The organism is Streptomyces sp. NPDC048275 (genome assembly GCF_040652275.1).
Taxonomy (GTDB): Bacteria; Actinomycetota; Actinomycetes; order Streptomycetales; family Streptomycetaceae; genus Streptomyces.
Genome location: NZ_JBEZLR010000010.1, coordinates 53142 through 109291 on the forward strand (window position 1 = coordinate 53142; position 56150 = coordinate 109291).

The 56150-nt window shown below is 69.9% G+C and carries 53 protein-coding genes and 1 pseudogene (2 of these 54 cut by a window edge); 32 read left to right on the top strand and 22 right to left on the bottom strand.

Translation table 11 applies throughout. The features are described 5' to 3' along the window. Together AB0D57_RS09075 and AB0D57_RS09080 are read right to left on the bottom strand one after the other, a co-directional pair. Positions 1-937 carry the 5' portion of a Yip1 family protein gene (locus tag AB0D57_RS09075; protein ID WP_362069107.1) on the bottom strand. 47 nt of this gene lie to the left of the window's left edge, so 937 of the gene's 984 nt are visible here — the first part of the coding sequence; it begins with the start codon at positions 935-937; its stop codon lies beyond the left edge, outside the window. Between the two features lie 3 nt (positions 938-940). Continuing rightward, positions 941-1126 carry a hypothetical protein gene (locus AB0D57_RS09080; protein WP_362069110.1) on the bottom strand — a complete coding sequence of 62 codons (186 nt, stop codon included), beginning with the start codon at positions 1124-1126 and terminating at the stop codon, positions 941-943. 7 nt (positions 1127-1133) lie between these two features. Here AB0D57_RS09080 and AB0D57_RS09085 point away from each other — a divergent pair, with 7 nt between their 5' ends. From AB0D57_RS09085 to AB0D57_RS09095, 3 genes are read left to right on the top strand one after another with little or no spacing between them, the layout of a single operon-like run. Beyond that, positions 1134-1400 carry a Scr1 family TA system antitoxin-like transcriptional regulator gene (locus AB0D57_RS09085; protein ID WP_362069113.1) on the top strand — a complete coding sequence of 89 codons (267 nt, stop codon included), beginning with the start codon at positions 1134-1136 and terminating at the stop codon, positions 1398-1400. Between the two features lie 15 nt (positions 1401-1415). Continuing rightward, entirely contained in the window at positions 1416-1556 is a 141-nt protein-coding gene (locus AB0D57_RS09090; protein ID WP_362069116.1) for a hypothetical protein, read from the top strand. 11 nt (positions 1557-1567) lie between these two features. Then, a complete protein-coding gene (locus AB0D57_RS09095; protein ID WP_362069119.1) occupies positions 1568-1756 on the top strand; it encodes a DUF397 domain-containing protein in 189 nt (62 codons plus the stop codon). Here the strand turns inward: AB0D57_RS09095 and AB0D57_RS09100 are convergent. The 5 genes from AB0D57_RS09100 to AB0D57_RS09120 form a co-directional block, all read right to left on the bottom strand. Further along, on the bottom strand, positions 1750-3138 hold the full coding sequence (locus tag AB0D57_RS09100) for an FG-GAP repeat protein (RefSeq protein ID WP_362069122.1): 1389 nt from the start codon (positions 3136-3138) through the stop codon (positions 1750-1752). The genes AB0D57_RS09095 and AB0D57_RS09100 overlap by 7 nt on opposite strands. Positions 3139-3197: 59 nt before the next feature. Beyond that, positions 3198-4604, bottom strand: a complete 1407-nt coding sequence (locus AB0D57_RS09105; protein ID WP_362069125.1) for an FG-GAP-like repeat-containing protein — start codon at positions 4602-4604, stop codon at positions 3198-3200. A 93-nt stretch (positions 4605-4697) separates the two neighbouring features. Then, on the bottom strand, positions 4698-6191 hold the full coding sequence (locus AB0D57_RS09110; protein ID WP_362069128.1) for an FG-GAP and VCBS repeat-containing protein: 1494 nt from the start codon (positions 6189-6191) through the stop codon (positions 4698-4700). Between the two features lie 224 nt (positions 6192-6415). Further along, positions 6416-7756 (bottom strand): VCBS repeat-containing protein, encoded by a 1341-nt coding sequence (locus AB0D57_RS09115; protein ID WP_362069131.1) that lies wholly within the window; start codon positions 7754-7756, stop codon positions 6416-6418. A gap of 221 nt (positions 7757-7977) precedes the next feature. Then, positions 7978-10260 carry a heterodisulfide reductase-related iron-sulfur binding cluster gene (locus AB0D57_RS09120; protein ID WP_362069134.1) on the bottom strand — a complete coding sequence of 761 codons (2283 nt, stop codon included), beginning with the start codon at positions 10258-10260 and terminating at the stop codon, positions 7978-7980. Positions 10261-10510: 250 nt separating this feature from the next. Between AB0D57_RS09120 and AB0D57_RS09125 the strand changes: the two genes are divergently transcribed. From AB0D57_RS09125 to AB0D57_RS09145, 5 genes are all read left to right on the top strand, one after another. After that, positions 10511-11575 (top strand): MraY family glycosyltransferase, encoded by a 1065-nt coding sequence (locus tag AB0D57_RS09125; protein WP_362069137.1) that lies wholly within the window; start codon positions 10511-10513, stop codon positions 11573-11575. Between the two features lie 95 nt (positions 11576-11670). Next, positions 11671-13533 carry a molecular chaperone DnaK gene (dnaK, locus tag AB0D57_RS09130; RefSeq protein ID WP_362069140.1) on the top strand — a complete coding sequence of 621 codons (1863 nt, stop codon included), beginning with the start codon at positions 11671-11673 and terminating at the stop codon, positions 13531-13533. Then, positions 13530-14201, top strand: coding sequence for a nucleotide exchange factor GrpE (gene grpE, locus AB0D57_RS09135; RefSeq protein ID WP_362069143.1), 672 nt, complete (start codon positions 13530-13532; stop codon positions 14199-14201). Before dnaK ends, grpE begins: the two co-directional genes overlap by 4 nt. 33 nt (positions 14202-14234) lie before the next feature. After that, the gene (gene dnaJ, locus AB0D57_RS09140) at positions 14235-15419 is read left to right on the top strand and encodes a molecular chaperone DnaJ (RefSeq protein ID WP_362069146.1); all 1185 of its coding nucleotides are present in this window, start codon (positions 14235-14237) and stop codon (positions 15417-15419) included. Positions 15420-15424: 5 nt separating this feature from the next. Next, on the top strand, positions 15425-15871 hold the full coding sequence (locus AB0D57_RS09145; protein WP_362069332.1) for a helix-turn-helix domain-containing protein: 447 nt from the start codon (positions 15425-15427) through the stop codon (positions 15869-15871). A gap of 64 nt (positions 15872-15935) precedes the next feature. Here AB0D57_RS09145 and AB0D57_RS09150 read toward each other — a convergent pair whose 3' ends face one another. From AB0D57_RS09150 to AB0D57_RS09165, 4 genes and pseudogenes are all read right to left on the bottom strand, one after another. Further along, entirely contained in the window at positions 15936-17657 is a 1722-nt protein-coding gene (locus AB0D57_RS09150; protein WP_362069335.1) for a PA14 domain-containing protein, read from the bottom strand. 5 nt (positions 17658-17662) lie between these two features. Then, positions 17663-19108: a hypothetical protein gene (locus tag AB0D57_RS09155; RefSeq protein WP_362069365.1), complete on the bottom strand. Its 1446-nt coding sequence runs from the start codon at positions 19106-19108 to the stop codon at positions 17663-17665. Between the two features lie 154 nt (positions 19109-19262). Continuing rightward, positions 19263-19712 (bottom strand): annotated as a pseudogene (locus AB0D57_RS09160) (PA14 domain-containing protein); the annotation flags it as partial. Positions 19713-19884: 172 nt separating this feature from the next. Beyond that, a complete protein-coding gene (locus AB0D57_RS09165; protein ID WP_362069149.1) occupies positions 19885-22305 on the bottom strand; it encodes a PA14 domain-containing protein in 2421 nt (806 codons plus the stop codon). Positions 22306-22580: 275 nt separating this feature from the next. On the opposite strand from AB0D57_RS09165, the gene AB0D57_RS09170 reads away from it, so the two are divergent. After that, the gene (locus tag AB0D57_RS09170; RefSeq protein ID WP_362069152.1) at positions 22581-23717 is read left to right on the top strand and encodes a substrate-binding domain-containing protein; all 1137 of its coding nucleotides are present in this window, start codon (positions 22581-22583) and stop codon (positions 23715-23717) included. Positions 23718-23805: 88 nt separating this feature from the next. Further along, complete coding sequence (locus tag AB0D57_RS09175; RefSeq protein WP_362069155.1) at positions 23806-24303, top strand: hypothetical protein; 498 nt, start codon at positions 23806-23808, stop codon at positions 24301-24303. On the opposite strand, the gene AB0D57_RS09180 is transcribed toward AB0D57_RS09175, so the two are convergent. Together AB0D57_RS09180 and AB0D57_RS09185 are read right to left on the bottom strand one after the other, a co-directional pair. Next, a complete protein-coding gene (locus tag AB0D57_RS09180) occupies positions 24281-24469 on the bottom strand; it encodes a DUF397 domain-containing protein (protein WP_362069158.1) in 189 nt (62 codons plus the stop codon). The genes AB0D57_RS09175 and AB0D57_RS09180 overlap by 23 nt on opposite strands. Positions 24470-24481: 12 nt before the next feature. Continuing rightward, positions 24482-24646 (bottom strand): hypothetical protein, encoded by a 165-nt coding sequence (locus AB0D57_RS09185; RefSeq protein ID WP_362069368.1) that lies wholly within the window; start codon positions 24644-24646, stop codon positions 24482-24484. A 777-nt stretch (positions 24647-25423) separates the two neighbouring features. Here AB0D57_RS09185 and AB0D57_RS09190 point away from each other — a divergent pair. After that, complete coding sequence (locus AB0D57_RS09190) at positions 25424-26464, top strand: LuxR C-terminal-related transcriptional regulator (protein WP_362069338.1); 1041 nt, start codon at positions 25424-25426, stop codon at positions 26462-26464. Here AB0D57_RS09190 and AB0D57_RS09195 read toward each other — a convergent pair. Beyond that, positions 26421-27410, bottom strand: a complete 990-nt coding sequence (locus AB0D57_RS09195; RefSeq protein WP_362069161.1) for a helix-turn-helix transcriptional regulator — start codon at positions 27408-27410, stop codon at positions 26421-26423. The genes AB0D57_RS09190 and AB0D57_RS09195 overlap by 44 nt on opposite strands. A gap of 143 nt (positions 27411-27553) precedes the next feature. Between AB0D57_RS09195 and AB0D57_RS09200 the strand changes: the two genes are divergently transcribed. Then, positions 27554-27718 (top strand): hypothetical protein, encoded by a 165-nt coding sequence (locus AB0D57_RS09200; protein WP_362069164.1) that lies wholly within the window; start codon positions 27554-27556, stop codon positions 27716-27718. Position 27719: 1 nt separating this feature from the next. Further along, a complete protein-coding gene (locus tag AB0D57_RS09205; protein ID WP_362069167.1) occupies positions 27720-28055 on the top strand; it encodes a hypothetical protein in 336 nt (111 codons plus the stop codon). A gap of 126 nt (positions 28056-28181) precedes the next feature. On the opposite strand, the gene AB0D57_RS09210 is transcribed toward AB0D57_RS09205, so the two are convergent. Continuing rightward, positions 28182-28601 carry a pyridoxamine 5'-phosphate oxidase family protein gene (locus tag AB0D57_RS09210; protein ID WP_362069170.1) on the bottom strand — a complete coding sequence of 140 codons (420 nt, stop codon included), beginning with the start codon at positions 28599-28601 and terminating at the stop codon, positions 28182-28184. 162 nt (positions 28602-28763) lie between these two features. Here AB0D57_RS09210 and clpB point away from each other — a divergent pair, with 162 nt between their 5' ends. Both clpB and AB0D57_RS09220 read left to right on the top strand, forming a co-directional pair. Then, positions 28764-31385 (top strand): ATP-dependent chaperone ClpB, encoded by a 2622-nt coding sequence (clpB, locus tag AB0D57_RS09215; protein ID WP_362069341.1) that lies wholly within the window; start codon positions 28764-28766, stop codon positions 31383-31385. 224 nt (positions 31386-31609) lie between these two features. Continuing rightward, positions 31610-32143, top strand: a complete 534-nt coding sequence (locus AB0D57_RS09220) for a YbjN domain-containing protein (RefSeq protein ID WP_362069173.1) — start codon at positions 31610-31612, stop codon at positions 32141-32143. 160 nt (positions 32144-32303) lie between these two features. On the opposite strand, the gene AB0D57_RS09225 is transcribed toward AB0D57_RS09220, so the two are convergent. Continuing rightward, positions 32304-33494, bottom strand: a complete 1191-nt coding sequence (locus AB0D57_RS09225; RefSeq protein ID WP_362069176.1) for a pyridoxal phosphate-dependent aminotransferase — start codon at positions 33492-33494, stop codon at positions 32304-32306. A 126-nt stretch (positions 33495-33620) separates the two neighbouring features. Between AB0D57_RS09225 and AB0D57_RS09230 the strand changes: the two genes are divergently transcribed. The 15 genes from AB0D57_RS09230 to AB0D57_RS09300 all read left to right on the top strand — a co-directional run bounded on the left by AB0D57_RS09230 (position 33621) and on the right by AB0D57_RS09300 (position 49574). Continuing rightward, positions 33621-33905, top strand: a complete 285-nt coding sequence (locus tag AB0D57_RS09230) for a hypothetical protein (protein ID WP_362069179.1) — start codon at positions 33621-33623, stop codon at positions 33903-33905. 447 nt (positions 33906-34352) lie between these two features. Continuing rightward, positions 34353-34895: a DUF2617 family protein gene (locus tag AB0D57_RS09235; RefSeq protein WP_362069182.1), complete on the top strand. Its 543-nt coding sequence runs from the start codon at positions 34353-34355 to the stop codon at positions 34893-34895. Between the two features lie 162 nt (positions 34896-35057). Then, entirely contained in the window at positions 35058-36710 is a 1653-nt protein-coding gene (locus AB0D57_RS09240) for a polyamine aminopropyltransferase (RefSeq protein WP_362069185.1), read from the top strand. Positions 36711-36788: 78 nt separating this feature from the next. Then, the gene (locus AB0D57_RS09245; protein ID WP_362069188.1) at positions 36789-37613 is read left to right on the top strand and encodes an SRPBCC domain-containing protein; all 825 of its coding nucleotides are present in this window, start codon (positions 36789-36791) and stop codon (positions 37611-37613) included. 312 nt (positions 37614-37925) lie between these two features. Further along, positions 37926-38729 carry an aldose 1-epimerase gene (locus AB0D57_RS09250; RefSeq protein WP_362069191.1) on the top strand — a complete coding sequence of 268 codons (804 nt, stop codon included), beginning with the start codon at positions 37926-37928 and terminating at the stop codon, positions 38727-38729. Between the two features lie 10 nt (positions 38730-38739). Then, positions 38740-39288 (top strand): orotate phosphoribosyltransferase, encoded by a 549-nt coding sequence (gene pyrE / locus AB0D57_RS09255; protein ID WP_362069194.1) that lies wholly within the window; start codon positions 38740-38742, stop codon positions 39286-39288. 136 nt (positions 39289-39424) lie between these two features. Further along, entirely contained in the window at positions 39425-40447 is a 1023-nt protein-coding gene (fbaA, locus tag AB0D57_RS09260) for a class II fructose-bisphosphate aldolase (protein WP_362069197.1), read from the top strand. Between the two features lie 71 nt (positions 40448-40518). Next, entirely contained in the window at positions 40519-42060 is a 1542-nt protein-coding gene (locus tag AB0D57_RS09265; RefSeq protein ID WP_362069200.1) for an MFS transporter, read from the top strand. Positions 42061-42269: 209 nt separating this feature from the next. Beyond that, entirely contained in the window at positions 42270-42683 is a 414-nt protein-coding gene (locus AB0D57_RS09270) for a DUF3151 domain-containing protein (RefSeq protein ID WP_362069203.1), read from the top strand. 166 nt (positions 42684-42849) lie between these two features. Further along, on the top strand, positions 42850-43695 hold the full coding sequence (locus AB0D57_RS09275; protein ID WP_362069206.1) for a tryptophan 2,3-dioxygenase family protein: 846 nt from the start codon (positions 42850-42852) through the stop codon (positions 43693-43695). Next, positions 43688-44872, top strand: a complete 1185-nt coding sequence (gene kynU, locus AB0D57_RS09280; protein ID WP_362069209.1) for a kynureninase — start codon at positions 43688-43690, stop codon at positions 44870-44872. The genes AB0D57_RS09275 and kynU overlap by 8 nt, the downstream gene beginning before the upstream one ends. 362 nt (positions 44873-45234) lie before the next feature. After that, a complete protein-coding gene (locus AB0D57_RS09285) occupies positions 45235-46113 on the top strand; it encodes an alpha/beta hydrolase (RefSeq protein WP_362069212.1) in 879 nt (292 codons plus the stop codon). Positions 46114-46250: 137 nt separating this feature from the next. Continuing rightward, positions 46251-47594, top strand: coding sequence for a histidine kinase (locus AB0D57_RS09290; protein ID WP_362069215.1), 1344 nt, complete (start codon positions 46251-46253; stop codon positions 47592-47594). After that, positions 47591-48265, top strand: a complete 675-nt coding sequence (locus AB0D57_RS09295) for a response regulator transcription factor (protein ID WP_362069218.1) — start codon at positions 47591-47593, stop codon at positions 48263-48265. The genes AB0D57_RS09290 and AB0D57_RS09295 overlap by 4 nt, the downstream gene beginning before the upstream one ends. Positions 48266-48344: 79 nt before the next feature. Beyond that, complete coding sequence (locus tag AB0D57_RS09300) at positions 48345-49574, top strand: cytochrome P450 (protein WP_362069221.1); 1230 nt, start codon at positions 48345-48347, stop codon at positions 49572-49574. Positions 49575-49716: 142 nt separating this feature from the next. Here the strand turns inward: AB0D57_RS09300 and AB0D57_RS09305 are convergent, their stop codons facing one another. The 3 genes from AB0D57_RS09305 to AB0D57_RS09315 are packed head-to-tail and all read right to left on the bottom strand — an operon-like array spanning position 49717 to position 52506. Then, complete coding sequence (locus AB0D57_RS09305) at positions 49717-49941, bottom strand: hypothetical protein (protein WP_362069224.1); 225 nt, start codon at positions 49939-49941, stop codon at positions 49717-49719. A 43-nt stretch (positions 49942-49984) separates the two neighbouring features. Beyond that, on the bottom strand, positions 49985-51601 hold the full coding sequence (locus AB0D57_RS09310) for an ABC transporter permease (RefSeq protein WP_362069227.1): 1617 nt from the start codon (positions 51599-51601) through the stop codon (positions 49985-49987). Continuing rightward, positions 51598-52506, bottom strand: a complete 909-nt coding sequence (locus tag AB0D57_RS09315) for an ABC transporter ATP-binding protein (protein ID WP_362069230.1) — start codon at positions 52504-52506, stop codon at positions 51598-51600. The genes AB0D57_RS09310 and AB0D57_RS09315 overlap by 4 nt, the downstream gene beginning before the upstream one ends. 103 nt (positions 52507-52609) lie before the next feature. Between AB0D57_RS09315 and AB0D57_RS09320 the strand changes: the two genes are divergently transcribed. Next, positions 52610-53107, top strand: coding sequence for a MarR family transcriptional regulator (locus tag AB0D57_RS09320; RefSeq protein WP_362069233.1), 498 nt, complete (start codon positions 52610-52612; stop codon positions 53105-53107). A 71-nt stretch (positions 53108-53178) separates the two neighbouring features. Here the strand turns inward: AB0D57_RS09320 and AB0D57_RS09325 are convergent, their stop codons facing one another. Together AB0D57_RS09325 and AB0D57_RS09330 are read right to left on the bottom strand one after the other, a co-directional pair. Further along, entirely contained in the window at positions 53179-53541 is a 363-nt protein-coding gene (locus AB0D57_RS09325) for a hypothetical protein (protein WP_362069236.1), read from the bottom strand. Between the two features lie 69 nt (positions 53542-53610). Next, the gene (locus AB0D57_RS09330) at positions 53611-54510 is read right to left on the bottom strand and encodes a diacylglycerol kinase (RefSeq protein ID WP_362069239.1); all 900 of its coding nucleotides are present in this window, start codon (positions 54508-54510) and stop codon (positions 53611-53613) included. A 192-nt stretch (positions 54511-54702) separates the two neighbouring features. Here AB0D57_RS09330 and AB0D57_RS09335 point away from each other — a divergent pair, with 192 nt between their 5' ends. Next, entirely contained in the window at positions 54703-55986 is a 1284-nt protein-coding gene (locus AB0D57_RS09335; protein WP_362069242.1) for an adenylosuccinate synthase, read from the top strand. Positions 55987-56137: 151 nt separating this feature from the next. Here the strand turns inward: AB0D57_RS09335 and AB0D57_RS09340 are convergent, their stop codons facing one another. Further along, positions 56138-56150: the end of a Uma2 family endonuclease gene (locus AB0D57_RS09340; protein ID WP_362069245.1), read on the bottom strand. Its footprint extends 635 nt past the window's final position; the window shows 13 of its 648 coding nt (coding positions 636-648); the start codon falls outside the window, past its right edge — the gene reads right to left on this strand; the stop codon is at positions 56138-56140.

Genomic DNA, 56150 nt, shown 5'->3' on the forward strand with positions numbered 1-56150 from the left:
TCGCCGACGCGCCCAGTGCCTTCGGCCACGGGAGGTCGTGGGACTTGCTGACCATGAGGGTCAGCAGGGCGCCCGCCGCCACCCAGGTCGCCCAGCCGAGGAGCTGGACGAAGGAGGCGTCGCCGCCGAAGAACATGGCGACGATCAGGCGCGGGGTGTCCGTGATGGACATGATCAGCATGGAGAGGCCGACCGTGGGCTGCCAGGCGCCGTCGCCGCCGAGCTGGCGGGCCAGGGTGTGGGTGACCACGCCCAGGATGAAGGTGCTGATGACGATCGCCACGGCCGTCGTCAGGACGATCGGGATGGCGTTCGAGAGGGTCGCGTTGATCGCGTCCTCGCGCGCCCCGTCGAAGCCGAAGACGGCCAGCAGGCCGTAGAGGAACGTCACGATCAGGGCCGGGGCCCACATCGTGTAGTCCCGCATCTGGAGGAAGGTCTGGTTGGGGCTGGTGACGATGCCCTTCAGCAGGTCCTTCCAGCGCAGCCGGGGGCCGACCGGCGGGGCAGCGGCCTGGCCCGCGTGGTAGGTCCCGCCCTGGTCGTAGGGTTCCTCGCCGATCGAGAACGCCTGGGTGTGACCGGGGCTGTTCGCCGCGTACGGGTCGGGCCCCTGTTGGGGGTGCCCGTCGCCGAAGTACTCCGGCTCGCCGTGGCCGCCGGCGCCACCGGTCTGGGTCCACCCCTGGTGCTGCCCGCCGTAAGCCTGTCCCCCGTAGGGCTGCTGCGGCGCGGGCGTATAGCCGTACGGCTGCTGGCCTCCCTGCGGGGCCTGCTGTCCGTACGGTTGGTGTTGTTGCGGTCGCGCTTGCGGGGCACGGTGGTCCCGGCTGCGTCCAATCCTGAATCCAGCCACGTCATCGAACGTACCTGGTATCGGTCGACAGCGTGCCCGACCTGGGGTCTTGGACCCGGGTTTGGGTCCGAGCTGTGACATCCCTTACGGGGAATCCCAGGACTCCCTTACGGGCGGTTCGCACCAGACGTACTTGCCCGCGGCGCCCGCGTTCGCGCCGTTCACCTGGAACCAGCCCCAGTCGTCGGCGTACGCCCGGACGAGGTGGTGTTCATTCCCGGGTTGTTGCAGACCGAGGAACACTTGCGGGCGGCCTATGGCGAGGAGCACCTGGGGGATGCCCGAAGGGCAGCGCGAGTTTCGGGTGCGGTTCCGTCGGCGGCGACAGGAGATTCTCGACCGGGAAGACCTCGTGTACGAGGCAGTGATCCACGAGGCGGCGCTACGGATCAAGAAAGCCGGCAGAGGTGAAGCCAAGAGGCAGTTGCTTCACATCGTGGAGCAGTCCGAGCGTCCTCAAGTCGCCGTACGTGTCGTGCCGTTCGACGTGGACAACTTTCGCGTCGGCTATGCGCCGACCATCCTGGGCGGCCCCGTCCCGTAGTTGGACACGGTACTGATGGATACCCCGCACGGCGGCAACTACCTGGATGTTGAAGCGCAGTTGGACCGCTACCGGCGGGCTTTGGAGGTGCAGAAGTCGGCCCTGGGGATCGTCGAGTCGAGGGACTTCATGCACCGCTTGGCCCAGCACCTCTGAAAGGCCCCGACATGGCACAGAGCCCCCTGTGGCAGAAGTCCTCGTTCTCCGGCCACGACGACGACGCCGACTGTGTCGAACTCGCTCCCCGCCAGAGCCTCGTACTCCTGCGCGAATGCGACGAGCCCGGGACGGTGATGACCACCACCGCCACCGGGCTCGCCGCCCTCGTACGTCACCTGCGTGGCGAACGCTACTGAAGCATTCCGTCGACCGCCGTGGTGTCCACGGACGTCACGCCCGTCGTCGTCACGCCCTTCGCGGACCCGCGCAGCAGCAGCGAGCCGTACGACGCCCCCACGTACAGGTCGGCCTTGCCGTCGCGGTTCGTGTCGCGGAGGCGGACCGTCGAGCCGAAGTAGTCGTCGGCCTGCACGGCACCCGGGATGCCCGCCGTGTTGCGCGCGAACCACTGCGAACCCGTGGCGGACAGGCCCGACGCGCGGCCGTACAGGACGTGGACACCGCCCGCGTACTCCTTGCCGCCGATGGTCTCGCCGTACGCGCCGATCGCGAGGTCGCGATAGCCGTCGCCGTTGACGTCACCGGTGGCCAGGTCGTCGCCGAAGGAGTCGTACGTCTCCGCCGTGTCCGCGATGCCGCTGGTGTTCTGGGTGAAGCGGGCGCTCTTGCCGGGGCCGCTGGAGCCGCCGTACCAGACGGTGACGCGGCCCTTGTACTTGTCGTACAGCGGCGTGCCGATGGCGATGTCGCCGTAGCCGTCCTTGTTGAAGTCGCCGACGACGCCGTCGCCGCCCCGGTCGGCCTCGCCGCCGTTGCCGTTCTTGCTCTCCAGGCGCAGGGTCTTGCCCGGGTACAGCTTGGCGCTGCCGCCCTTGACGAACCAGGCGTCCGAGGCGATGTAGGAGTCGGTGACGACGTCGCCGATGATGATCAGGTCGGTCTTCTTGTCGCCGCTGACCCGGCCCGTGACCAGGGCCGTTGAGTAGAAACTGGACGAGGCCTTGTCGAGGGTGGTGACCGAGCCGTGGACGCCGGAGCGGGAGATGGAGCCCCGGTAGACGTAGGTCTTGCCGGCGTTGACGAGGGCCAGGTCCGGCTTGCCGTCGCCGGTGAAGTCGCCGGTGGCGAGGTCGGAGCCCATGCGGGCGTACGAGGTCTTGGGGCCCTTGTTCGGTAGGGCCAGGCCGCCGGAGAGGCCCTTCTTGCCGCCCCACAGGACGGTGACCGTGCCTCGGTCCGCGTGGCCGTCGACGTTCTCGCCGGTCGCGGCCACCGCGAGGTCGCCGTAGCCGTCCTGGTTGAAGTCCGCGGCCGTGCGGACCTCGCCGAAGAGGTCGTCCGTCTCGTCGGAGCCCGGGACGCCCGCGCTCGACTGGTCGATGAACTGGGTCTGCGTGCCGGGTCCGGTGGCGGTGCCGAAGGTGACCTGGACGCCGCCGCCCTTGCTGTGGAAGTCGTTCCCGTACGAGAAGACGGCGTAGTCCCTGAAGCCGTCGCCGTTGAAGTCGTCGGCGTACTTGGCTGCCGCGGCGGCGGCGGGCGCGGACAGGGTGAGAGGGGTGAGGCCCGCCGCGAACAGGGCGGCGAGGGCCGTGGAGGTGCGCAGAGCGTGCTTCATCTGCCTGTTTCCTGATTCTCCGGAGTAGGGGGATCGAGGGGAGGGGGCCGGGAGGACGGTCAGTCCGCGAGCTCCGCCCAGAACTTGGTGAGGGACTGCAGGCCAAGACTCGTCAGGGTGAGCATCTTGGAGCCGGTGCCCGTCGGGCCCGACGCGCTGCCGGGGAGGATGTGGAGGCGGCCGTTCTGGGAGGAGGCGGCAACCAGTTCGGCGCGGCCGTCGCGCGTGTAGTCGCGCAGCAGGACCGAGTCGCCGAACCAGGCGTCGTTCTCTTCGCCGGGCTCGCCCTCGACGCCGGCGGTGGCGTAGTCGTACATGCGGGAGTTCTTGCCGGTGAGACCGGACGTGCCGCCGCGCAGGACGGTGACCCCGCCCATGCGGAACCAGTTGTCGCCGATCACTTCGCCCGAGACGCCCACGGCCAGGTCGGGGTAGCCGTCGGCGTTGGTGTCGGCGGCCGAGACGTCGCTGCCGAAGTAGTCGGCGGACTCGGGGGTGCCGGGGACGCCGGACGTGGCCTGGGTGAACTTCTTCGCCGAGCCGCTGGGGCCGTTGGAGGTGCCGGGAAGGACGTGGACCGCGCCGCCCTTGCCCGCGCGGCGGCTGCCGACCACCAGGTCGCCGTATCCGTTCTTGTCGAAGTCGGCGATGGTGGCGCTCGCTTCGGTGAGAGCAGCGGAGGCGGGGAGGGTCACCTTCTTCGTCTTCTTGGGGCCGCCGGAGCCGCCCTTGTAGAACCAGACGCGGTCGCTGTCCGTGTCCCAGTCGCGGCCGAGGACCGCGAAGTCGGCGGTCCCGTCCTTGGTGACCTTCCCGGACACCACGAGGACCGGGTCGATGTTCTCGCCGTCGACGGGGTCGAAGTCGGTGGCCGTGCCGCGTGAGCCGGACTTCGTGAACGGGCCGCGCAGGTACCAGATGTTGGTGTCGTCGACGGCGACAACGTCCTGCTTGCCGTCGGCGTTGAAGTCGCCGACGGCGATGTCGGAGGCGAAGCCGCGGTCCTTGTGCTTGGGGTTGCGGTACGAACTGCCGCTGGTCAGACCGGACTTGGAGCCCCACAGGACGGTGAACGTGCCGTTGTAGGCGCCGGCGTCCTCGCCGGGCGCCGTGGCGATGATGTCGCCGTAGCCGTCCTTGTTGAGGTCCACCGTGGTGATGTCCGTGCCGAAGTGGTCGTTCGTCTCCGCTGCGCCCGCGACGTACGGGGTGTTCTGCGAGACGACCGTGCGCTTGGCCGGGGCGAGGCCGGTCGCAGTGCCCCAGATGACGACGATCGCGCCCGCCTGCTTCTTGCCGGCGACCGTGGCGCCACCGTCGCCGACGGCGAGGTCGCGGTAGCCGTCGCCGTTGAAGTCGTCGGACAGGCCGGAGGGCGCGGCGGCGGCCGTGGTGGCGGGCAGGGTGAGGGTGGTGAGCAGGCCGGTGGTGAGGGTCGCGGCCAGCAGGAGGGTGCGCTTGCGCAAGGCGGGCTCCGAGGGCGAAGGGGCAGGCAAGGGGACGCCGGGCCCGTGGGTACGGGCCCGGCGAGGTGTACGGAAAATGTGCGAGAGGTGGTCTCAGTCCGCGAAGTTGGCGCCGAAGGACGGCGTACCCGTCGTCGAGACGCCCGTGTCGGCGGGCCAGATGGCGCGAGAGCCGGTTGTGGTGATCTTCGTGCCATTGGAGGGCAGGTAGGTGACCGTGCCGTCGCCGGAGTTCTCGTTCGAGCCCACGAGGAGGTCGGCCTTGCCGTCGCCGTTGACGTCGTCGAGCTTCGTGTCCAGACCGAAGAGGTCGTACTTCTCGTCGTTGCCGGGGACGCCCGGGGTGTTCTGGGCGAAGGCCTGGGTGCCGGAGGATGTGTTGACGCCGTTCGCGGAGCCGTACAGGACGGTGACCATGCCGGTGTCCGCGACGCCGTTCAGGTCCTCGTACGCGGTGCTGACGACGAGGTCCTGGTAGCCGTCGCCGTTGATGTCGCCGAGGTCCAGTTCGTAGCCGAAGCTGTCGTTCTTCTCTGAGGTGCCGGGCACGCTACCGGTGTTTTGGCTGATCCCGGCGGTCGAGGCGGGGCCGGACGCGGAGCCGTAGGTGATGTTCACCTTCCCGCCGTACGCGGAGTCCGGAGGGGTCGTGCCGTCGCTGAGCTTGGTGTTGTCCCAGGGCGCGCCGCTGACGATGTCGCCGAAGCCGTCGCTGTTGATGTCGCCGATGGCCGTGATGATGCCGGTCTTGAGGGTCTTCGCGGCGGAGACGCTCAGGCCGTTCGCCGTGCCGGGCACGTAGTAGTTCGTGTTCCAGCCGTAGTCGGTCTTGGTCTCGAAGCCGTCGACCACCAGGTCGGTACGGCCGTCGCCGTTGATGTCACCGGCGGTGAGGTTCATCGGGCCGCGGGCGTCGCCGCCGGACTGGATCGGGGGCTTGATCGTGGTACGGGCGAGGCCGGCCGTACCGCTGGAGGTGATGCCGCCCTTGTAGACGTAGATCGTGCTCGATGTATTTCCGACGGCCAGGTCCGCCTTGCCGTCGCCGTCGAAGTCGCCCGCGGCCAGGTTCTTGCCCCAGAGGTCGTGCGAGGAGGAGGCCGGGTCGGCGATGGCCACCCCCTTGCCGGTGAGGCCGCTCGGGGAGCCCCAGAGGACGGCGAGGCCACCGGCGTCGGTGTCGGTGCCGATCTTCTCGCGCGGGGAAGACACGGCGAGGTCGTCGTAACCGTCGCCGTTGAAGTCGGCGTACGCCGTTTCCGCGCCGAAGGCGTCCCCGGCCTCGGCGGTGCCGGGGACACCGGCGGTGTTCTGGCTGAGCGTGGAGCGCTTGGCGGCGGACACGCCGGTGGCGTTCCCGTAGAGCACGACGAGCTGACCGGCGGTCTTCTGCCCGCTGACATAGGCGCCGGAGGCCGAGAAGGCCACGTCGCCGACTCCGTCGCCGTTGAAGTCGGCCTGCGGGACCGTCGTGGAGTCCGCGGCCGTCGCCGTCGCGGCCGAGAACGTGAGCAGACCGCCCGTCAGCGCGGCCGCGGTGGCCGTCGCGAGGGCGAGTCGCACAGCGTGCGGGTGGTGCTTGTGCATGCGGGGGTCTCCTGCGGCATGCGGGGATGCCTCGCAGGCATCCACAGTCAATTGGGGTGCGACCGCCGCGTGTGTCGGGAGTTGTCCCAAGGGGCGCGGGTGGGTCGACTATCAGGAGACCCTTGGTGGGGCGTGAGGGTTGTACGTGAGTTCGGTTAATTTTCGAGGTGTGCGATACGGAAAGGCCGGCACTCAAGTAGCGCGGGATCAAGTACTTCGGTGCGTCAGGATCTCATCCCCAGGAATTCCGAAGTCGAGAAGCTCACCACCGGCTCCGTCGCGACCAGCCCCGCCTCGCTGCCCGCGTACACCGCGACCGTGTCCTTCGTCTCGCCCTCGTGACTGCGTACGACCAGATCCGCCCGCCGGTCCCCGGTGAAGTCGGCGACGGTGAGTACGCGGGCCGTGCCCCGGCCCGGTGGCGGCACGGTCACCGTGCCCGCCGTGGACAGTCCGGTCGTACGACCCCGCAGTACCCGCAACTCCGCACCGCCGACGACCAGTTCGCTCAGGCCGTCCCCGTCGAGGTCCCCGGTGTCGAGCACCGACCCGGGTGTGGCGACGCCGCCGCGTGCGGTGCCCTGCGGGAGGTCGTAGCGCAGAGACGTTCCGTCAAGTGAGCCGATCGCCGCGTCGAGCGCGCGGCCCTTCCCGAAGCGGCCGACGGTGACGTCGACGGCGGTCGGCAGGGTGGGGCCGGTGCGGGTGGGGCCGGCCGGGCCGCCGAGGACGAGCGCGGACCCCGCGCCGTCCGCGTCGCCGGTGCCCTCCGCCGTACGGACGAGGAGGTCGTCGTAGCCGTCGAGGTTCACGTCGGTCGCCGGGCCGGTGGGCGCGTTGCCCGGTGAGGTGAGCGGCGCACCCGCGGCTCGGGGGGCGCCCTTCCTGGTGAACGGGCCGCGCAGATAGCTGAGTCGGGCGTCCGACGCGTGCACGACGAGGTCCTCGGCGCCGTCGCCGTCGAAGTCGCCGCACACCGGCTGGTCGGGCCAGTCGTTGCCGAAACGTGCCTGCGCGGGGATGCTCAGTGCGACCGCCCTGCCGGTGAGGCCCGCGGGGGAGCCGAAGAGCAGCTGGAGCGGGACGGGCGGCATGCCCTGGCCGTCGTAAGGTGGATCGGTGGACACGACGAGGTCGGTGAAGCCGTCCCCGTCCAGATCGCAGCTCGCCTCCGGGTCGAAGACGGCGGGCAACTGGCCCTTCGTGCGGGCGGCTTGGCGCGCGGGGGTCAGCAACTGGCGGGCGCCGGGCACGAGGCCGCGCGCCGAGCCGTAGACGACCCCGATGCCCGCGTCGTCGCCGTGGGCGTCGTCCGGGCCCTTGACCAGGTCGCCCAGGACGAGGTCGCGGTGGCCGTCGCCGTTGTAGTCGTCGGCGACCTCGCTGCCGTTGCCTCGGGGGACGGGGAGTTGGGTGGGGGCCTTCGCGACGGTCAAGGGTTCGTGCTTCGCGGACCGGGCGTTCTCGGTGCCGGCGCAGCCCGCGAGCAGCAGGACGCAGCCGATCGCTCCGGTCCGCAACCCCGCCCGTATCCCGGTCCGAACCCCGGCTCTTCGTCCGCGCACCGTTCACCTCATCCGCCCCACCGACAACAACCCGGCCATGATGCTCCGGTTTTGGCGGCGCGTTAAGACCGACCGGCAATTGGAGGGTGGGAGAAGGAGCGGGGTCGGTCACCCGGACCGCCAAGGTGATGGGCCACAAGAAGTGGTGCCGACCAGCACGTGACACACGTCGGCCGGGGCTGGAATTCCAGCCCCGGCCGACGGCGTTCGCGTACCTGCTGTTACTTCACCGGCTCAGGCTCCGGCGTGCTCTCCGCCTCCGCCGCGCCCGCCGGGTCGACCGGCGTGCGGACCGAGTCGAGCAGGAGCTGCGCGACGTCGACGACCTGGATGGACTCCTTCGCCTGGCCGTCGTTCTTCTTGCCGTTGACCGAGTCGGTCAGCATGACGAGGCAGAACGGGCAGGCGGTGGAGACGATGTCGGGGTTCAGCGACAGCGCCTCGTCGACACGCTCGTTGTTGATGCGCTTGCCGATCCGCTCCTCCATCCACATCCGCGCGCCACCGGCGCCGCAGCAGAAGCCGCGCTCCTTGTGGCGGTGCATCTCCTGCTGGCGCAGGCCCGGGACGGCGGACATGATCTCGCGCGGGGGCGTGTAGATCTTGTTGTGGCGGCCGAGGTAGCACGGGTCGTGGTAGGTGATCAGGCCTTCCACCGGGGTGACCGGGATCAGCTTGCCCTCGTCGATCAGGTGCTGGAGCAGCTGGGTGTGGTGGATGACCTCGTAGTCGCCGCCGAGCTGCGGGTACTCGTTGCCGAGCGTGTTCAGGCAGTGCGGGCAGGTGGCGACGATCTTCTTCGCGGACTTCGGCTTCTTCGTCGACTCGTCCACCTCTCCCTCCTCGTTGAGGGACTCGCCGAACGCCATGTTCAGCGCGGCCACGTTCTCCATGCCGAGCTCCTGGAACAGGGGCTCGTTGCCGAGGCGGCGGGCGGAGTCACCGGTGCACTTCTCGTCGCCGCCCATGATCGCGAACTTGACGCCCGCCATGTGGAGCAGCTCCGCGAAGGCCTTGGTGGTCTTCTTGGCGCGGTCCTCGAGCGCACCCGCGCACCCGACCCAGTACAGGTAGTCGACCTCGCTGAGGTCCTCGAGGTCCCTGCCGACGACCGGGATCTCGAAGTCGACTTCCTTCGTCCACTCCAGGCGCTGCTTCTTGGCCAGGCCCCAGGGGTTGCCCTTCTTCTCCAGGTTCTTGAGCATCGTGCCCGCCTCGGACGGGAACGCGCTCTCGATCATCACCTGGTAGCGGCGCATGTCGACGATGTGGTCGATGTGCTCGATGTCGACCGGGCACTGCTCGACGCAGGCGCCGCAGGTGGTGCAGGACCACAGGACGTCGGGGTCGATGACGCCGTTCTCTTCGAGGGTGCCGATCAGCGGCCGCTCGGCCTCCGCGAGGGCGGCGGCGGGCACGTCGGCGAGCTGCTCCGTGGACGCCTTCTCCTCGCCCTCCATCGTCTTGCCGCCGCCCGCCAGCAGGTAGGGCGCCTTGGCGTGCGAGTGGTCCCGCAGCGACATGATCAGCAGCTTCGGGGAGAGCGGCTTGCCGGTGTTCCAGGCCGGGCACTGAGACTGGCAGCGACCGCACTCGGTGCAGGTCGAGAAGTCGAGCAGGCCTTTCCAGGAGAACTGCTCGACCTGGGAGACGCCGAAGACGTCGTCCTCGCCCGGGTCGGTGAAGTCGATCGGCTTGCCGCCGGAGGTCATCGGCTGCAGGCCGCCGAGGGCGGTGGAGCCGTCCGCGTTGCGCTTGAACCAGATGTTCGGGAACGCCAGGAAGCGGTGCCAGGCGACACCCATGTTGACGTTCACCGAGACGACGATCATCCAGATGAAGGAGACGCTGACCTTGATGCCGGCGAAGAGGTAGACCAGCGTCTGCAGCGTGGAGACGTCCAGCGTCCGGAAGGCGGCGACCAGCGGGTACGAGGCGAAGAACGCGGCCTCGTAGTGGTCCACGTCATGGATCGCGCCCTCGAGGCCGCGCAGCACGTAGATCACGATGCCGATGGTGAGGATGACGTACTCGACGAAGTACGCCTGCCAGGCTTTGGAGCCCGTGAAGCGGGACTTGCGGCCGGGGCGCGAGGGCAGGTTCAGCAGGCGGATCACGATGAGCACGGCGATGCCGATGCCGGTCATCACGGTGATGAACTCGACGTACATCTCCCAGGGCAGCCAGCCGCCGATGATCGGGAGGACGAAGTCGGCCTGGAAGAGCTGGCCGAGGGCCTGGCCCAGGATCGGGATCAGCGTCAGGAAGCCGATGGCCACGAACCAGTGGGCGAAGCCCACGATCCCCCACCGGTTCATACGGGTGTGACCGAGGAACTCCCTGACCAGCGTCACACTGCGCTGGTAGGGGTTGTCGGTCCGGCTGCCGGCGGGCACGGGCTGGCCGAGTTTGAAATACCGGACGAACTGGCCGATGGCGCGTGCGAGCAGCGCGACGCCGACCACGGTCAGGACCAGCGACACGACGATCGCGGCGAGTTGCATTCGGGGGCTCCTCGGGCCTGCGAGGGGGGACTCGAGCTGGGACTTCAGCTGATTACTAAGCGGTAACTTATCTGGTCCTCTGAGAGTACCTACTTCTAGCGCCGCACTGTAGCCAGCCGTGCGGTGATCTGTGTCGCTGAGGGGTACCTGAGTGGGGTGCCCATTCCGTTACGAACCCGATCAGGTCGACACGTAAACCTGATCGTGTTATCTGCGGCTAATCTGCGACATTAATGCCTAAATTGGCGAGGTGTTGTACGGAATCGCCGCCGCCACGGCCGCCCTGCTCCTCGCCGCCGTCCTCGCCGCCCTGCTGCGGACACTCGCCCTGCGCCTCGGCGTGATCGAGCGCCGGCGGGCGCGGGTGGTGCCGCTGCTCGGCGGGGTGGCGGTGATCGGGGCGACGGGGTTCGTCGCCGGGATCGGGGACTGGACGGGTGTGGCGCCGCTGGGGTCCACCGCCGGGCGGCTGCTCGTCGCCGGGATCGGCGTCGGCGTCCTCGGGCTGATCGCCGATCTGCGGCGGGTGCCGCTGTTCGTGCAGGCGGTCGTCGTCGCCGGGGTCGCCGCGTGGACCGTGCCGTACGACGCGCTCGGGCTGCCGGTCGGGATGGTGGCCGTGGGATGGATCGTCCTCGTGGCGCACGCCTTCACTTCGCTCGATCACGCCGACGGGGTGATGGGGACGGTCGCCGTGGTGACCGCCTTCGCGCTGAGCGGGTGCGCGGCGGCGGAGGTCATGGACGGGCTCGCGACACTGCTGAGTGTGCTGGCCGCCGCGCTGGCCGGGTTCCTGATGCACAGCTGGCCGCCGGCCCGGATCGTGCCGGGGCGCTGCGGGGCGCTGTTCGCCGGGTTCGTGCTGGCCTCCGCCGCGGTGTTCGTGCACGCTGGGCGGGAGGCCGGGTCGAGTGCGGGCGCGGTGTTCGCGCTGACGGCCGTGGCGACGGCCGACGCCGTCCTGGTGCTGGTGTCCCGGCGGCGGGCCGGGCGTCCGCTGCTGCGCGGGGCCCCCGACCATCTGGTGCACCGGTTGCGGCGGCTCGGTGTCACTCCGCAGGGCGGCACGGTTGTCGTCGGGATCGGCGGCTTCGCGGGTGCGCTCGTCGGCCTGTTGATCCACCTGGGGTGGGTGAGCGCGACGGCGGCCCTGTGGGTGGCGGGCGGTGCCGTCGTGGTCGTCCTGGCACTCCTGCGCATCCCCGCTTACGGGGTGGGCCATGTAGGCCATTCGGGGAGGCCGCACCCTGCCTACACGGTGCAGATCGCGGCGAAACCGCAGGTCAGCGGTCGCCTGCGCGTAAGGAACAGATAAGAGTTGAGCCCCCTCGACTCAGCTCTGTTGACCGAGGGGCGACTGTCGTGCACACTTGAGTCCGTTCCACTCAAGTCATTGTTGGAGGATTCGAAATGGCACGTGCGGTCGGCATCGACCTGGGCACGACTAACTCCGTCGTCAGCGTTCTGGAGGGCGGCGAGCCCACCGTCATCACCAACGCCGAGGGCGCCAGGACCACGCCGTCCGTCGTCGCCTTCGCCAAGAACGGTGAGGTGCTCGTCGGCGAGGTCGCCAAGCGCCAGGCGGTCACGAACGTGGACCGGACGATCAGGTCCGTGAAGCGTCACATGGGTACGGACTGGAAGATCGAGCTCGACGGGAAGCACTTCAACCCGCAGCAGATGAGCGCCTTCATCCTGCAGAAGCTGAAGCGCGACGCCGAGGCCTACCTGGGCGAGAAGGTCACGGACGCGGTCATCACCGTCCCGGCGTACTTCAACGACTCCGAGCGCCAGGCGACGAAGGAGGCCGGCGAGATCGCCGGCCTGAACGTCCTGCGCATCGTCAACGAGCCGACGGCCGCCGCCCTGGCCTACGGTCTCGACAAGGACGACCAGACCATCCTCGTCTTCGACCTCGGCGGCGGCACCTTCGACGTGTCCCTGCTGGAGATCGGCGACGGCGTCGTCGAGGTGAAGGCCACCAACGGCGACAACCACCTCGGTGGTGACGACTGGGACCAGCGCGTCGTCGACTACCTGGTGCAGCAGTTCCGCTCCGGTCACGGCGTGGACCTCGCCAAGGACAAGATGGCGCTCCAGCGTCTGCGCGAGGCCGCCGAGAAGGCGAAGATCGAGCTGTCCTCGTCCACCGAGACCTCGATCAACCTGCCCTACATCACCGCGTCCGCCGAGGGCCCGCTGCACCTGGACGAGAAGCTCACGCGCGCCCAGTTCCAGCAGCTGACCGCCGACCTTCTGGAGCGCTGCAAGACGCCGTTCCACAACGTCATCAAGGACGCGGGCATCAACCTCTCCGAGATCGACCACGTCGTTCTCGTCGGTGGCTCCACCCGTATGCCGGCCGTCGCGGAGCTCGTCAAGGAACTGACGGGCGGCCAGGAGGCCAACAAGGGCGTCAACCCGGACGAGGTCGTCGCCATCGGCGCCGCCCTGCAGGCCGGTGTCCTCAAGGGTGAGGTCAAGGACGTCCTGCTCCTCGACGTCACCCCGCTGTCCCTCGGTATCGAGACCAAGGGCGGCATCATGACGAAGCTCATCGAGCGGAACACGACGATCCCGACCAAGCGGTCCGAGATCTTCACCACCGCCGAGGACAACCAGCCCTCCGTGCAGATCCAGGTCTACCAGGGCGAGCGCGAGATCGCGGCGTACAACAAGAAGCTCGGGATGTTCGAGCTGACCGGTCTGCCGCCGGCCCCGCGCGGCGTGCCGCAGATCGAGGTCGCCTTCGACATCGACGCCAACGGCATCATGCACGTCACGGCCAAGGACCTCGGCACCGGCAAGGAGCAGAAGATGACCGTCACCGGCGGCTCCTCGCTGCCGAAGGACGAGGTCGACCGGATGCGCCAGGAGGCCGAGAAGTACGCGGAGGAGGACCACGCCCGCCGTGAGTCCGCCGAGACCCGCAACCAGGGCGAGCAGCTCGTCTACCAGACGGAGAAGTTCCTCAAGGACAACGAGGACAAGGTCCCCGGCGACGTCAAGACCGAGGTCGAGGCGTCCGTCGAGGAGCTGAAGGCCGCGCTCAAGGGCGAGTCCGCCGGGGGCGACAACACAGCGGAGATCCGCACGGCCACCGAGAAGGTCGCCGCCGTCTCGCAGAAGCTGGGCCAGGCCATGTACGCCGACGCCCAGGCCGCGCAGGGTGCCGCGGGTGCCGAGGCCCCGGGTGCCGAGCAGGCCAGGGCTGACGACGACGTCGTCGACGCCGAGATCGTCGACGAGGACCGTAAGGACGGTGCCGCGTGACGGAGGAGACCCCGGGTTTCGACGAGAAGCCTGACGTCCCCTCCGGCGCCACCCCTGAAGACGCCGAGCCGAAGGCCGCTCCCTCCGCATCGGAGGGGGCGGCCCCGGCCGGGGACGCGGCAGCAGCCGACGCCCAGACGGTTGGCCTGACGGCCCAGCTGGACCAGGTACGCATGGCGCTCGGCGAGCGCACGGCGGACCTCCAGCGGCTCCAGGCCGAGTACCAGAACTACCGCCGCCGGGTCGAGCGCGACCGGATCGCGGTCAAGGAGATCGCCATCGCGAACCTCCTGACCGAGCTCTTGCCCGTGCTCGACGACATCGGCCGCGCACGGGAACACGGCGAACTGGTCGGCGGCTTCAAGTCGGTGGCCGAGTCGCTGGAGGTCGTCGCGGCGAAGATGGGGCTTCAGCAGTTCGGCAAGGAGGGCGAGCCCTTCGACCCGATGATCCACGAGGCCCTGATGCACTCGTACGCGCCGGACGTCACCGAGACGATGTGCGTGGCGATTCTGCAGCCCGGGTATCGGATCGGCGAGCGCACCATCCGCCCCGCGCGGGTGGCCGTGGCCGAGCCCCAGCCCGGGGCGCAGCCGCTCAAGGCCGACGAGGCGGAGTCCGCCGCCTCCGCCGATGACAAGGAGAGCGGTGGCCCGGACGAGGGCTGATGTTGAACGCATGAGGGAGGAGGGACGTCGAGGATGAGCACCAAGGACTTCATCGAGAAGGACTTCTACAAGGTCCTCGGCGTCCCCAAGGACGCCACCGAGGCCGAGATCAAGAAGGCGTACCGGAAGCTCGCCCGCGAGTTCCACCCGGACGCCAACAAGGGCAACACCAAGGCCGAGGAGCGCTTCAAGGAGATCTCCGAGGCGAACGACGTCCTCGGTGACCCGAAGAAGCGCAAGGAGTACGACGAGGCCCGCACCCTCTTCGGCAACGGCGGCTTCCGTCCGGGTCCCGGCGCGGGCGGCGGCTCCTTCAACTTCGACCTGGGCGACCTCTTCGGAGGCGGCGCCCACGGCCAGCAGGGCGGGGCCGGCGGCTTCGGCGGCGGTATCGGTGACGTCTTCGGCGGTCTGTTCAACCGCGGTGGCGCGGGCCCCGGCACCCGGGTTCAGCCCCGGCGCGGCCAGGACATCGACACCGAGGTCACGCTGAGCTTCACGGAGGCGGTCGACGGCGCGACCGTCCCGCTCCGGATGACCTCACAGGCGCCCTGCAAGGCCTGCTCCGGCACCGGCGACGCGAACGGCACACCGCGTGTGTGCCCGACGTGCGTCGGCACGGGTCAGGTCGCCCGGGGCTCCGGCGGCGGTTTCTCCCTCACCGACCCGTGCCCGGACTGCAAGGGCCGCGGTCTCATCGCGGAGAACCCGTGCGAGATCTGCCAGGGCAGCGGCCGTGCCAAGTCCTCGCGCACGATGCAGGTCCGTATCCCCGCCGGGGTGTCGGACAGTCAGCGCATCCGTCTGCGCGGCAAGGGCGCACCCGGCGAGCGGGGCGGCCCGGCAGGCGACTTGTACGTCACCGTCCACGTCGACTCCCACCCGGTCTTCGGCCGCAAGGGCGACAACCTCACCGTCACCGTGCCCGTCACCTTCACGGAGGCGGCGCTCGGCGGCGAGGTCCGCGTCCCGACCCTGGGCGGCCCACCGGTCACCCTGAAGCTGCCCCCGGGCACGCCCAACGGTCGTACGATGCGGGCCCGTGGCAAGGGAGCGGTCCGCAAGGACGGTACACGGGGCGACCTGCTGGTCACCGTCGAGGTCGCCGTCCCCCAGGACGTGTCGGGCAAGGCTCGTGACGCCCTGGAGGCGTATCGCGAGGCGACCGCGGATGAGGATCCGCGGGCGGAGCTGTTCCAGGCCGCGAAGGGAGCATGAGTGACATGGACGGCCGTCGTCGAAACCCCTATGAACTGACCGAGGAAACCCCGGTCTACGTCATCTCGGTGGCGGCCCAGCTGTCCGGCCTGCACCCGCAGACCCTGCGCCAGTACGACCGGCTGGGCCTCGTCTCCCCCGACCGCACCGCCGGCCGGGGCCGACGCTACTCCGCCCGCGACATCGAACTGCTGCGCAACGTCCAGCAGTTGTCGCAGGACGAGGGCATCAACCTGGCCGGCATCAAGCGCATCATCGAGCTGGAGAACCAGGTCGCCGCACTCCAGTCCCGCGTCGCGGAGCTGGAATCGGCCCTGGACGGCGCGGCGGCCACGATGCAGCAGCGCGAGGCCGCGGTGCATGCCTCGTACCGCCGCGACCTGGTCCCGTACCAGGAAGTACAGCAGACGAGTGCGCTGGTGGTGTGGCGGCCGAAGAGGCAGTCGGACTAGTCACCGCATAGGGAAAGGGGCCGGGAGATGATCCATCTCCCGGCCCCTTTCGGCATTCTTCAGGTCACTGCGCCGGTGCGGTGATCGCCCAGTCGCCCGCAGGCAGGGACTCGGTGCCGTCCGCGGCCACGGCGGTCACCCAGTAGTAGGACGTGGTGCCGCGCTTCGCGCCGGTGTCGAAGTACTCGCGGACACCGCTGCCGAGTTCGGCGATCTTCTCGTACGTGGCGGTGGCGGGGTTCCATCGGTGGACGCGGTAGCCGCCCGCGGCCTCCGGCGCGGACTCGCCGAGCCCCGACCACGCCACCTGGTTCCCCTCGTCGCCCTCCGCACCGCTCGCGCTGACGTACAGCGGCGAGCCCTCGGGCGTCGGCACGCTCGGCGTCATGTCGAGCTCGTCCGCCGCCACGGCCTCGGCCGTCCGGGTCCACTTGAAGGAGGAGTTCCCGGAGGTGTCGATGGCGTCGACGAAGAAGCAGACGTGTTCGCCGTCCGGGAGGGCGGTGTACGAGAACGAGGTGGTATCGGCCGGCAGATACTCCGTCAGCGATCCGGCACAGACCTGCTCGTCGCCCTCGTCGCCCCAGATCTCACCCCGGTAGACGGTGTACTTCCCGAGGTCGGCGGCCGGATTCTTGTCCCAGTCCAGCTCGAAGCCGTACTCGGTCGGGGTGACCGTCAGCCCGGTGACGGCGGGCGGCGGGGTGAGGTCCTCGCGCTCGCCGGCGGTGGCGACGGAACGCGCGGACTCGTTGCCCGCAGCGTCGAGAACGGTCACGCGGTAGTAGTAGGTGACGCTCTCGGCGGCCGAGGTGTCCAGGTAGGTAACCCGATCCGTACTGCCCACCTGGGTGTACACACCGTTCTCGCTCGCCGCCCGGTAGACGCGGTAGGACACCCCTCCCGTGACCGCGTTCCAGTCGAGCCGCAGCCCGGTACTCGTGGAGTTGGCGATCAACCCGGCGGGCGCGGCCAGTGCCGTCCGGTCGACGGTGGTCACGCCCTGATCGGGGCTGCCGGCCGACTCGTTGCCCGCCTTGTCGACCGCGCGGACCTCGTAGTAGTACAGGTCGCCGGTCGCGGGAGTGGCGTCGGTGTACGAGGTGGAGGTGGTCGTCGCCAGCGGCTTGCTGCCGAAGGCGGCGCCCTGGAGGCGGCGGTAGACGCGGTAGCCGGAGAGGTCCATCTCCTTGTTCTTCGCCCAGGTCAACTTGGCGTTGCCCGTCGCCTTGTCGTACGTCACCGAAGTGCCGGTCGGGGTGAGGGGCTTGACCTTGTCGACCGTGGCCGAGGTGCGGGGGGCGTACGTGAACTTGACGTTTGCGTTGCCCGTCCAGTTGACGTAGTCGATGCGGAGGGTGTGCTTGCCCTTCGGGATCGTGAGGTTGACGGTCTTCGTCACCGTCGTCGAGACGTTTTTCCAGATGTCGATCTTGCGGGTGCCGTCGAGGTAGACGCGGAGGCCGTCCTGGGCGGCGGTGGTGAGGGCGAAGGGGCCGCCGGAGCCGAAGTCGCGGGTGACGGTCCAGCGGACGCCGAAGTTGTTCGTCGGCAGGCCGGTGGCCGGGGCCTTGGCGCCCCAGCTCTCGTTGATCGTGGAGTCGCAGTCCGTCTTCTTCGGGGTGCCCGAGAAGGCCGTGTTCGCGAAGAACTGGCGCTGGTAGACGGGGGACGTGCAGCTCGCGGCCGCCGACGCCGGGGCGGCGACGGCCGTGAGAAGGCCGCCGGCCGTGGCGAGCGCGACGGCGGTCGCGGGGACGGTGGTGCGGCGCAGGGAGGTTCGCATCGGGTTCACGCGCCGCTCGGCAGAGAGACGCTGGCGTCCACGTTGCTGAAGGTCTCCGAGCCGTCGGCCGCGACGACCGAGAGCACGTAGTAGACGGTCGTACCGGTGGGAATGGTGGTGTCGGTGTAGTTGGTGGCGGTCGGCTTCAGCGGGACGTCCGTCACACGGACGTAGGTGCTCGTCGCGGGGTCCCAGCGGTACACGTTGATGCCGGCGGCCTCCGTGGGCACCGAGTCGGCGCAATCGATGTACATGCCGCCGTGGTGGCCGACGGCCGTGTAGGTGAGCAGGGAGCAGGGCGCCGTGTCCTCGGGGATGGCCGTCGGGGTGAGGTCGAGCTCGGTGACCGCGACCGTGGAGAGAGGCTGGCTCCAGGGGTCGATGTCCGGGTCGTTCGAGTCCGCGTAGATACGGGAGTTGCCGTAGATGTCGTAGGCGACGACGACATAGCGGGTGGCCTCGCCGTCCGCCCGATCGGGGCCGACGACGTACTCCGAGGTACCGGCGTCCACGACGCCGACGTATTCGGGGGTGTCCCACTGCGTCGGCTGCTCGTAGACCTCGTACTTGGCCAGGTCCGCGGCCGTGCTGTCGTCCCAGTCCAGCTTGACGCCGTACTCCAGGGGCTCGGCGGTCAGGCCGGTCACGTTCGGCGGCGGGATCTCGTCGCCGGGTCGGGTGACGGTCAGCTGCTGGGAGCCGGTGGACCAGAGGCCGGCGGTGTTCTTCCGGACCATCACGTAGTGGTACGTGCGGCCCTGGTCGCCGTCGTAGTCGGTGCAGCTGCGGATCGTGTTGCCGGCCTCGTCGGTACGGACCTTGCGGCTGCGGCAGTCGGTGAGCGTGGCGGAGCTGATGCTCACCGGGGAGGTCTCCGAGCGGTACACCTCGTAGTCGGCGGTGTCGCCGCCCGCGGGCTCCGTCCAGGTGAAGACCGCGCCCCAACTGGGCGTGGTCGCCACCACGTTCGAGGGCGGGGTGATGGTCCGCGCGGTGCGTACGACGGCGGAGGCGCCGGCGTTCCCGGCCGCGTCGACGGCGCTGACCTTGTAGTCGTACGCCTTGCCGTAGGTCGCCGTGGTGTCGGTGTACGCGGTGGCCGTGGTCTCGGCGAGCTCGGTGTACGAGGTCGCGGTGTCCCGCTTGCGGAAGATCCGGTAGGTGACCGCGTCCGCCGAGGCCGTCCAGGAGAGGTTGTTGGACGCCTCCACGCCGGTGGCGGTGAGGACCGGAGCGGTGGGCGCGGTGTCGTCGTACGTGGTGACCGGCCCCTGGTCGGAGCTGCCGGCCGACTCGTTGCCCGCCTTGTCGTAGGCGCGGACCTCGTAGTAGAAGGTCTGGCCGGTGGTCGGCGGGGCGTCCGTGTACGTGCGCTTGGTGGTCGTGGCCAGCTTCGTCCAGGCGCTGGTGCCCTTCACCCGCCGGTAGACCCGGTAGCCGGCGAGGTCCATCTCCTTGTTCGCCGACCAGGTGAGCTGAACGAGGGGGCGGTTCTCCGCGTCCGTGAACTCGTCGAACTGGGCCCCGGTCGGGGCGAGCGGCTTGACCTTGTCGACGCTCGCGGTGGTGCGGGGGGGTGTAGGCGAAGGAGACGTTCGCCTTGCCGGTCCAGTTGACGTAGTCGACGCGGAGGGTGTGCTTGCCCTTCGGGATCGTGAGGTTGACGGTCTTCTTGACCGTCGACGACACGTTCTTCCAGAGGTCGACCTTGCGCACCCCGTCGAGGTAGACGCGTATGCCGTCCTGCGTGGCCACGGGGAGCGAGAACGGGCCGCCGGAGCCGAAGTCCCTCGTGACGGTCCAGCGGACGCCGAAGTTGTCCTTCGGGAGGCCGGAAGCGGGGGCGGCGGTGCCCCAGTTCTCGCTGATGGTGGAGTCGCAGGCCGTCTTCTTCGGCGTACCGGAGAAGGTGGTGTTCGCGAAGATCTGCCGTTTGTAGACGGGCGAGGCGCAGGTGGTGGCCGCGGCTGCGGGGCCCGCGGCGAGGAGGCCGCCCGCGGTGGCGAGCACGAGGGCGGTGGAGACCGCGGCCGTCGTGCGTCTGGCTGGGTACATGCGTTCCTTCAGTCCTGATCGTCGACGATCGTCAACGTCGTCAACGGGAGGTAAAGCCGTCGACGATCAGGACTCGCAGGAGGGGCGCATGGTTGTACGGAAGTGGTGCAGGAGTGCGGTGAGTTCTTCGGGAGTGGTGGGGCGGTTGATCTGTGGGCGACGGCGCAGGGCCTCAGAGCCAGGAGTCCCAGATGCCGTAGGCCACGGTCCGGCCGACCAGCTCGGTCCCCGACGTCCGGGTGTACACCGTGCGGTAGTAGTACAGGCCGAGTCGGTCCTCATGGACGGTGGTGTCCACATGGGAGCTCGCCTCGCCGACCTTGCCCGTGGTGAGCGTGACGTAGGAGTTCGTGGCGGGGTCCCAGCGCTCCAGGCGGTAGTCGGTCAGCAGGGAGCAGTCGCCCAGGCCGGAGCTCTCGGAGCAGCCGACGTACAGGTCCGGGTACTGGCCCTCCCAGATCTTGGTGCTGGTCCAGCCCGGGGGCCGCGTGTCCGGCAGGGTGACGGAGACCTCGGCCGTCTGGAAGAAGTCGATGTCCTCGTCCGAGTACTGGGCGTCCGTGGCCGCCACCCGGTAGACGTGCGTGCCGCCGTCGGGGAGCGTCGGGCAGAGGAGTTCGGTGGCGGACAGCGAGGTGCCCTGCCAGCAGTTCTTCTTCCAGACGGTCTCGCCGGTGTCCGGGTCGGTGGTGCTCTGCCAGACGTAGTAGCCCTGGACGTCGTCGTCGGCCGGCGGGTTCCAGGTGAGGCGGACGCCGAACGGGATGGTCTCGGCCGTCAGGTCGACCACCGGAGCGGGGCGTCGGGTGTCCCGGGTGGTCGCGGTCACCGGTGCGCTGGGCCGGGAGGAGTGCCCGTAGCGGTCGACCACGACGACGCGGTACTCGTACGTGGTCTCGGAGGCACCTGAGCCCTCCAGACAGTACGACCGAACGAGTTGGGCCTCCGTGATGTAGGCCGGGTCGTCGGCGTCCAGGGAGTTCCACGTGGAGCTCGTGGGCGGTTCCAGGGGGCCGTCGCCGCCGAGCGCGGGCGAGCACAGTTCCAGGGTCGTGCTCTCGCCGGTCGCGGGGTCCGTACGGACGATCCTGTAGGTGGGGAGGTGGTCCTTGTCGGCGGCCCAGGGGTCGGCGCTGCGCCACGACAGGTTCACCCCGTCATGCGTCACCGACCCGGTGATGAGCTGGTACGGCGCGATGGCCTCGGACCGCTCCGCCATGGCCAGGGTGACCTCGGCGGGCGCGGAGGCGTGGCCCTTGGCGTCCACCGCGCGGATCGCGTACCTGTACTCGTCCGCCAGGGCCAGCTTCTGCCGCGGCACCACATCGGTCGCCGTGGTGGTGGCGGTGCCGTCGAGGGCGTCCACGTACCCGCCCGTGGCGGGGTCGTACTGGAGCACCTGGTACGTCACCGCCTCCGCGACCGGCGTCCACTCCAGATGCGGGACACCGGACTCGTAGTCGACGTGGGCGTCGGCGGGGGCCGCCGGCGGGATCGTGTCGAAGAGGGTGACCGTCGTGGCGGCGGAGTACGCGGACCAGTTGCCGGCCGCGTCCCGTGCCCGTCCCCGGTAGGTGGCCTTGGAGCCGTCGGCGGCCTGCCCGGCATCGCAGAACGGGCCCTTCGTGCCCTCGTAAACGGTGATCCAGTCGCCGGTGGCCGCGTCCTTCCGCTGAGCCTGGTACAGGGTGATGTCGGCCGCGTTCGCGGCGGTCGTGACGAGTTCCGGACCCGCGAGTTTCTCGTCGGTCGCGCAGATGTCCAGCTCGACGAACGGCGCGGCGGGCGGGGTCCGGTCGACGGTGCTCACGCCCTGGTCGGCGGTGCCGGCGGACTCGTTGCCGGCCTTGTCGTACGCGCGGACCTCGTAGTAGTAGGTCCGGCCGGTGGCGGGCGGGGTGTCGGTGTACGAGGTCGCCGTCCCGGCGGTCAGCCTCGTCCAGTCGCTGCTCCCCTTGAGGCGGCGGTAGACGCGGTAGCCGGAGAGGTCCATCTCCTTGTTCTTCGACCAGGTCAGCTTCGTCTTGAGGGTGGTCCGGTCGTACGTCACCGACGCACCCGTCGGCGCCAGCGGCCTGACCTTGTCGACGGCCGCCGAAGTGCGGGGCGTGTAGCCGAACTTGACGTTGGCGGCGCCGGTCCAGTTGGCGTAGTCGACGCGGAGGGTGTGCTTGCCGGAGGGGACGGTCAGGTTGAGCGTCTTGGAGACGGTCGACGAGACGTTCTTCCACAGGTTGATCTTGCGGACACCGTCGACGTAGACGCGGATGCCGTCGCGGGAGGAGGCATTGAGGGCGAAGGGCCCGCCGGAGCCGAAGTCCCTCGTCACCGTCCAGCGGACGCCGAAGTTGTCCTTCGGGAGGCCGGTGGCGGGGGCGGCGGTGCCCCAGTTCTCGCTGATGGTGGAGTCGCAGGCCGTTTTCTTCGGTGTGCCGGAGAAGGTGGTGTTTGCGAAGATCTGCCGTTTGTAGACGGGGGAGGCGCAGGTGGTGGCCGCCGAGGCCGGTGCCGCGGTCGCGGTGAGCAGACCGCCGGTGGTGGCGATCGCAACGCTTGTGGCAAGTGCCGCTCCGCCGCGTCGAATTGGTCTCATGCTTCCCCTGCTCGGTGCTGTGGTGGACTCGGCCGCCTACAAGACTCCTGATCGGGGGCAGGGGTTGTATGTCTCTGAGGAGCGAGTGACAGAAGTGAATCAGAGTGGTTGTGTGGAAGTGGACGCGCACCCTCTTTCCATCGTGTTCACTTAAGGAACACAGCATGCTGTTGCCATCTCGTTAAGTGGTTACTCCTTGACGCTGAGCGCATGGCCGCGTTGGCTTTCAGCCACCTGGGTCGCAAAGCTGCTACCTCGCCCGGAAGGCACCTGATGTGAAAACTCGTAACACCCGTCACACTCGGCTTCGTCGTACTGTCATAGCCCTGGCCTCCTCCGCAACGGCCGTCTCGCTCACCGCCTGCGGGGTCGTGGACGGGATCGGCGGCAGTGACGCCAAGGCGAGTCCGACGAAGGGCGACGACATCAAGGTGGGCCTGCTCCTTCCGGAGAAGGCGAACAGCCGTTACGAGAAGTTCGACTACCCGATCATCAAGGAGCAGGTCGCCGAGCTCACCAACAACAAGGGCCAGGTCGTCTACGCCAACGCCGAGCAGAACGCGAAAAAGCAGCTCACCCAGCTCCAGCAGATGGTGGACGACAAGGTCGACGTGCTCCTGGTGGACGCGGTGGACTCCAAGTCCATCGCGACCGGGGTGCAAAAGGCCAAGGATGCGGGCATTCCCGTCATCGCGTACGACCGCCTGGCGCAGGGCCCGATCGACGCGTACATCTCCTTCGACAACGAACTCGTCGGCGAGGTGCAGGGCAAGGCCCTCCTCGATGCGCTCGGTCCCGACGCCTCCTCGAAGAAGATCGTCATGATGAACGGCGCGGTCACCGACCCGAACGCGGCGCAGTTCAAGGCCGGCGCCCTGACCGAGCTCGCGGACAAGGTCGTCATCGCCGAGAAGTACGACACCGAGGAATGGGACCCGGTCAACGCCAAGGCCAACATGGAGAAGGCCATCGCGGCCATCGGCCTCAACAACATCGCCGGCGTCTACTCGGCCAACGACGGCCTCGCGGGCGCCGTCATCGACGTCATGAAGACCATGGGCGTCAGCACGGTCCCGCCGGTCACCGGTCAGGACGCCGAACTCGACGGGGTGCAGCGCATCGTCCGGGGCGAGCAGTACATGAGCGTCTACAAGTCGTACCCGCAGGAGGCCACCGCCGCCGCCGAGATGGCCGTGGCGAAGGTCCAGGGCCGCTCGATCGAGTTCGACGCGCTCACCCGCGACAAGGTCGACAGCCCCACGAACAAGAAGATCCCGTCCCAGCTCGTCCCGGTGGTCGCCCTCACCAAGAAGAACATCCAGGAGACGGTCATCCAGGACGGCATCTACACCGTCAAGCAGATCTGCACGACCGACAACAAGGCCGCCTGCACGGAGATCGGCCTCAAGTAGCGGGTGATTCCGAGGGTTCACGTATGAACCATCGTGTGGCTGTGGGTGTCTCAGGAGACGACCGTCTGTCGTACCACCGGAGGCACCCATGTCCATGATCGGCCTGTTCTGGATCACCAAGGAGAGCGTGTACGTGGGCGCCGAGCCCGAAGGGAACGGGCTCGGCGTCCGGCTCACTCCGGACGGGCTGGAGGCGCTGGGCACGGACCAGAAGGGCTTCTGGGCCTGGACGGACATACGCGAGGTCACGGTGCACTACGCCACGGTGCGGTCGAGTATCCAGTGGCTGGTGAACAGCACGATGGACACGGTCCTCGACCTGGCGGCGGGCGGCGGGGACGTCCCCGCCGCCTTCGAGATCCACGTCCGCACCGACGAGGAGAAGGCCGAACTGACCGTGTACGCCGCTCCCGTCGGGGGCTATGTGCAGTCCGAGTACGAGCTGTCGCTGACCCTGCTGGACCGGTTCGTGGACGGCACGGTGGACGTGGCGCGGCTGCTGGAGTGGGGCAGCGTCGAGGGCGATGGCGTGACGCCCTGGCGTGCGGCCCGCGAGGCGCTGCTCAGGAGCTGGGCCGTGACGTGAGGTGCCGCAGGAGTGCGGTGAGGCGGTCCGGGGTGGTGGTGAGTACGGTGCGGGGGTCTTCGCTCTCGCGGAGGCGGATCGTTCCGTCGGGGGCGGTGGCGACGTTGACGCAGTCGCCCTGCGGGCCGCCGCTGAACGTCGACTTCTGCCAGGCGAGTTCGGACATCGTGGCTTCCCCCTAAAGCGTGGAGAGAAGGTGCTGGATCAGAGCCAGTGAGTCCTTCACCGGGTGTGCTTCCGGGGCCAACGATACGTCGACGGGGGCAAGGGCGTACTCGGCGAGACGCGCGAACATCTCACCGTACTGCCGTAGTTGTGTCCGCTCGTCTACGACGAGAGTCACGACCCACCGGTCACTCCGGAGGCGGAGGTGACCGCCTGCTGGGGGCGCGGCCTCGCCCTCGTCGAGGAGGTCGCGGACGCGTGGGGCGTGGCGGGGGAGCGGGCGGGGCGGTTTGCGAAAGGCGTGTGGTTCGAGTTGGGGGAGCCCGTCGGAGACGGATCGTTCCGGCCTCACCGGATCAGGTGATCCGGAGCTGCCAAGGGTTTCGTGATCGGGGAAGCGATCACCGGGCCGAAGCGGAGTTAGCGACGCGCGGGCCATCTGATCGGCCCGGAACCGCAGTTCACCTGGTTCGATCGGCTGCAGTGCCGCCGGCGCCGGCTCATGAACGGTCCTGACCTCACCCGGCCGCTCAGGGTGCTGTGTCGCCCTGGGGCAGCGACTCCGCAACCCACCGGACGCTCTCGGCGCCGCCACCATCCTGTTGCTGCAGGGCGCCGTGCGGAGGTGCGGATATTCATGGAGGGATACGGACGATAGGGGGCGTGCGTAGGGCGCAGCAGTGTTGCGATGGCGGTCGGGGCCGCGCATAGTTGCGCTGCGGAAGGCGCGTAGGCGTCGCACTGCGGAGAGTGTCTGGCCGGGTGGCGTCGCGCCACGGACGGTGCTGGTGCCGCGTGGCGTCGTGTCGCGGAGGGTGCCGGCGTCGTCGGGCGGCGCACCACGGAGGGTGCTGGAGACGTGGGGCATCGCACCGTGGAAGCGGAGGGTGCTGGAGTCATGGGGCGTCGCGCCGTGGACGGTGCTGGAGCCGGAAGTTGGAGCCAGGGGTGGGAGATGGCCGGGCACGGGACGGACAGGCATCCGCACGGCGCTGACCGACTGTGCGAGGCCGGCGACCGGGTGTACTCCCGGGCCGTGCGGCGCGGCCGCGTGCCGCGCACGGACGCGGAAGCGGTGCCCTGCCTGGTCGAGTTGGCGCTGCTGCACCCCGACCCCGACGACATGACGTGGCTGGTGCCCACCTCGCCGCAGGAGGTCATGACGCGGCTGCTGCGGGGGGTGTACGAGGAGGTCAGCGCCAGCCAGGCGCGGGTGGGCGAGGCGGTGGCGGCGTTCGAGTGGTACGCCGGACTCGGCGGGCGCGTCCAGGCGCCGACGGAGGGTATGGCGATCCGTGTCCTCGACGGGCTGCCGCGGATCCGGGCCGCGATGGACGAGGCGACCGAGGCGTGCACGACCGAGGTGCTGACCGTGCAGCCCGGCGGCATCCGCCGCGAGGACGAACTGTCGGAGGGGCTGCACAGGGCGCTGGAGATGCGCCGGCGCGGGGTGCGGATGCGCGACCTCTACACGCATGTGGCCCGGCACGGCCAGGGCCTGCACAACTACATGGAGCTGATGGGCGAAGCGGCCGAGGCGCGCACCCTCGACGAGGTCGTGGAGCGGCTCATCCTCTTCGACCGCAAGGTGGCGTTCATCCCGGCGAACGCCGACCGCACGATCGCGCTGGAGCTACGGCATCCGGCGTTGGTCGACTACTTGGTGACGGTCTTCGAGCGGCTGTGGCGGCTGGCGCTCCCGCTCGCCGCCCCGCTCCCGGAGACCGGCATCGAAGGGATCACCCATCGCGAGCGGTCCATCGCCGCGCTGCTCGCCGAGGGCCACCAGGACGCGGTGGTCGCGGAGCGGCTGGGGATCAGCGTCCGTACCTGCCGGGCGCACATCGCCCGCCTCTCGGAGACCCTGGGCGCGGCGAGCCGCACACAGCTCGGCGTCCGCATCGCCCAGGCGGGCCTGGACGGCCCGCCCCGCTCCCCGGACCTCCTGCCCTTCAGCTCTCCTGGTCCAGGTCCAGAATCCCCGACTGCGCTATGAGGAAGCCGAGTTGTGCCCGGCTGCCGCTGCCGAGAGAGGTGGCCAGCTTGGCGATGTGGGCGCGGCAGGTGCGCACGTTCATACCGAGGCGGCGTGCGATGGCCTCGTCGACATGTCCTTCCACCAGGAGCTTGGCGATGGAGTGCTGGATGTTCGTGATGCCGCCGGGCGCGGATTCGTAGGGGGCGCCGGCGCTCAGCGGGACGGCGCGGCCCCAGATGAACTCGAAGACCTTGACCAGGTAGCGGACGAGGCCGGGGTGGCGAAGCTCCAGGGCGACCTGCTGGTCGTCGCGGGTGGGGATGAAGGCGACGGTCTCGTCGCAGACGATGAGGCGCTCCACCAGTTCGTCGATGGTGCGGTACTCGACCTTGCCGTCGGAGAGCTGGGCCACGTAGGCCAATTTGTCGGGGCTGTACCGGGCTGTGTGCTGATAGAGCGTCCGGATGCGCACACCACGTTCGATCAGTGGTCTGTCTCGCTCCAGCCCCTGGAGCAGGCTGCGCTCGGAGCCGCGATCGCTCGGCTGGATGGTGAGCATCTCGGTCTGGCATTCGGCCGTGGCCAGGTTGAGTGCCGCGTTGATACGGTCGCCGCCCTCCAGCACCGTGATCGAGTGCGTGGGGGTCGCCCCTTGAACGCTGAGGGCCATGAACGGCTCAAAAGCATCGCTCAGTTCGATCGAGAGCCGTCTGCGCTCGGTGATCTCGCGCTCTATGGGGTTGAGTCGCTGCGCCAGGGCGACCGAAGGGGGCACGGGGCGCAACCAGTTCGCGTCGTCGGGATCGGGGTGAAGGAGCGCGAGTTCCATCAGACAAGGGGCGGGTTCCACGTCCGCGCGTGCGATTCGTCCGGTGCGCAGGGCGTTCGCGTAGAGACGGCCTCCGTCCTTGCACAGCTCGGTCATCCCGTGGGGATGTGTCGCATTAGTCTGATTTGTTGCCAAAACTCCACCCCCCAGGGTCCTGAACGTGCAGGAACATGATGCATCGATTATGTGGCCATGACGTGCCCGAATGAGCCATCGTCTTATCCGACGGGGGAAGACGGGACTTTCAAGTGAGGACGAAGCCGACTATGCGTAACAAAATGCTTCGCTCGGTGCTTGTCGCCGCCTTCTCCGCCGTGGTGGCATTCGGCGCGCTGAGCGGCCTCTCCGACGCGAAGAGCGACACCCGGGCGGACAGTCACTGGCCGACGGCGCCGGTGGACGTCGTGACGGAGACTCCGGTGGATGACGGCTCCGGGAGTTGATATGACGACTCCCCCCGACGACCGCTCCTTCCGCCGGGAAATGGCCACCGCGTACCGCTCCGGCTGGCACTTCATCGACCTGGCGACCGCCCTCCCCCACAGTGGCGACTCGCTGATGGTGACCGTGTTCGGCGAGCCGGTCGTGGTCACCCGGGACGAGGACGAGGACGTACGGGCGTATCGATGCCTGCGCCGGCCCCGCGGTGCGCCGCAGCCCGTGCGGTGTGCCATCCGGTACGGAATGATCTTTGTGAACCTCGACCAGCGTGACCACCAGCTGGCCGAGCCGGAAGCCCCGGACGTACGAACCATCTCTGCCACCCCCCGCAGTGCCTGACGCGATTCCCCCGTCGTAGTAAATCGCGCAGGTACTTCCCCCCGCAGCGGCGTCACCGTGACCTGAACACGGTGACGCCGCTGCAGTTTTGGGCGAAACATCCTGGTGTCCCCCCCTTTGCCGCTGTCAGCCGCGCCCCATCGCCGAGGTCAGTTCGATCTCGATCACCACCCGGGAGGGGTTCGGCGAGGGCACCCTCCCGTATCGCTCCGCGTACCGCCGCTCCGCCTCCGCGATGCGCGCCGGCTCGGCGGACACCGTCGCCCGCCCCTCCAGCGTCGCCCAGCGGCGGCCGTCGACCTGGCATACGGCTACCCGCGCGCCGCGCTGTGACGCGGCGGCCGTCAGTACATGGCCCACCTTCGCGCTCGACTTATTGGTGATCACCCGAGCCAGACCCGCCTCCGGGTCGTATGTAACCCCGACGGGGACGACGTGCGGGCTGCCGTCCAGCCGTGGCGTCGTCAGCGTGCACAGGTGACGCTCCCGCCAGAAGCTGAGATACGAGGGGTCGGGATCGCGCGGATCCACGGGATATGCGGCCATGGTCAGGAAATGTAGCCCGAGTGGCCCTCGGGTGCGCGGGAACGTGGTCCAACCTGGCCGCACCATGCCCCCCGCCCCCCTTGAGTGGAATAGACTCAACTTTGTGTACGTTGGTTGAGTCAGGGAAATCAGCAGGGACCGCACAAGGAGGAGTACGGACACGTGGACGCCGAGCTGACCAACAGGAGCCGGGATGCGATCAACGCGGCCACCCAGCGGGCCGTGTCCGAGGGGCACCCGGATCTGACCCCCGCGCATCTGCTTCTCGCGCTGCTCGCGGGGCGAGGCCGACAAGTAAACGAGAACATCATCGACTTGCTGGCCGCCGTGGGCGTCGACCAGGCCTCCGTACGCTCCGCGACCGAGCGCGTCCTCGCGGGCCTGCCCAGCGTGACCGGGTCCACGGTCGCGCCCCCACAGCCCAACCGCGAGCTGCTCGCCGTGATCGCCGAGGCGGCCGAGAAGGCCAAGGAGCTCGGGGACGACTACCTCTCCACCGAGCATCTGCTCATCGGTATCGCCGCGAAGGGCGGCCACAGCGGCGACGTACTCTCCCAGCAGGGGGCGAACGCCAAGAAGCTCCTCGACGCGTTCCAGAACAGCAGGGGAGGGCGCCGGGTGACCACCCCGGATCCCGAGGGCCAGTACAAGGCGCTCGAAAAGTTCGGTACCGACTTCACCGCCGCCGCGCGGGACGGCAAGCTCGACCCCGTCATCGGGCGGGACCACGAAATCCGCCGGGTCGTGCAGGTCCTGTCCCGGCGCACCAAGAACAACCCCGTCCTCATCGGTGAGCCCGGCGTCGGCAAGACCGCCGTCGTCGAGGGGCTCGCCCAGCGGATCGTGAAGGGCGACGTGCCCGAGTCCCTCAAGGGCAAGCGGCTGGTCGCGCTCGACCTCGGCGCCATGGTGGCCGGGGCGAAGTACCGGGGCGAGTTCGAGGAGCGGCTGAAGACCGTCCTCGCCGAGATCAAGGACTCCGACGGGCAGATCATCACCTTCATCGACGAACTGCACACGGTCGTCGGCGCGGGCGCCGGCGGCGACTCCGCCATGGACGCCGGCAACATGCTCAAGCCCATGCTCGCCCGCGGTGAGCTGCGCATGGTCGGCGCGACGACCCTCGACGAGTACCGCGAGCGGATCGAGAAGGACCCGGCCCTGGAGCGCCGCTTCCAGCAGGTACTCGTCGCCGAGCCCACCGTCGAGGACACCATCGCGATTCTGCGCGGGCTGAAGGGGCGGTACGAGGCGCACCACAAGGTCCGGATCGAGGACAGCGCGCTGGTGGCCGCGGCCACCCTGTCCGACCGCTACATCACCTCCCGCTTCCTCCCCGACAAGGCGATCGACCTCGTCGACGAGGCGGCCTCCCGCCGCCGCATGGAGATCGACTCGTCCCCCGTGGAGATCGACGAGCTCCAGCGCACCGTCGACCGGTTGAAGATGGAGGAGCTGGCACTCAGCAAGGAGACCGACGCCGCAAGCAAGGAGCGTCTGGAGAAGCTGCGCCGTGACCTCGCCGACAAGGAGGAGGAGCTGCGCGGGCTCAACGCCCGCTGGGAGAAGGAGAGGCAGTCCCTCAACCGTGTCGGCGACTTGAAGGAGAAGATCGACGAGCTGCGCGGCCGGGCCGAACGCATCAGGGACGAAGGTGACCTGGATGCCGCCTCCGAGCTGTTGTACGGCGAGATCCCCGCTCTGGAAAAGGACTTGGAGGAAGCCTCCGAGGCCGAGGAGGAGGCCGCCAAGGACACCATGGTGAAGGAGAAGGTCGGCCCCGACGACATCGCGGACGTGGTCGGCGCCTGGACCGGCATCCCGGCCGGGCGGCTCCTGGAGGGCGAGAGCCAGAAACTCCTGCGCATGGAGGAGGAGCTGGGCCGTCGCCTCATCGGCCAGACGGTGGCCGTGCAAGCCGTGTCGGACGCCGTGCGGCGCACCCGCGCCGGCATCGCCGACCCGGACCGGCCCACCGGTTCCTTCCTCTTCCTCGGACCCACCGGCGTCGGCAAGACCGAACTCGCCAAGGCGCTCGCCGACTTCCTCTTCGACGACGAGCGGGCGATGGTCCGCATCGACATGTCGGAGTACGGCGAGAAGCACAGCGTCGCACGGCTCGTGGGTGCCCCGCCCGGGTACATCGGCTACGAGGAGGGCGGTCAGCTCACGGAGGCGGTACGGCGTCGCCCGTACAGCGTGATCCTGCTCGACGAGGTCGAGAAGGCGCACCCGGAGGTCTTCGACATCCTGCTCCAGGTGCTGGACGACGGCCGTCTGACGGACGGCCAGGGCCGGACGGTCGACTTCCGCAACACCATCCTGATCCTCACCTCCAACCTGGGCAGCCAATTCTTGAGTGGGCAGAGCCTGGCGGAGCCACTGACCTCCGAGGAGGAGAAGAAGAAGCAGGTGCTGGAGGTGGTCAGGGCCTCCTTCAAGCCGGAGTTCCTCAACCGGCTCGACGACCTGGTGGTCTTCTCCGCCCTGAACAAGGAGGAGCTGGAGCGCATCGCCAGGCTCCAGATCGACGGGCTCAGCAAGCGGCTCGCCCAGCGCCGGATCGCCCTCGAGATCACCGACGCGGCTCTGGCCTGGCTCGCGGACGAGGGCAACGACCCGGCGTACGGCGCCCGGCCGCTACGCCGCCTCGTCCAGACCGCGATCGGCGACCGGCTCGCCAAGGAGATCCTGGCGGGCGAGGTCAAGGACGGCGACACGGTGCGGGTGGATGCCTTCGGCGACGGTCTGATCGTGGGCCCCGCCACGGGCAAGACGCTGTAGTCGGATGTGAGCGGAGGTGAGCGGTCCTTTTCCGCGCATCTTCACCTGCGGTGAGAGTCCCGGAACGCCCGAGTTCCGGGACTCTCCGCGCTGATTTCGGACACTCGAGCGCGGCGCACGGGGGAGTCTGTTGCCGCTCAGGGGGAAAGCGAGAGAGGGTGGGGTGCGTACGTCTGGTCTCAGCGATGGCCGGACGAGCCAGACGAGCGCAGGAGTGTTCAAGTATGTCCATCGACCCGTCCTCGATCCCGAACTTCGGGGGCCAGCCCGAGCCGCAGCCCGGCGGACCGGCGGGCCCTGTCGTCCCGGATCAGGACCTTGTGAAGCAGCTCCTGGATCAGATGGAGCTCAAGTACGTCGTCGACGACGAGGGTGACCTCGCGGCGCCGTGGGAGCAGTTCCGTACGTACTTCATGTTCCGTGGTGAGGGCGACCAGCAGGTCTTCTCCGTGCGTACGTTCTACGACCGGCCGCACCAGATCGACGAGAAGCCGACCCTGCTGGAGTCCATCGACGACTGGAACCGCCGCACGCTGTGGCCCAAGGTCTACAGCCACACGCACGACGACGGCACCGTCCGCCTGATCGGCGAGGCGCAGATGCTGATCGGTACCGGCGTCGCGCTGGAGCACTTCGTGTCCTCCACGGTCAGCTGGGTGCGGGCCGCCATCGAGTTCGACAAGTGGCTTGTCGAGCAGCTGGGCCTGGAGCAGGAGATCAACGAGGCGGAAAAGCCCGAGGACGAAGGCGACGAGTAGGAGGTACCGGCCGGTATTCGCCAGTACCGGTCCCGTACTCACCGGGGCGTGTGGGCGATGACCACCGGATACGCCCCGTAGTCGAACGAGAGCCCGGCCAGGGCGCAGGCCGCCAGTGCGGCGCGCCACGGCCGGGCTCTTGCCGTCGGCCCCGTAACCGCTACCAGGCGCTCCTGAGCCGCTTCACCGCCGCTTCCAGCACCTCGGTCCGCTTGCAGAACGCGAACCGGACGAAGGGGGCGCCCGCCTCGCGGTGGTCGTAGAAGACCGCGTTCGGGATGGCGACGACCCCGGCGCGCTCCGGGAGGGCGCGGCAGAAGGCGAAGCCGTCACTCTCGCCGAGCGGCCTGATGTCGGTGGTGACGAAATACGTGCCCGCGGGCCGGAAGACCTTGAAGCCCGCCTCGGCTAGCCCGGCCGTCAGGACGTCCCGCTTGGCCAGCATGTCCGCGCGGAACGCGTCGAAATACGTGTCCGGCAACGCGAGTGCCTCGGCCACGGCGTACTGGAACGGCCCCGAAGCCACGTACGTCAGGAACTGCTTCGCCGACCGTACGGCGGTGACGAGGTCCGGCGCGGCCGTGATCCAGCCGACCTTCCAGCCGGTGAAGGAGAACGTCTTGCCTGCACTGCCGATGGAGACCGTCCGCTCCCGCATGCCGGGGAAGGAGGCCAGCGGCACGTGCTCGGCGTCGTCGAAGACGAGGTGCTCGTACACCTCGTCAGCCACCACGAGCAGGTCCCGCTCGACGGCGAGCTTCGCGATCTCACCGAGTTCCTCGCGGGTCAGGACGGTGCCGGTCGGGTTGTGCGGGGTGTTGATCAGCAGCAGCCGGGTGTTGTCGTTGACCGCGTCGCGCAGCTCGTCGAGGTCGAGCCGGAAGCGTCCCTCGTGGGGGCGCAGTGTGACCGGGACCCGGGTGCCGCCCGCCATCGCGATGCAGGCCGCGTACGAGTCGTAGTACGGCTCCAGGGCGATCACCTCGTCGCCGGGCTCGACCAGGGCCAGCAGAGCCGCGGCGATGGCCTCGGTGGCGCCCGCCGTGACCAGGACCTCGCGGTCGGGGTCGTACGACAGCTCGTACCGGTGCTTCTGGTGTGCGGCGATCGCGGTGCGCAGCTCGGGGACGCCCGGCCCCGGCGGGTACTGGTTGCCGCGCCCGTCGCGCAGCGCCCGCACGGCCGCCTCCCGGATCTCCTCGGGCCCGTCCGTGTCGGGGAAGCCCTGGCCGAGGTTGATCGAGCCGGTACTGAGGGCCAGCGCGGACATCTCGGCGAAGATCGTTGTGCCGAACTCGGCGAGTCGGCGATTGAGCAGGGGGCGGCGGGCACTGGAGGTCATGCCCGTCATCCTGCGCCCAAGCTCTGGACTTCCTCAACTCTGCTTTGGCTGATGAGACGGGAGGGCATCCCCCTCTCACGCAAGACGAGGCGCCCACGGGGGGCCGCTTCGGGGGAACGAAAGGAGGGTGACGCCATGGGCCTGATCATCGGCATCATCCTGGCGGTCTTCTGCATCGTGCTGGTCGTGGTGTTCATGGCTGCCGACCGCAGCCGGAAGAAGGTCAGCCTCTCGAACGGGGGCCGCCGCTCGCGCCGCGATTCCTCGGACCACTCGCACAGCTGGTGGGCCGGCGGGGCGAGCGGGGGCGCGACATCCTGCGGCAGCTCGGGCGGCGGTGACTCGTCGGGCGGGGGCGGCTCGTCCTGCGGAGGCGGGTCGTCCTGCGGGGGCGGGGGCGGATGCGGCGGAGGCAGCTGACACGGGGCAGCTGAGCTTCGCGGGGGAACGCGTCCGGAGCACGCGGGAGTGCCCGCCGGGGAGGGGTCTCGGCGGGCACTTCCGCACTTCGGGATGTTTCATTCGCATTTCGGAGGTTTTCGGGGGTGTTTCGGGAGTGTTCTGGGGGCTGTTTGGGGGCATTCCTGCGGCATTTCGCGAGACCGCGCGCGGCACCTTCGATCGCGCTCCCGGCGTACGCCGTAGTTGAACAGTTGAGCTGTGGAGCCCTCGGGGGGATGGAAACCCTACGAAGTTGGGTAAAAACGCTGTGGTGGCGCCACAGTTCATGATTCCCTCTAACACACCAACGCAGCCCTCGGATCGTTCTTCCTGACCGGGCTGACCAGGCTGACCTGGCCGATCCCCCGGTACCGACCGGGTGCGCCGGACCCCCCACCTCCCTTTGCGTGCTAGCGGAGCCGACCCATGCTCACGACCCTGAACACCGCCTACACCGACACGTGCGCGGCCGATCTCGCCTGGGCCCTGGGGCGTGAGCCGCTCCCCGCGCTCGCGACCCTCGACCTCGAACTCGAAGGAGCGAGACTCCAGTTGCGTCTCCTCGGCGCCTCCCACCAGGTCCTCCTGGAGGAGGAGCAGGGCAGTTGTTCGGAGACCGTCGCGTGCATTGCCGGCAGCAGTACGCCCCTTCCGCTCGGCGTGGCCAAGCGCGTCGGCGACTGGGAGTACGAGTTCGCGGCGCGCGTCGAGACACTCTCGTGCGGTTCCTTCGCGGGCCGCGCCCAGGAGTTGCTGGCCCTGGTCTCCGACCACCCCAACGGCCTGGCCGGGGTCTTCCCCGGCAGCCCCCACGCTTTCACCGCCCTGCTGGCCCAGCGCCACGAGGGGCAGGTCCACTGGCGTACGTGGCACGCGTACCCACAGGACGGCCAGTTGGTGGCGACACGGACGAGGGTGGGGGTACGGATGGAGGCCCAGGCGGATCCGCTGAGCGGTTCCGAGGCTTGAGGGGCACCACTGGCCACCGAACCCGTCCGGCGTTCGAGAACGAGGGCCGGGGCGGCGGCCCCCAGGGGACGATCACATGACGCCGCGTGTTACACATCACTACGGCACTTCCACACGTGTGGGTGACGAAGCGTCGCACCCGTGTGACGTAGCGTTCCCAGCGTGATCGAACCGCAGGCGCCTGCTCCCCCCGGTGCGCCGCCGCCCTGGGGTCTCCAGGGCCAGGCGCGGCTGCCCGTCCGCCCGGGCATCGGCCGGTTTCTCGTCCTCGCGAGCGTGTTCGTCTGTGCGGCCTGCGGACTCGTGTACGAACTCGAACTCGTTGCCCTCGCCTCGTACTTGATCGGCGACTCGGTCACCCAGGCCTCCGTCGTCCTGTCCGTGATGGTCTTCGCCATGGGCATCGGCTCCCTCGCCGCGAAACGGCTGCGCCCCCGCGCCGCGGCCGGCTTCGGCGCGGTCGAGGCGGCGCTCGCCCTGACCGGCGGATGCAGCGCGATGGCGCTGTACGCGGTGTTCGCGTGGACCGGCGACTGGGGCGGGGTGTGGGCGGGCGGACCGCGGTACCTGCTGGTCGCCTTCTCGCTCGCCATCGGCTTGCTGATCGGCGCCGAAGTCCCCCTCCTCATGGAGCTGATACAGCGCATCCGGCGCCAGGACCCCGGCGGCGCGGTGGCCGACCTCTTCGCGGCGGACTACGTCGGCGCCCTCGCCGGAGGCCTGGCCTTCCCCTTCCTCCTGCTGCCGCTGTTCGGGCAGTTGACGGGTGCGCTGCTCATCGGAACGGTGAACGTGCTGGCCGGCGGGGCCCTCGTACTGGGCCTGTTCCGCCAGGACTTGAGCCGGCGCGGAAAGTGGCTCCTGCTGATCGCCAACCTGGTCGTCCTCGCCATCCTGGCCACGGCCGCCGTCCTCGTCGACGACTTCGAACGGGCGGCACGGCACGCCGTGTACGGCAGAGACGTACGCGTCGCCCTGCAGACCGGGGTCCAGGAGGTCGTCCTCACCGGCGGCACGCACGGCCGCCCGCTCGACCTCTTCCTCGACGGACGGCTGCGGGTCAGCGGCCGCGACGAGAACCGCTACCACGAGGCCCTGGTGCACCCCGCGATGAACGGTCCGCACGCGCGCGTGCTCGTCCTCGGCGGCGGCGACGGACTCGCGGCGCGCGAGGTGCTGCGCCACCCGGGCGTGCGCCGTGTCGACATCGTCGAAATCGACGCCGGGGTCGTGGAGCTGGCCCGCCGCGACCCCGCCCTGTCGGCACTCAACTCCCACGCCTACGACGACCCTCGCGTGCACGTGTTCACGTCGGACGCCTTCCATTGGCTGCGCGGGGACCGGCCGACGTACGACGTGGTGATCTCGGACCTGCCGGACCCCGGGATCACGGCGAGCACGAAGCTGTACGCGCAGGAGTTCTACGGACTGGCGCGCCGCGTCCTGGCCCCCGACGGCCGCCTGGCGGTCCACGCGGGCCCGGTCTCCACCCGCCCCCGCATCTTCTGGACGGTCGAGTCGACGCTGCGGGCGGCCGACCTGCGCACCGCCCCCTACCGTGTGGGCGGCCGCGACTCCGGTTTCGCGGCCGGCCCCGACCGCACGGCGGGCGCGTCGAGCGCCCCGCACGACTGGGGTTTCATCCTGGCCTCCACCACGGCCACGGGGATGCCGCCCCTGGGTCTCGACCCACACGGGCCGAGCCCGAGCACGCTCACACAGGATTCCCTCGATGCCGACGCCCGCGCCGCGTGGCTCACCCGCGTCCCCGGTCTGCAGCCCTCCACGCTGGTGCATCCGCGGTACGCCGACTGAGGCGGAGGCCGGGGCATGACGGGGGAATTCCGTGATAAACGGGTGCGGTTCCGGTCGTCCTGGGTAGGCTCGGACGACATGGAGCATGAGGTGTTCGTTCCGGTTCTGGCCGAGCGGCTGCGGGAGGCGCTGGCCGATCCCCTACGGGTGGCCCGGGCGGTTCCCGGGTTCCAGCAGGACGCCGGGACGGCGCCCGTCTCCGGGCGCCTGAAAGTCCGCGTCGGCGGCCACACCATCACCTACCGCGGCGCGGTCCGGGTCACCGCCCAGGACGACGGCTCGTACGCCGTCGAGGGCGACGCCACCGAGGCCCGCGGCAGCGGTTCGGTCAAGCTCGCCCTCGCGGTACGGCTCGTCCCCGCGGACGGCGGCACGACGCTCGCCTTCAGCGGCACCGCCACGGCGGACGGCCGCGTGGCGGAACTTCCACCGGATGCGGTGTCCGCGGCTGCGGTGCGCCTGCTGAACCGTTTCGCGGAGAACCTGGCGGGAGCGGTGGGTGCGGCGGGTGAGGCGGAGGCCACGGGGGGTGCCGCTGACGCCGGCCTCGATGGTGGCGGTGACGTCGGAAATGAGGCGGAGGCCCGGGCGGGTGCGGAGGCCGAGGCTTCGGCCTCCGTCTTCGACGCCGAAGTGCCGCAGCCGTCTCTCGACCCCCTCGCGGATGACGCGAACCATGCCGACAGGGAGGATGCCGTGGCCGAGGCGGCGCATGCGCGACGGACGATGATCGGCCGCAGTGCGGAGGAGGTCGACCATGCGCCGCCGCGTGGGCGCTATGCCCCGGTGCCGGCGCCGGAGGCTGCGGCGGCCCGTGCCACGCTTCGCTGGGCGGCGCCTGCCGCGGCCGCGGTGCTGGCCTCGGCGATCGTCGTCACCAGAGCCCTGCGCAAGCGACGCTGAGCCGGTTGGTCTCGCCCCCGCCGCCCCTACCCGTCCCATCCCCGGGGGCTCCGCCCCCGGACCCCGGCAGGTTGTTGTTTTGCTGCGGGGCGGTGGGGGCTGGGCGCGCCCACGCGGCGGAGCCGCACAATGTCACAGCCCCGCGCCCCTGGGCATCTCAGCCCGTCCGGCGATTGAGGACGAGGCCGTTCAGGCCGAAGCGGGGGTCTGGGGGCGGCAGCCCCCAGGGACGGGACGGGTAGGGGCGGCGGGGGCGAAGAAACCCTTGGCGCCCCGCCGGGCAGACGATCCCGGACCAGTAGGGTCAACTCCGTGAGTAACGAAGACATCACGCTGACCGCGGGCGACGCGGAGGTGACCGTCACGCCGGGCAACGGCGGACGGGTCGGGAGTCTGAGGGTCGGCGGCGTCGAACTGCTGCGGCAGGGCGAGAAGTTCGGCTGCTTCCCGATGGCCCCATGGTGCGGAAGAATCCGCGAAGGCCGCTTCCTGGACGGCTCCACCGTCCAGCAAATGCCGCTCAACTCCCCACCGCACGCCATCCACGGCACCGTCCGCGACGGCGCCTGGAACACCGCCCGCACCACCAAGAACGAGGCCGTGATCACGTACGACCTCGTCGCCCCCTGGCCCCACTCGGGCCGCGTCACCCAGGCGTTCACCCTGACCGAGGACACCTTCACGCTCACCATGTCCGTGGAGGCGTACGAGGACTCCTTCCCCGCCCAGATCGGCTGGCACCCGTGGTTCAACCGGACCCTGGGACAGGACGACCGGGGAGAGGAGAGCGTCCGCCTCGACTTCCACCCCGCCTGGCAGGAGGAGCGGGGCGACGACCACCTGCCCACCGGCCGCCGCGTCGACCCCCGTCCCAGCCCCTGGGACGACTGCTTCGGCATGCCCGACGGAGTCGACGTCACGCTGACCTGGCCCGGACAGCTCGAGCTGAAGGTCGCCAGCCGCGAGGAGTGGGTCGTGGTGTACGACGAGCAGGAGGCCGCGGTGTGCGTGGAGCCGCAGACGGGTCCTCCCAACGGCCTCAACACCCACCCCCGTCTGGTCACCCCCATCGAGCCCCTGGAGGCGACGATGACCTGGAGCTGGCGGCGCCTCTAAGCTTGCGGACATGAGTGACGTACGCGGCGCGCTGCTGCAGCAGATCAAGGACAAGGCCGTGGTGCACGGCAAGGTGACCCTGTCGTCGGGTCTCGAGGCGGACTACTACGTCGACCTGCGCCGCGTTACCCTCGACGGCGAAGCCGCGCCGCTCGTCGGTCAGGTGCTGCTCGACCTGACCGCCGAGCTGGACTTCGACGCGGTGGGCGGGCTCACCATGGGTGCCGACCCCGTCGCCACGGCCATGCTGCACGCCGCCGCCGCGCGCGGAAAGCGCCTCGACGCCTTCGTCGTACGCAAGGCCGCCAAGGCGCACGGCATGCAGCGCCGCGTCGAGGGCCCCGAGATCAGCGGCCGACGCGTGCTCGTCGTCGAGGACACCTCCACCACCGGCGGTTCCCCGCTCGAGGCGGTCCAGGCGGTGCGAGAGGCCGGCGCCGAGGTCGTCGGCGTCGCGACGATCGTCGACCGTGCCACCGGCGCCGCCGAGAAGATCGAGGCGGGCGCCGGGGTGCCGTACCTCTTCGCGTACTCCAAGGACGAGCTCGGGCTGGACTGACGGTTACCGACGAGTCTCGGACACGGTGGCCGAAGCATCGGGTCAAGTCTGGAAAGATGGGGATGACGATGACGTCGCCCCCTAGGTCAGGGCCGTAAGCAGCAGAACGCCACCCGCACATACAAGGAGCGGACAAATGCCGATCGCAACCCCCGAGGTCTACAACGAGATGCTCGACCGGGCGAAGGCAGGCAAGTTCGCCTACCCGGCCATCAACGTGACCTCGTCCCAGACCCTGCACGCTGCGCTGCGCGGCTTCGCGGAGGCGGAGAGCGACGGCATCATCCAGATGTCCACCGGTGGCGCGGAGTTCCTGGGCGGCCAGCACAACAAGGACATGGTGACCGGCGCGGTCGCGCTCGCCGAGTTCGCGCACATCGTCGCCGCCAAGTACGACATCACGGTCGCGCTGCACACGGACCACTGTCCCAAGGACAAGCTGGACACGTACGTGCGTCCGCTGCTCGACATCTCCGCCGAGCGCGTCGCCAAGGGCGAGAACCCGCTGTTCCAGTCGCACATGTGGGACGGCTCCGCCGAGACCCTCGCCGACAACCTGGCCATCGGCCAGGAGCTGCTCGCGAAGGCCGCCGCCGCGAAGATCATCCTCGAGGTCGAGATCACCCCGACCGGTGGCGAGGAGGACGGCGTCAGCCACGAGATCAACGACGAGCTGTACACCACCGTCGACGACGCGCTGCGCACCGCCGAGGCCCTCGGCCTGGGCGAGAAGGGCCGCTACCTGCTCGCCGCCTCCTTCGGCAACGTGCACGGCGTCTACAAGCCCGGCAACGTCGTCCTGCGCCCCGAGCTCCTCAAGGACCTCCAGGCGGGCGTCGGCGCCAAGTACGGCAAGGCGTCCCCGTTCGACTTCGTCTTCCACGGCGGCTCCGGCTCCACCGCCGAGGAGATCGCCACCGCGCTGGAGAACGGCGTCGTGAAGATGAACCTCGACACCGACACCCAGTACGCCTTCACGCGCCCCGTCGTGGAGCACATGTTCCGCAACTACGACGGCGTCCTGAAGGTCGACGGCGAGGTCGGCACGAAGTCGAAGTACGACCCGCGCACCTGGGGCAAGCTCGCCGAGGCCGGCATGGCCAAGCGCGTGACCGAGGCGTGCGCGGCGCTGCGTTCCACGGGCACGAAGCTCAAGTAGTCATCCAGGCGTAGTTTCCGGTTCGGGCCCGGCACCCCCGTGGTGCCGGGCCCTTCCGTATGCTCCGAGGTATGGCTGTCCCTCCGCAGGAGAGATCGGGCGCGAAACCGGACGTACGGATCGCGAGCCCCACGGGCAAGTGGATCCTGCTGACGACCGTCCTCGGCTCCAGCATGGCCATGCTGGACTCGACGGTCGTCAATGTGGCACTGCCACGCATCGGCCGTGACCTGGACGCGAGCCTGGCCGCCCTCCAGTGGACCGTCAACGCGTACATGCTGACCCTCGCGGGCCTGATCCTGCTGGGCGGCTCGCTCGGTGACCGTTTCGGGCGCCGCAAGGTGTTCGTCGTCGGCGTGGTGTGGTTCGCCCTCGCCTCGCTGCTGTGCGGGCTCGCGCCGACCGGGGGCGTGCTGATCGCGGCCCGAGCGTTGCAGGGCATCGGGGGCGCGCTGCTGACGCCCGGTTCGCTCGCGCTCATCCAGGCGTCCTTCCACCCGGACGACCGGGCCCGGGCCGTCGGCCTGTGGTCGGGCTTCGGCGGCGTCGGCGCGGCGGTCGGCCCGTTCCTGGGCGGCTGGCTGGTGGACGGCCCCGGCTGGCGCTGGGTCTTCCTGCTGAACATCCCGGTGGCGCTGGTGTGCGTGCCCGTCGCGCTGCGGCACGTCCCCGAGTCGGCCGACGGCCGTGCCCACGACCGTGGCTTCGACGTGCTCGGCGCGGCCCTCGGCGCGATCTCGCTCGCCCTGGTGACGTACGCCCTGATCGAGGCCCCGAGCGGTGCCGTGCTCGTCCCGGTGACGGCGGTCGCGGGCGTGGTGGCGGGGGTCGCCTTCGTGTACGTCGAGCGGCGCCGCCCCGATCCGATGATGCCGCCCGACATCTTCGCGTCGCGCCAGTTCACGGCGGTCAATCTCGTCACCCTGTGCGTGTACGCGGCCTTCGGCGGCTTCTTCTTCCTGACCGCGCTCCAGCTCCAGGTCGTGTCGGGCTACTCCGCCCTCGGCGCCGGTACGGCACTGCTGCCCACGACCATCCTGATGCTGCTCTTCTCCGCCCGCTCCGGCGAGCTCGCCCAGCGCATCGGCCCGCGCATCCCGCTCACGGTCGGGCCGCTGCTGTGCGCGGCGGGGATGCTGCTGATGGTGCGGGTGGGGCCGGACGCCTCGTATGTCGTCGACGTCCTGCCCGCGCTCCTCGTCATGGGCGCGGGCATGGTGACGCTGGTCGCGCCGCTGACCGCGACCGTCCTGGCCTCCGTGGACACCGCGCGGGCGGGTCTGGCCAGCGGGATCAACAACGCGGCGGCGCGGGCGGCCGGGCTGATCGCCGTGGCCGCGCTGCCGTTGCTGGCCGGGATGGGGCCGGAGGCGTACCTCTCGGCGGATGCCTTCAACGCATCCTTCCGGCGGGCGATGCCGCTGTGCGCGGGCGCGCTCGTCGTCGGGGCGGCGCTGGCCTTCGCGACCGTCCGCCGTCCGCCGCCCGACTGCCGGCGCCCCGAGTGCCTCACCCACGGCAGTGTGGTGGCGCCACCACTGGAGCCAGGGCCGAGGGTTTCGGGCGCGGTGCCGGCGGCGGTGCCGAGGTCGACGCCGGGTTCGGGCAAGTGAGGGTTTCAGCTGATCCGGAGCATGTCTTTTCGGCGCCGGGAGGCAATCTTCAGCCCGTCCGGTGACGGAGGACGAGGCCGTCCGGGCCGAAGCGGGGGGCCGGGGGCGGCAGCCCCCGGGGGACGCCCACACCCACCTCGGCCGCCACCCCCGCCGACCGGTACCCCACCCCTGCGTAACCCCCGGAGGGATGCCGCAGACTGGAACCCATGACGATTCACGAGAACCTGCTCGGGGGCCCGCCCCCGACCCACCTGCCCGACGACCCGGAGCCGCGCGAGCTCCTCGCGAACGGCACGGCGCCCGCCGATGTCGCCGCCAAGTACCCGACCTCCTCGCTCGCCTGGGCCCAGCTGGCCGACGAGGCGTACGAGCGGGGCAGCGTCGTCGAGTCGTACGCCTACGCGCGTACCGGCTATCACCGGGGCCTGGACGCCCTGCGCCGCAGCGGCTGGAAGGGCCACGGCCCGGTGCCCTGGGAGCACGAGCCGAACCGCGGCTTCCTGCGCGCCCTGCACGCCCTCGCCCGCGCCGCGCAGGCGATCGGCGAGCAGGAGGAGTACCAGCGCTGCAGCCAGTTCCTGAAGGACTCCTCGCCGACGGCGGCGCAGACGCTGGGCTGAGTCCTCGTCGTTCATGCAGGTCATAAGGGTCCGCCTGGTCGATGTGACCGGGCGGACCTTGCGCTTTCGGGGGAGGATTGCGGAGGATGCCCGATGGGGACCGGGGCCCCCGTGTCGGAATCGGCAGGGGCGGACCGCTACCCGGAGTACGCAACAGGAGACAGCGATGTCCCACCAGGCTCAGCCCGAAGAGGCTTCGGAGCCCGAGACCCCGCATCTCGACTTCGCAGGAACGACCCCGTACGAGGACTACGTCCAGGCGGACGTCCTGACCCATCTCCAGCACACCCGCTCCGACGACCCCGGAGAGATGGTCTTCCTGGTGACCACCCAGGTCATGGAGCTGTGGTTCACGGTCATCGTCCACGAGTGGGAGACCGCGGCGCAGGCCCTGCGTGGCGACGACATCCCGGCGGCCGTGGCCGCGCTGAAGCGGTCCGTACGGGAGCTGGAGGCGCTGAACGCGTCCTGGCGCCCGCTGTCGCAGCTCACGCCGGCCCAGTTCAACTCGTACCGCTCCGCCCTGGGCGAGGGCTCCGGCTTCCAGTCCGCGATGTACCGCCGGATGGAGTTCCTGCTCGGCGAGAAGTCCGCGTCCATGCTCGTCCCGCACCGGGGCGCGCCGCGCGTGCACGCCGAGCTGGAGAAGGCCCTGCACGAGCCGAGCCTCTACGACGAGGTGCTGCGGCTGCTGGCACGGCGCGGGCACGCGATCCCGGCGTCCGTGCTGGAGCGGGACGTGTCCGTGCGCTACGCGCCCTCGCCGGAGGTGGAAGAGGTGTGGACGCACCTGTACGCGGGCGACGAGAGCGACGAACTCGCCCGTCTCGGCGAGGCGCTGACGGACGTCGCCGAGCTGGTGTGGCGCTGGCGCAACGACCATCTCGTCGCCACCCGTCGCGCGATGGGCGCGAAGGCGGGCACGGGTGGCTCCGCCGGGGTGGCCTGGCTCGAGAAGCGCGCGCAGAAGAACGTGTTCCCCGAGCTGTGGACGGCGAGGTCCCATGTCTGAGCTGCGTGAAGTCGCCGCCGAGCTGGACACGGCGGACGAACTCGCCAAGCTGCGCGAGCAGTTCGTACTGGACGACGTGGTGTACCTGGACGGGAACTCGCTCGGCGCGCTGCCGGTGGGTGTCCCCGGGCGGGTCGAGGACGTCGTACGGCGTCAGTGGGGTCAGCTCCGTATCCGCTCCTGGGACGAGAGCGGCTGGTGGACGGCGCCGGAGCGGATCGGCGACCGGATCGCTCCGCTGGTCGGGGCGGCACCCGGCCAGATCGTGGTGGGCGATTCGACGAGTGTGAACGTCTTCAAGGCGCTGGTGGGGGCGGTGCGCCTGGCCGGTGAGGGCCGGGACGAGATCGTCGTCGACGCGACGACGTTCCCGACGGACGGATACATCGCGGAGTCCGCGGCCCGCCTGACGGGCTGCGAGCTGCGGCCGCTGGAACCGTCGGAGGTGCCGGGTGCGGTGGGCTCCCGTACGGCGGCGGTCCTGCTGAACCACGTCGACTACCGCACGGGCCGCCTGCACGACCTCCCGTCCCTGACGTCCGCGATCCACGACGCGGGCGCGCTGGCGGTCTGGGACCTGTGCCACAGCGCGGGCGCCCTGCCGGTGGGCCTCGACGCCCACGGGGTCGATCTGGCGGTCGGCTGCACGTACAAGTACCTGAACGGAGGGCCGGGCTCACCCGCGTACCTCTACGTCCGCGCCGCCCTGCAGGACCGCTTCGACTCCCCGCTCCCCGGCTGGAACTCCCACGCGAACCCCTTCGGCATGAGCCCGTCGTACGCCCCCGCTCCGGGCGCGCTACGGGGCCGCGTGGGCACGCCGGACATCCTGTCGATGCTGGCCCTGGAAGCCGCTCTGGAGGTGTGGGAGGGCGTCTCGATCGACTCGGTCCGCACCAAGTCGCTCGCCCTCACGGACTTCTTCCTGGAGTGCGTCTCGGCGTACGCCCCCGAGGGCCGCGTGGAGTCCGTGACTCCCTCCGCGCATGAGCAGCGGGGCAGCCAGGTCGCCCTGCGGTGCGCGGACGCCGGCGAGGTGATGCCACGCCTGATCGAACGGGGCGTCGTGGGCGACTTCCGCCACCCCGACATCCTGCGCTTCGGCTTCACCCCGCTGTACGTGGGATTCGGGGACGTGGAGCGCGCGGCGAGGGTGCTGGGGGAGACGCTCGGGTAAGGGTTCTTGCGCCCCTGCAGGGGGGCTGCCGCCCCCCTGCAGGGGCGCGGGGAACTGCGCGCCCAGCCCCCACCGGTCCCGCAGTAAAAAGACGACCCCGTTGGGGTCCGGGGCGGAGCCCCCAGGGGACGATGGGGGTCCCCCCTGCTCGAGCGAAGCCGAGAGCTTGGGGGAGGGTAGGGGCGGCGGGGGCGAACCCACCCCGGAGGGGACTGCTCCGGCACACCGTCGTCCTACCGTTGCCCCTCACCGAGCGTGACATCCGCGTGTAGACGCACGTCACCGGCCTGATACCGTCCCCGCCAACGGCCGAATTTCTCTCCTGGTCCGCCAAATCCTTTTCACCGCAGAGAGGTTGGAGCATGCCGGACGACGCCGCGGCACGGGACGCCGCAGAAGAGGCCTCGGCCTTCTCCCACCCGCCCGTCGACCCCGACGCCACCGCCGCGTACGGCGACCACCCCGACCAGGTGATCGACTTCTACACCCCGCGCGAGCCCGACCCGGCCGTCCCCGCCCCGCTGGTGATCGTCCTGCACGGCGGCGCCTGGCGCGCCCCGTACGACCGCCGGCACATCACCCCGTTCGCGGACTTCCTGGCCCGCCGCGGCTTCGCCGTGGCCAACGTCGAGTACCGCCGGGGCGGCACGATCCCCGCACAGGGCGGCCAGGGCCCGGTCGCGGGCCGCTGGCCGGACACGTTCGACGACATCGCGGCCGCGCTCGACGCGCTGCCCGCACTCGTACGCGAGAACCTGCCGCAGGCCGACCTCCGCCGTACGGTGATCACCGGCCACTCCGCGGGCGGCCACCTCGCCCTGTGGGCCGCCGCGCGCCATGTCCTGCCCGCCGACTCCCCCTGGCGCACCGACCGCCCCGCCCCGCTGCGCGGCGTTGTCGCCCTGGCCCCGATCGCGGACTTCCGGGTCGCCGAGAAGCTGGATGTCTGCTCCGGGGCGTCCCGCCAACTCCTCGGCGGGGAGGACAAGTTCGCGGAACGCCAGCCGTACGCCGACCCCGTGTTCCTCCTCCCCACGGGCATCGCCACGACCCTCGTGCAGGGCCGCACCGACGTGGTCGTCCCGCAGGCGGTGGCCGAGTCGTACGCGGAAGCGGCGGCGAGGGCGGGTGAGGTGGTCGGCCTGACGCTCCTCGAGGGCGTCGGACACTTCCCCCTGATCGACCCGGCGGCGGACGCGTGCGCGGTCGTGGCGGAGGAGATCGCCCAACTGGCCTGGTAGTCATGGTCTGGTAGCCATACTGAGCCCCGGTGTCTCTCGGTCGCCCCCGAGGGATACCCGTAGTACCTGAGAGGGATCCGGAAGGACCCTCTCACTGGTGACGACCACGACCCACTCGGCGGCCTACCGTTTTGAACGTGACCGAGACGACCCAGACGCAGATGACGCCGCCGGGCGGGGCCAAGCCACGCAGCCCGGAGTTCCGGCTGGCCGCGGACGCCTTGCGCGGGCTGCGGCAGGACCTGTTCCACGACGCCTTCGCCTACCGTCCGCTGCCGCGGATGCGGGTGGACGGCCCGCTGACGCGACGCCTGCCCGAGGGTGTGAGGCAGTACGCGGCCTGGACCCCGCACGCGGCGGTCGGGGCGGCCGGTCTGCTGGCGATGATGTGCTCCTTTGTCGACAGCCGCGGCGAAATCGGCACCCTGCTGTCCGCTCTCCTCGCACTGTTCCCGGTGCTGCTGACGCTGATCCGGCCGGTCGGCGCCTTCTGGTTCTCCATGGCCGCGACCCCGGTCGTCTCCGTGCTGGGCAGCTCCTGGGGCAACTGGCCCTGGCTGCCCGGCAGCTTCGCCGCCCATGTGACGGTGCTGACGGTCGTGGCGCTGCGGACCAGGCCGCGGGCCGCCGCCTGGATGTGGGCACTGACGGCGGTGTACGGATTCCTGGTCGAGAGCCTCCTGGGCTCCGACCACTACGCGACGAACACGCTCGCGTTGCTGTTCTTCTCCGCCCTGGCCCTCCTGGTCGTCACCGTCCTGCACATACGCCGCGAGGCGCAGCAGGAGGTGACCGCCCACCAGTCGGAGACGGCGCAGGAGCGTTCCAAGCGCACCCTCCTCGAGGAGCGCACGACGATCGCCCGCGAGCTGCACGACGTGGTCGCCCACCACATGTCGGTGGTCGCCATCCAGGCGGAGGCCGCCCCCTACCGGGTGGAGAACCCGCCGCCGGAGCTGGAGCAGGCCTTCGTCACCATCCGGGAGAACGCGGTGGCGGCGCTCACCGAGCTGCGCCGCGTCCTCGGGGTCGTGCGGGCCGAGGACTACGAGGCTCCGGACGCCCCGCAGCCCACCCTCGCCGACCTCGACGCGCTCCTCGCCAATGTGCGGGACGCGGGCCTGACCGTCGAGAAGGCGGTCACGGGCGCGGTGCGTGAACTCCCGCAGGGCGTCGAGCTGTCGGCGTACCGCATAGTCCAGGAAGCGCTGAGCAACACCCTGCGGCACGCGCCCGGCGCGACGGCCCGGGTGGAGATCGGCTACGTCCTGGGCGGGCTGGGCCTGCGCATAGTCAACGACCCCGCGCCGGCGGCGAGCCTGGTGAAGTCGACGCACGGCGCGGGGCACGGCATCACCGGTATGCGCGAGCGGGTCACGATGCTGGACGGCGAGATGACAGCGGGCGAGACGGACGACGGGGGATACGAGGTGGCGGTGTTTCTGCCGGTGCCGCTGCCGACGGTGGGGGAAACCGGATGACGAACGGCACCATCCGCGTCCTGATAGCCGATGACCAGGTGATGGTCCGCGAGGGCTTCTCCGTGCTGCTGGGCGCCATGCCGGACATCGAGGTGGTCGGCGAGGCGGTCAACGGCCGGGACGCGGTCGAGCGGGTCCGCGAGCTCGGCCCGGACGTCGTGCTGATGGACATCCGTATGCCGGAGATGAACGGCATCGAGGCGACCCGGGAGATCGTCGCCGCGGACAGCGCCGCGAAGGTGCTGGTCCTGACGACGTTCGACCTCGACGAGTACGTGTATCAGGCGCTGCGCGCGGGAGCCTCCGGGTTCCTGCTCAAGGACGCCTCGGCGCGCCAGCTCGCCGACGGGGTGAGGGTGGTGGCGGCCGGGGAGGCGCTGCTCGCGCCCTCCGTCACCAAGCGGCTGATCACCGAGTTCTCCAAGCTCGCGGAGGCCCCTCGGCTCTCGGCCACGGCACACGCGGCCTACGGTGACCTGACCGAGCGTGAGACGGAGGTGCTGGTCCTGATCGCCCAGGGTCTGTCGAACGCGGAGATCGCCGCGCGGCTGTTCGTCGCCGAGTCCACGATCAAGACCCATGTGAGCCGCATCCTGGTGAAGCTGGGACTGCGGGACCGGACGCAGGCGGCGGTCTTCGCGTACGAGGCGCGGCTGATCACACCGAAGTGAGCCGGGGCGCGGTCGCCGGAGCGGCCCGCCCGCCGAGACACCCCTGTTCAGCGGGGCCGAGTCGGGCTAGCGTCCGCCCATGGCAGCCTCGCACACCTCGCAGTCCCCTCTGGCCTTCAATCCCTGGAACCCGGAGTTCGTGGCGAACCCGTACCCCGCGTACGCGGAGCTGCGCGAGCGCGGCCGGGTGGTCCACTACGAGCCCACCGACCAATGGCTGGTCCCGCACCACGCGGACGTGTCGGCGCTGCTGCGGGACCGGCGCCTGGGCCGGACGTACCAGCACCGCTTCACGCACGAGGACTTCGGCCGGACGGCGCCCCCGGCCGAGCACGAGCCGTTCCACGTCCTCAACGACCACGGGATGCTCGACCTGGAGCCGCCGGACCACACGCGGATCCGACGGTTGGTGTCGAAGGCGTTCACGCCGCGCACGGTGGAGCAGCTCAAGCCGTATGTGCACGGTCTGGCGAACGAGCTGGTGGCCGGCCTGGTCGAGGCGGGCGGCGGTGACCTGCTGACGGACGTGGCGGAGCCGCTCCCGGTGGCCGTGATCGCCGAGATGCTGGGCATCCCGGAGTCGGACCGCGCCCAGCTTCGCCCCTGGTCGGCGGACATCTGCGGGATGTACGAGTTGAGTCCGTCGCAGGAGACGGCGGCGAAGGCGGTGCGGGCGTCGGTCGAGTTCACGGAGTATCTCCAGGAGCTGATCGCGGCCCGCCGCAAGGAGCCGGGCGACGACCTGATCTCGGGCCTGATCACGGTGTACGACGAGGGCGACCGCCTCACCGAGCAGGAGATGATCTCGACCTGCGTACTGCTGCTGAACGCCGGCCACGAGGCCACGGTCAACGCGACAGTGAACGGCTGGTGGGCCCTGTTCCGCAACCCCGACCAACTGTCGGCCCTGCGCGCGGATCACTCCCTGATCCCGTCCGCCGTGGAAGAGCTGATGCGTTACGACACCCCGCTCCAGCTCTTCGAGCGCTGGGTCCTGGACGAGATCGAGATCGACGGCACGGTGATCCCGAGGGGCGCGGAGATCGCGATGCTCTTCGGCTCCGCCAACCACGACCCGGAGGTCTTCGAGAACCCCGGACAACTGGACCTGACCCGCAAGGAGAACCCGCACATCTCCTTCTCGGCGGGCATCCACTACTGCATCGGCGCGCCACTGGCCCGCATCGAACTGGCCGCGTCCATGGCGGCCCTGCTGGACCGGGCCCCGACCCTGAGGCCGACCGCCGAGCCGGAGCGGAAGCCGAACTTCGTGATCCGGGGACTTGGCGGATTGAGCGTCGAGATCTGAGTCATTCGGGGCGCGCCTTCCTTCCGGCGAACCCCCAGGAGGCCGAGCCCGTCGTCGTCGACGCCGGGACCGGCCGCCGACTCGACGACAGCGACACCTACGTTGGTTACGCCGACGTCGACTGACCGCGCCGGACGGACGCCTACCGTCGTGCCCTGAGCCGGTCTGCCACCGCCCATACGGCCATGGCCGCGGCCGTCCCGCCGATGACGAAGAACGGCAACTCGGCGTAGAGCAAAGACCAGTTGGGCCCCGCCTCGAACTCGTGCCATCGCCCCTGTGCCCGCGCGAACCACACCGCGAGCCCGGCCCCCGCCCCGGCGACGGCGACCAGACACCCGCCGGCTGCTTGCAAACGTTGCCCCATGCCCCCAGGGACGCGCCGTCCCACCCGGCGGTTGCCGGAAGTCTCAGGCCCCCACGTCCCGCCGTCGCAACCCCGTGAGCCCGGCCGCCACCAGCGCCACCGCGATCCCCGTCAGAAGAACCACCGGCGTCCACGCCATCTCCCCGCCCGGCAGCTTCGGGAGGTGCCCGAAGGGGGAGAGGTTCATGACGGACTGGGGGATGTTCAGGGCGGGCCCGATCCAGCCCAGCAGGAGGGTGAGGCCCGCCGCGCCCCAGGCGCCCGGGGCGAGCTGGGGCGAGAGCCCGTACAGCAGGACGGCCAGTGCGCCCAGGGTCCAGATCGCCGGGACCTGGACCAGGCAGGCGCCGAGGATCGGGCCGAACTCGTCGCCGTAACCGAGCGCCAGTCCCAGCCCGCCCAGCAGCATGATCAGGACCGCGCCACCGAAGGCGATGACGAGGTGGCCGGAGGCCCACCGCAGCCGGCCGACCGCGTTCGCGAGCACCGGTTCGGCGCGCTGGGAGGTCTCCTCGCCGTACAGCCGCAGTACGGACGAGACGACGTACAGCGCGGCGACCATCCCCAGCATGCCGACCATCGCGGCGAGGAACGCGTCGGTGATCCCGGACTGCCCGCCCATCCGTTCGATGATCTCGCGGGTCTTGTCGTTGTCGCCGACGAGATCCGCCGCCCCCTTCGTCATCCCGCCGAAGGCGGCCCCGGCCGCGAGGAACCCGAGGCTCCAGCCGAGCACGGCGCCCCGCTGCAACCGCCAGGCCAGCGCCCAGGCCGTGCCCAGCCGCCCCACCGCCGGACCGGGCCGGGTCGGCAGGAAGCTCATGCCGACGTCGCGCCGCCCGGCGAGCTCGTAGGCGACCGCGCCCTGCACCACGACCGCCGCGATGAACAGCAGCAGTACCCACCAGCGTTCGTCCGCGAAGGAGCGGAGGTTCTCCAGCCAGCCGATGGGGGAGATCCAGGTGAGCGGTGAGGAGCCGTCCGTCGTCGACGAGTCGCCGGCCGCCTTCAGGACGAAGGCCGCGCCGAGCAGTCCGCCGGTCAGGCCCTTCGCGAGCCGCGCGCTCTCCGTGAACTGCGCGACGATCGCCGCCATCGTGGCGAAGACCATGCCGACACCCGCCGTGCCGAGCCCCAGCGCCAGTGCCCCGGCGCCACCCTGCCCGGCGAGCCCGCCCGCGATCAGCAGCCCGAGCACGCCGTTGGCGACGAGCGCCGCCAGCAGCGCCGAGGTCAGCGGGGCCCGACGCCCCACCACCCCCGTCGAGATGAGTTCCTGGCGTCCGCTCTCCTCCTCGTCCCGGGTGTGCCGTACGACGATGAGCAGGTTCATGATCGCGGCGAAGAGTCCGGCATAGGCGCCGATGCGCCAGGCCGTGAGTCCGCCGAGGGAGTCGCTGAACACGGGGCCGTACGTGGCGCGTAGCGAGCTGTTGGTGAGCATCTGCTGGGCGAGGTCGGCGCGTTCGGCGGCGGTGCTGTAGATGGTGTTCAGCGAGTTGGGCATGGAGAGCACCATCAGACCGATGACGCCCACCCACAGCGGGATCATCACCCGGTCCCGGCGCAGCGCGAACCTCAGCAGCGTGCCCGTACCGGCGAGTTGACGTGCCCCGCCGTGCCGAGAGGCGAACCGGGTGTCGGCGGCCAGGGCGGTCATCGCGCCATCGCCTCCGTGCGTACGTCGTCCTGGTAGTGCCGCAGGAACAGCTCCTCCAGGGTGGGCGGGGTCGAGGTCAGGGACCGTACGCCCGAGTCGGTCAGCGAGCGCAGTACGGCGTCCAGCTTGTCGGTGTCGACCTGGAGCTTGACCCGCCGCCCCTGTACGTCGAGATCGTGCACGCCGGGCAGATGCGACAACCCGTTGGGCGGGCCCGCGAGTTCGGCGGTGACGCTGGTACGGGTCAGATGGCGCAGCTGGGCGAGCGAACCGCTCTCCACCGTCTGGCCCTTGCGGATGATGCTGACCCGGTCGCACAGCTCCTCGACCTCGCTGAGGATGTGCGAGGAGAGAAGGATGGTCCGGCCGCGGTCGCGCTCCTCCTCGACGCAGCTCTGGAAGACCTCCTCCATCAGCGGGTCGAGGCCGGAGGTCGGTTCGTCCAGGATCAGCAGGTCGACGTCGGAGGCGAAGGCGGCGACGAGGGCGACCTTCTGCCGGTTGCCCTTGGAGTACGTGCGCCCCTTCTTGGTGGGGTCCAGCTCGAACCGTTCGACGAGGTCCGCCCGGCGTGCCGTGTCGAGACCGCCGCGCAGCCGCCCGTACAGGTCGATGACCTCGCCGCCGGACAGGTTGCGCCACAGCGTCACATCGCCGGGCACGTAGGCGACCCGGCGGTGCAGCTCGACCGCGTCCGCCCAGGGGTCCCGGCCCAGCAACTGCACCGCACCCGAGTCGGCGCGCAGCAGGCCGAGCAGGACGCGGATGGTGGTGGACTTCCCGGCACCGTTCGGGCCGAGGAAGCCGTGCACCTCACCGGTTTCGACGTCCAGGTCGAGGCCGTCCAGTGCCTGTGTCCTGCCGAACGACTTGTGCAGTCCGGAGACGGTGATTGCCTTCGTCATGATTCAGAACGTACGCTAGATTCACAAATTTGTGAAGTTAAGGAAGCGTATGAACGCCGGATAGACTAGAGGGCGGTGCGCGAGCAGGGGAGATGATCCAGGGATGACCGAACCCACTGGGGCGGCGCGGGACTCGGAAGCGGTCTCCAAGTTCGTCGAAGGCTTCGCGGCACAGCTGGTCGAGGCGGGGATGCAGCGGATGGCGGCCCGCGTCTTCGCGGCGCTGCTCGCCTCCGACGCGGGCACCTTGACCTCCGCCGAGCTCGGCGAGCAGTTGCGGATCAGTCCGGCCGCGGTCTCCGGCGCGGTGCGATATCTCGCGCAGCAGCACATGGTCTCGCGTGAGCGCGAACCCGGCTCGCGGCGCGAGCGCTACCGCGTGCACAGCGACCAGTGGTACGAGGCCCTGACCAACCGCGAGGCAGTCCTCAAGCGCTGGGAGTACGCCCTGCGCGAGGGTGTCGAGAGCCTGGGAAGCGACACCCCCGCGGGACGCCGCGTCGCCGAGACCCTCGCCTTCTTCGAGTTCATCGACGGCGAGATCGCCAAGATGATGGACCGTTGGCGCGTCCATCGGGAGAAGGTCTTCGGTGAGGACTGAGGACTGAGGACTGAGGACTGAGGACTGAAGGTGAGGGCTGGGGGCTGAAGGCGGAAGCCCTGCGACGGGACTTACTCGTCGGCCCCCGGGGCGGGCTCGACAGGTTGCCCCACTTGCGAGGGCCAAGCCGGCCGGAACCGCGCCGCGAACTCGTCGAAGTCGTCGCACAGGTAGGCCGGATCCGCCGGTTTCAGTCGCAGCTGGTGCCGGTCGTCCGCCGCCCACACCTCGAACGAGGTGACGGTGCCTTCCGCGGGCCATCGTGCGGCCGGTTGGGGAAGGAGGGCCATGTCGACGAAGCCACCCACCTCAAGCCCGACGTCCACGAAGATGCCGATGGCCCCGGGCCGGGGGACGCGTACGACGGTGCCGGTGAGGACCTGTCCGAAGCGCAGTCCCCTTCGTATCCGCGTCCATTCGGCGTCACTGACCATCCGCGCATCGTCGCACGGGGCGCGCGCCACGGCGCCTGTCCTGTGCAGACCCACGCTCCACGCCGCCCCTCACCCCGGCAACGTAAGTCCCCATCCCCCCTCCTGAACCATCCACGTCCGAGTCCGTACAGGCCCCGCAACCACCGAATCCGCCCGATACCGAAAGTCCGCCCCGGACACAGTGACCCGCCGCCCCACCACCACCAACGGCGAAGCCTCCGCCCCCACGGACACGGGCCGCACCACCACCTCCGCACCGCCCAGCGCCCCCGGAGTCACGGACAGCCCCGCCACGGGCTGATCCAGGTCGACCACCGTGACCCCGTCGACCTCGACCCGCAGCCGCGTCGGCCCGGGCCCGGGTCCGGACGACGCCACCCGCGCCGGCCGGGCGGCGGCCAGCGTGCGGACGAGCGACTGACAGGTCCGCAGCCATGCATGCGCCCCCACGCCGGCCCCGTCACCGGCCCCTTCACGAACCGACGCCGAAGCCCTCGAAGCCCTCGAAGCCCTCGAAGCCTCTGACGACGACGCCATCGACGGAATCCGCAACGCGCCCAGCACCACCCCGTCACTGTCGTCGACGAGCAGGTCGAGCCGCCGCTCGGCCCCGTCGAGCACGGCCCGCGCCGCGGCCACGGCCCCCGTCGGCACCCCGAGCGCCTGCGCGAGCGACACCGCACCGCCCACAGGCACCAGCGACAGCCCGCACATGGCGAGTTCCCGCCGTCGGTGCAAATGAGACACAGCTCGCAAAAGCGCCCGATCGTCGCCGACGACCACAGGCCGCCGACCCCCTCTCCGGGCCAGTGCCCGGGCAAATTCCTCAGGGCCGTCCGGCAGGCACACTTTCGTGGCCGCACCCGCGCTGAGCACGTCTTTTGCGATCCGCACCGCCTCACCGTCATGGCGACGGGCGATCGGGTCGATGACCACCAGGAGCTGGTCGGAAGCCGCCACCTCGGTCATGCCTCGTTTCCTCGGGTAGCATCTTTGTGCAAGAGCCCCTTGCGCTATTGCGCCAGGGGCTTCGTCTATTCCGGGGCATCCGGTCCGACGGTCGCGGCCAAAGGAGGTCGCCGGCGTACGCAGCCGTACCAAGAAATCAGCCGCGTACGTCCCCGACCTTGGACATGCCCCGCCCGGAAGGGGTGTACGCCTGTGCCCGCACTTGTGCTGCTCGGTGCTCAGTGGGGTGACGAAGGCAAGGGAAAGGCCACCGACCTGCTCGGTGGATCCGTGGACTATGTGGTGCGCTACCAGGGCGGCAACAACGCCGGCCACACGGTAGTCGTGGGCGATCAGAAGTACGCCCTCCACCTCCTCCCTTCCGGAATCCTCACACCGGAGTGCACTCCGGTGATCGGAAACGGAGTCGTCGTCGACCCGTCGGTCCTGTTCTCCGAGCTGAACGGACTGGGCGAGCGCGGCGTCGACACCTCCAAGCTCCTGATCAGCGGTAACGCGCACATCATCACGCCGTACAACGTCACCGTCGACAAGGTGACGGAACGCTTCCTCGGTAAGCGGAAGATCGGCACGACCGGGCGCGGTATCGGCCCGACCTACGCGGACAAGATCAACCGCGTAGGCATCCGCATCCAGGACCTGTACGACGAGTCGATCCTGACGCAGAAGGTCGAAGCGGCCCTCGACGTCAAGAACCAGCTGCTCACCAAGCTCTACAACCGCCGCGCCATCGAGGCGGGCCAGGTCGTCGAGGAGCTGCTGGGCTACGCGGACCGGCTGAAGCCGTACGTCGCGGACACCGTCCTGATCCTCAACCAGGCCCTTGAGCAGGACAAGGTCGTGCTCTTCGAGGGCGGCCAGGGCACGCTGCTGGACATCGACCACGGCACGTACCCCTTCGTCACCTCCTCGAACCCGACCGCGGGCGGCGCCTGCACGGGCGCGGGTGTCGGCCCGACCAAGATCAGCCGGGTCATCGGCATCCTGAAGGCGTACACGACCCGCGTCGGCTCGGGCCCGTTCCCCACGGAGCTCTTCGACGCGGACGGTGAGGCGCTGCGCCGCATCGGTGGCGAGCGGGGTGTGACGACGGGCCGTGACCGCCGCTGCGGTTGGTTCGACGCCGTCATCGCCCGCTACGCGACCCGCGTCAACGGCCTGACCGACTTCTTCCTCACCAAGCTGGACGTCCTCACCGGCTGGGAGGAGATCCCGGTCTGTGTGGCGTACGAGATCGACGGCAAGCGCGTCGAGGAACTCCCGTACTCCCAGACCGACTTCCACCACGCGAAGCCGGTCTACGAGACCCTCCCGGGCTGGTCCGAGGACATCACCAAGGCGAAGTCCTTCTCCGACCTCCCGAAGAACGCCCAGGGCTATGTGAAGGCGCTGGAGGAGATGTCAGGCGCCCCGATCTCCGCGATCGGCGTAGGCCCCGGCCGCGACGAAACGATCGAGATCAACTCGTTCATCTGACCTCCCGGCGGGGAGGGATTGGAGCATTTGGGCCACATTCTGGGCGTACGACGCCTTTGGATGTGGCCCAAATGCTCCCCTTGCTGCTTCCGTTCGCGCGGGCCCGCGGTGGCTACCCCTGGCGGCGACGTGCGCCACGCAAGCAGGGGGACTACCGGGCCGGT

Excerpts from the sequence above, each read along its gene's own strand:
- AB0D57_RS09180 (WP_362069158.1), bottom strand. The coding sequence starts at position 24,469 with ATGTCCGAACTCGCCTGGCAGAAGTCGACGTTCAGCGGCGGCCCGCAG.
- dnaJ (WP_362069146.1), top strand. The coding sequence starts at position 14,235 with ATGAGCACCAAGGACTTCATCGAGAAGGACTTCTACAAGGTCCTCGGC.
- AB0D57_RS09120 (WP_362069134.1), bottom strand. The coding sequence starts at position 10,260 with ATGCAACTCGCCGCGATCGTCGTGTCGCTGGTCCTGACCGTGGTCGGC.
- AB0D57_RS09110 (WP_362069128.1), bottom strand. The coding sequence starts at position 6,191 with ATGCACAAGCACCACCCGCACGCTGTGCGACTCGCCCTCGCGACGGCC.
- dnaK (WP_362069140.1), top strand. The coding sequence starts at position 11,671 with ATGGCACGTGCGGTCGGCATCGACCTGGGCACGACTAACTCCGTCGTC.
- AB0D57_RS09305 (WP_362069224.1), bottom strand. The coding sequence starts at position 49,941 with ATGGGGCAACGTTTGCAAGCAGCCGGCGGGTGTCTGGTCGCCGTCGCC.
- AB0D57_RS09230 (WP_362069179.1), top strand. The coding sequence starts at position 33,621 with ATGGGCCTGATCATCGGCATCATCCTGGCGGTCTTCTGCATCGTGCTG.
- AB0D57_RS09085 (WP_362069113.1), top strand. The coding sequence starts at position 1,134 with ATGCCCGAAGGGCAGCGCGAGTTTCGGGTGCGGTTCCGTCGGCGGCGA.
- AB0D57_RS09100 (WP_362069122.1), bottom strand. The coding sequence starts at position 3,138 with ATGAAGCACGCTCTGCGCACCTCCACGGCCCTCGCCGCCCTGTTCGCG.
- AB0D57_RS09270 (WP_362069203.1), top strand. The coding sequence starts at position 42,270 with ATGACGATTCACGAGAACCTGCTCGGGGGCCCGCCCCCGACCCACCTG.
- AB0D57_RS09330 (WP_362069239.1), bottom strand. The coding sequence starts at position 54,510 with ATGACCGAGGTGGCGGCTTCCGACCAGCTCCTGGTGGTCATCGACCCG.
- kynU (WP_362069209.1), top strand. The coding sequence starts at position 43,688 with ATGTCTGAGCTGCGTGAAGTCGCCGCCGAGCTGGACACGGCGGACGAA.
- AB0D57_RS09220 (WP_362069173.1), top strand. The coding sequence starts at position 31,610 with ATGTCCATCGACCCGTCCTCGATCCCGAACTTCGGGGGCCAGCCCGAG.
- AB0D57_RS09315 (WP_362069230.1), bottom strand. The coding sequence starts at position 52,506 with ATGACGAAGGCAATCACCGTCTCCGGACTGCACAAGTCGTTCGGCAGG.
- AB0D57_RS09090 (WP_362069116.1), top strand. The coding sequence starts at position 1,416 with ATGGATACCCCGCACGGCGGCAACTACCTGGATGTTGAAGCGCAGTTG.
- AB0D57_RS09165 (WP_362069149.1), bottom strand. The coding sequence starts at position 22,305 with ATGAGACCAATTCGACGCGGCGGAGCGGCACTTGCCACAAGCGTTGCG.
- AB0D57_RS09205 (WP_362069167.1), top strand. The coding sequence starts at position 27,720 with ATGACGACTCCCCCCGACGACCGCTCCTTCCGCCGGGAAATGGCCACC.
- AB0D57_RS09245 (WP_362069188.1), top strand. The coding sequence starts at position 36,789 with ATGGAGCATGAGGTGTTCGTTCCGGTTCTGGCCGAGCGGCTGCGGGAG.
- AB0D57_RS09155 (WP_362069365.1), bottom strand. The coding sequence starts at position 19,108 with ATGGACCTCGCCGGCTACCGGGTCTACCGGCGGGTGAAGGGCACCAGC.
- fbaA (WP_362069197.1), top strand. The coding sequence starts at position 39,425 with ATGCCGATCGCAACCCCCGAGGTCTACAACGAGATGCTCGACCGGGCG.
- AB0D57_RS09200 (WP_362069164.1), top strand. The coding sequence starts at position 27,554 with ATGCTTCGCTCGGTGCTTGTCGCCGCCTTCTCCGCCGTGGTGGCATTC.
- AB0D57_RS09175 (WP_362069155.1), top strand. The coding sequence starts at position 23,806 with ATGTCCATGATCGGCCTGTTCTGGATCACCAAGGAGAGCGTGTACGTG.
- AB0D57_RS09320 (WP_362069233.1), top strand. The coding sequence starts at position 52,610 with ATGACCGAACCCACTGGGGCGGCGCGGGACTCGGAAGCGGTCTCCAAG.
- AB0D57_RS09310 (WP_362069227.1), bottom strand. The coding sequence starts at position 51,601 with ATGACCGCCCTGGCCGCCGACACCCGGTTCGCCTCTCGGCACGGCGGG.
- AB0D57_RS09285 (WP_362069212.1), top strand. The coding sequence starts at position 45,235 with ATGCCGGACGACGCCGCGGCACGGGACGCCGCAGAAGAGGCCTCGGCC.
- AB0D57_RS09325 (WP_362069236.1), bottom strand. The coding sequence starts at position 53,541 with ATGGTCAGTGACGCCGAATGGACGCGGATACGAAGGGGACTGCGCTTC.
- AB0D57_RS09295 (WP_362069218.1), top strand. The coding sequence starts at position 47,591 with ATGACGAACGGCACCATCCGCGTCCTGATAGCCGATGACCAGGTGATG.
- AB0D57_RS09095 (WP_362069119.1), top strand. The coding sequence starts at position 1,568 with ATGGCACAGAGCCCCCTGTGGCAGAAGTCCTCGTTCTCCGGCCACGAC.
- AB0D57_RS09210 (WP_362069170.1), bottom strand. The coding sequence starts at position 28,601 with ATGGCCGCATATCCCGTGGATCCGCGCGATCCCGACCCCTCGTATCTC.
- AB0D57_RS09300 (WP_362069221.1), top strand. The coding sequence starts at position 48,345 with ATGGCAGCCTCGCACACCTCGCAGTCCCCTCTGGCCTTCAATCCCTGG.
- AB0D57_RS09235 (WP_362069182.1), top strand. The coding sequence starts at position 34,353 with ATGCTCACGACCCTGAACACCGCCTACACCGACACGTGCGCGGCCGAT.
- AB0D57_RS09145 (WP_362069332.1), top strand. The coding sequence starts at position 15,425 with ATGGACGGCCGTCGTCGAAACCCCTATGAACTGACCGAGGAAACCCCG.
- AB0D57_RS09275 (WP_362069206.1), top strand. The coding sequence starts at position 42,850 with ATGTCCCACCAGGCTCAGCCCGAAGAGGCTTCGGAGCCCGAGACCCCG.
- AB0D57_RS09190 (WP_362069338.1), top strand. The coding sequence starts at position 25,424 with ATGGCCGGGCACGGGACGGACAGGCATCCGCACGGCGCTGACCGACTG.
- pyrE (WP_362069194.1), top strand. The coding sequence starts at position 38,740 with ATGAGTGACGTACGCGGCGCGCTGCTGCAGCAGATCAAGGACAAGGCC.
- AB0D57_RS09150 (WP_362069335.1), bottom strand. The coding sequence starts at position 17,657 with ATGCGAACCTCCCTGCGCCGCACCACCGTCCCCGCGACCGCCGTCGCG.
- AB0D57_RS09265 (WP_362069200.1), top strand. The coding sequence starts at position 40,519 with ATGGCTGTCCCTCCGCAGGAGAGATCGGGCGCGAAACCGGACGTACGG.
- AB0D57_RS09225 (WP_362069176.1), bottom strand. The coding sequence starts at position 33,494 with ATGACGGGCATGACCTCCAGTGCCCGCCGCCCCCTGCTCAATCGCCGA.